The sequence below is a fragment of the Brevibacterium gallinarum genome (assembly GCF_014836885.1).
In the GTDB taxonomy this organism is placed as follows: Bacteria; Actinomycetota; Actinomycetes; order Actinomycetales; family Brevibacteriaceae; genus Brevibacterium; species Brevibacterium gallinarum.
On the sequence record NZ_JACSPY010000002.1, the window covers coordinates 1 to 57,671 of the forward strand.

At 65.6% G+C, this 57,671-nt stretch carries 55 protein-coding genes, 2 tRNA genes and 1 pseudogene (1 of these 58 running past the window's edge); 30 read left to right on the forward strand and 28 right to left on the reverse strand.

Annotated features, from left to right (window positions below; genetic code table 11):
• Positions 1–342: 342 nt before the first annotated feature.
• The 4 genes and pseudogenes from erm to H9634_RS02245 all read left to right on the forward strand — a co-directional run.
• Complete coding sequence (gene erm / locus H9634_RS02230; protein ID WP_191725198.1) at positions 343–1,161, forward strand: 23S ribosomal RNA methyltransferase Erm; 819 nt, start codon at positions 343–345, stop codon at positions 1,159–1,161.
• Positions 1,158–1,595, forward strand: a complete 438-nt coding sequence (locus H9634_RS14970) for a helix-turn-helix transcriptional regulator (RefSeq protein ID WP_061942726.1) — start codon at positions 1,158–1,160, stop codon at positions 1,593–1,595. Before erm ends, H9634_RS14970 begins: the two co-directional genes overlap by 4 nt.
• Positions 1,596–1,657: 62 nt before the next feature.
• The gene (locus tag H9634_RS02240; RefSeq protein WP_191725199.1) at positions 1,658–2,065 is read left to right on the forward strand and encodes a helix-turn-helix domain-containing protein; all 408 of its coding nucleotides are present in this window, start codon (positions 1,658–1,660) and stop codon (positions 2,063–2,065) included.
• A gap of 517 nt (positions 2,066–2,582) precedes the next feature.
• Positions 2,583–3,581 (forward strand): annotated as a pseudogene (locus tag H9634_RS02245) (recombinase family protein); the annotation flags it as partial.
• A gap of 550 nt (positions 3,582–4,131) precedes the next feature.
• On the opposite strand, the gene H9634_RS02250 reads toward H9634_RS02245, so the two are convergent.
• The 10 genes from H9634_RS02250 to dnaA all read right to left on the reverse strand — a co-directional run bounded on the left by H9634_RS02250 (position 4,132) and on the right by dnaA (position 15,988).
• Positions 4,132–4,207: transfer RNA gene (locus H9634_RS02250), tRNA-Ala, on the reverse strand.
• Between the two features lie 168 nt (positions 4,208–4,375).
• Positions 4,376–4,449 (reverse strand) — tRNA-Ile (locus tag H9634_RS02255).
• Between the two features lie 131 nt (positions 4,450–4,580).
• Positions 4,581–5,387, reverse strand: a complete 807-nt coding sequence (locus H9634_RS14405; RefSeq protein WP_225210514.1) for a DUF3566 domain-containing protein — start codon at positions 5,385–5,387, stop codon at positions 4,581–4,583.
• On the reverse strand, positions 5,384–7,951 hold the full coding sequence (gyrA, locus tag H9634_RS02265; RefSeq protein ID WP_318244988.1) for a DNA gyrase subunit A: 2,568 nt from the start codon (positions 7,949–7,951) through the stop codon (positions 5,384–5,386). The genes H9634_RS14405 and gyrA overlap by 4 nt, the downstream gene beginning before the upstream one ends.
• 182 nt (positions 7,952–8,133) lie before the next feature.
• Positions 8,134–10,131, reverse strand: coding sequence for a DNA topoisomerase (ATP-hydrolyzing) subunit B (gene gyrB / locus H9634_RS02270; protein WP_191725201.1), 1,998 nt, complete (start codon positions 10,129–10,131; stop codon positions 8,134–8,136).
• Between the two features lie 178 nt (positions 10,132–10,309).
• The gene (locus H9634_RS02275; protein ID WP_191725202.1) at positions 10,310–11,056 is read right to left on the reverse strand and encodes a M50 family metallopeptidase; all 747 of its coding nucleotides are present in this window, start codon (positions 11,054–11,056) and stop codon (positions 10,310–10,312) included.
• Between the two features lie 13 nt (positions 11,057–11,069).
• The gene (locus H9634_RS02280; protein ID WP_191725203.1) at positions 11,070–11,588 is read right to left on the reverse strand and encodes a DUF721 domain-containing protein; all 519 of its coding nucleotides are present in this window, start codon (positions 11,586–11,588) and stop codon (positions 11,070–11,072) included.
• A complete protein-coding gene (recF, locus tag H9634_RS02285; RefSeq protein ID WP_191725204.1) occupies positions 11,575–12,723 on the reverse strand; it encodes a DNA replication/repair protein RecF in 1,149 nt (382 codons plus the stop codon). Before recF ends, H9634_RS02280 begins: the two co-directional genes overlap by 14 nt.
• Complete coding sequence (gene dnaN / locus H9634_RS02290; protein ID WP_191725496.1) at positions 12,723–13,844, reverse strand: DNA polymerase III subunit beta; 1,122 nt, start codon at positions 13,842–13,844, stop codon at positions 12,723–12,725. Before dnaN ends, recF begins: the two co-directional genes overlap by 1 nt.
• 611 nt (positions 13,845–14,455) lie before the next feature.
• Positions 14,456–15,988: a chromosomal replication initiator protein DnaA gene (gene dnaA, locus H9634_RS02295; RefSeq protein ID WP_191725205.1), complete on the reverse strand. Its 1,533-nt coding sequence runs from the start codon at positions 15,986–15,988 to the stop codon at positions 14,456–14,458.
• Between the two features lie 434 nt (positions 15,989–16,422).
• On the opposite strand from dnaA, the gene rpmH reads away from it, so the two are divergent.
• The 8 genes from rpmH to H9634_RS02335 all read left to right on the forward strand — a co-directional run bounded on the left by rpmH (position 16,423) and on the right by H9634_RS02335 (position 22,044).
• The gene (rpmH, locus tag H9634_RS02300) at positions 16,423–16,560 is read left to right on the forward strand and encodes a 50S ribosomal protein L34 (RefSeq protein WP_102162510.1); all 138 of its coding nucleotides are present in this window, start codon (positions 16,423–16,425) and stop codon (positions 16,558–16,560) included.
• Positions 16,561–16,648: 88 nt separating this feature from the next.
• Positions 16,649–17,017, forward strand: coding sequence for a ribonuclease P protein component (gene rnpA, locus H9634_RS02305; RefSeq protein WP_318244989.1), 369 nt, complete (start codon positions 16,649–16,651; stop codon positions 17,015–17,017).
• Complete coding sequence (gene yidD / locus H9634_RS02310) at positions 17,001–17,384, forward strand: membrane protein insertion efficiency factor YidD (protein WP_191725207.1); 384 nt, start codon at positions 17,001–17,003, stop codon at positions 17,382–17,384. Before rnpA ends, yidD begins: the two co-directional genes overlap by 17 nt.
• A gap of 82 nt (positions 17,385–17,466) precedes the next feature.
• Positions 17,467–18,423 (forward strand): membrane protein insertase YidC, encoded by a 957-nt coding sequence (gene yidC / locus H9634_RS02315; RefSeq protein WP_175293533.1) that lies wholly within the window; start codon positions 17,467–17,469, stop codon positions 18,421–18,423.
• A 9-nt stretch (positions 18,424–18,432) separates the two neighbouring features.
• Positions 18,433–19,026, forward strand: a complete 594-nt coding sequence (locus H9634_RS02320; protein ID WP_175293534.1) for a Jag family protein — start codon at positions 18,433–18,435, stop codon at positions 19,024–19,026.
• 12 nt (positions 19,027–19,038) lie between these two features.
• A complete protein-coding gene (gene rsmG / locus H9634_RS02325) occupies positions 19,039–19,707 on the forward strand; it encodes a 16S rRNA (guanine(527)-N(7))-methyltransferase RsmG (RefSeq protein ID WP_191725208.1) in 669 nt (222 codons plus the stop codon).
• A 251-nt stretch (positions 19,708–19,958) separates the two neighbouring features.
• Positions 19,959–20,858, forward strand: coding sequence for a ParA family protein (locus H9634_RS02330; RefSeq protein ID WP_191725209.1), 900 nt, complete (start codon positions 19,959–19,961; stop codon positions 20,856–20,858).
• Complete coding sequence (locus H9634_RS02335) at positions 20,851–22,044, forward strand: ParB/RepB/Spo0J family partition protein (protein ID WP_191725210.1); 1,194 nt, start codon at positions 20,851–20,853, stop codon at positions 22,042–22,044. Before H9634_RS02330 ends, H9634_RS02335 begins: the two co-directional genes overlap by 8 nt.
• 285 nt (positions 22,045–22,329) lie before the next feature.
• Here H9634_RS02335 and H9634_RS02340 read toward each other — a convergent pair whose 3' ends face one another.
• The 7 genes from H9634_RS02340 to H9634_RS02370 form a co-directional block, all read right to left on the reverse strand.
• Entirely contained in the window at positions 22,330–23,478 is a 1,149-nt protein-coding gene (locus tag H9634_RS02340) for an N-acetylmuramoyl-L-alanine amidase (protein ID WP_191725211.1), read from the reverse strand.
• 113 nt (positions 23,479–23,591) lie between these two features.
• On the reverse strand, positions 23,592–23,912 hold the full coding sequence (gene trxA, locus H9634_RS02345) for a thioredoxin (protein ID WP_191725212.1): 321 nt from the start codon (positions 23,910–23,912) through the stop codon (positions 23,592–23,594).
• Positions 23,913–23,998: 86 nt separating this feature from the next.
• Positions 23,999–24,925, reverse strand: a complete 927-nt coding sequence (trxB, locus tag H9634_RS02350; RefSeq protein WP_191725213.1) for a thioredoxin-disulfide reductase — start codon at positions 24,923–24,925, stop codon at positions 23,999–24,001.
• A gap of 125 nt (positions 24,926–25,050) precedes the next feature.
• The gene (locus H9634_RS02355; protein WP_191725214.1) at positions 25,051–27,474 is read right to left on the reverse strand and encodes a protein kinase family protein; all 2,424 of its coding nucleotides are present in this window, start codon (positions 27,472–27,474) and stop codon (positions 25,051–25,053) included.
• Between the two features lie 66 nt (positions 27,475–27,540).
• Positions 27,541–29,319: a murein biosynthesis integral membrane protein MurJ gene (gene murJ, locus H9634_RS02360; RefSeq protein ID WP_225210515.1), complete on the reverse strand. Its 1,779-nt coding sequence runs from the start codon at positions 29,317–29,319 to the stop codon at positions 27,541–27,543.
• 57 nt (positions 29,320–29,376) lie between these two features.
• The gene (locus tag H9634_RS02365; RefSeq protein ID WP_191725215.1) at positions 29,377–31,920 is read right to left on the reverse strand and encodes a DUF6049 family protein; all 2,544 of its coding nucleotides are present in this window, start codon (positions 31,918–31,920) and stop codon (positions 29,377–29,379) included.
• The gene (locus tag H9634_RS02370; RefSeq protein ID WP_165884032.1) at positions 31,917–32,420 is read right to left on the reverse strand and encodes an NUDIX hydrolase; all 504 of its coding nucleotides are present in this window, start codon (positions 32,418–32,420) and stop codon (positions 31,917–31,919) included. Before H9634_RS02370 ends, H9634_RS02365 begins: the two co-directional genes overlap by 4 nt.
• A 69-nt stretch (positions 32,421–32,489) precedes the next feature.
• Here H9634_RS02370 and H9634_RS02375 point away from each other — a divergent pair, with 69 nt between their 5' ends.
• The 9 genes from H9634_RS02375 to H9634_RS02415 all read left to right on the forward strand — a co-directional run bounded on the left by H9634_RS02375 (position 32,490) and on the right by H9634_RS02415 (position 42,638).
• Positions 32,490–34,121, forward strand: a complete 1,632-nt coding sequence (locus tag H9634_RS02375; RefSeq protein ID WP_318244975.1) for an HDIG domain-containing metalloprotein — start codon at positions 32,490–32,492, stop codon at positions 34,119–34,121.
• A 125-nt stretch (positions 34,122–34,246) separates the two neighbouring features.
• The gene (locus H9634_RS02380) at positions 34,247–35,959 is read left to right on the forward strand and encodes an AMP-binding protein (protein WP_191725216.1); all 1,713 of its coding nucleotides are present in this window, start codon (positions 34,247–34,249) and stop codon (positions 35,957–35,959) included.
• 339 nt (positions 35,960–36,298) lie between these two features.
• A complete protein-coding gene (locus H9634_RS02385; RefSeq protein ID WP_318244976.1) occupies positions 36,299–38,488 on the forward strand; it encodes a transglycosylase domain-containing protein in 2,190 nt (729 codons plus the stop codon).
• A gap of 28 nt (positions 38,489–38,516) precedes the next feature.
• Positions 38,517–39,857: a hypothetical protein gene (locus tag H9634_RS02390; protein WP_191725218.1), complete on the forward strand. Its 1,341-nt coding sequence runs from the start codon at positions 38,517–38,519 to the stop codon at positions 39,855–39,857.
• 110 nt (positions 39,858–39,967) lie between these two features.
• Positions 39,968–40,258, forward strand: coding sequence for a 30S ribosomal protein S6 (gene rpsF, locus H9634_RS02395; protein WP_191725219.1), 291 nt, complete (start codon positions 39,968–39,970; stop codon positions 40,256–40,258).
• A gap of 51 nt (positions 40,259–40,309) precedes the next feature.
• The gene (locus tag H9634_RS02400; protein ID WP_191725220.1) at positions 40,310–40,882 is read left to right on the forward strand and encodes a single-stranded DNA-binding protein; all 573 of its coding nucleotides are present in this window, start codon (positions 40,310–40,312) and stop codon (positions 40,880–40,882) included.
• A 60-nt stretch (positions 40,883–40,942) separates the two neighbouring features.
• Positions 40,943–41,182, forward strand: a complete 240-nt coding sequence (gene rpsR, locus H9634_RS02405) for a 30S ribosomal protein S18 (RefSeq protein ID WP_102162491.1) — start codon at positions 40,943–40,945, stop codon at positions 41,180–41,182.
• Positions 41,183–41,200: 18 nt separating this feature from the next.
• The gene (rplI, locus tag H9634_RS02410; RefSeq protein WP_191725221.1) at positions 41,201–41,659 is read left to right on the forward strand and encodes a 50S ribosomal protein L9; all 459 of its coding nucleotides are present in this window, start codon (positions 41,201–41,203) and stop codon (positions 41,657–41,659) included.
• A 181-nt stretch (positions 41,660–41,840) separates the two neighbouring features.
• Positions 41,841–42,638 (forward strand): MerR family transcriptional regulator, encoded by a 798-nt coding sequence (locus tag H9634_RS02415; protein ID WP_191725222.1) that lies wholly within the window; start codon positions 41,841–41,843, stop codon positions 42,636–42,638.
• Between the two features lie 333 nt (positions 42,639–42,971).
• Here H9634_RS02415 and H9634_RS02420 read toward each other — a convergent pair whose 3' ends face one another.
• A complete protein-coding gene (locus H9634_RS02420) occupies positions 42,972–43,283 on the reverse strand; it encodes a hypothetical protein (protein WP_191725223.1) in 312 nt (103 codons plus the stop codon).
• Here H9634_RS02420 and H9634_RS02425 point away from each other — a divergent pair.
• Positions 43,275–44,588 (forward strand): DUF445 domain-containing protein, encoded by a 1,314-nt coding sequence (locus H9634_RS02425; RefSeq protein ID WP_191725224.1) that lies wholly within the window; start codon positions 43,275–43,277, stop codon positions 44,586–44,588. The two genes, H9634_RS02420 and H9634_RS02425, sit on opposite strands and share 9 nt — an antisense overlap.
• On the opposite strand, the gene H9634_RS02430 is transcribed toward H9634_RS02425, so the two are convergent.
• Genes H9634_RS02430 through H9634_RS02440 form a run of 3 tightly spaced genes read right to left on the reverse strand, consistent with a single transcriptional unit; the run spans position 44,585 to position 45,916 of the window.
• Positions 44,585–45,040 carry a hypothetical protein gene (locus H9634_RS02430; protein ID WP_191725225.1) on the reverse strand — a complete coding sequence of 152 codons (456 nt, stop codon included), beginning with the start codon at positions 45,038–45,040 and terminating at the stop codon, positions 44,585–44,587. The two genes, H9634_RS02425 and H9634_RS02430, sit on opposite strands and share 4 nt — an antisense overlap.
• Positions 45,037–45,387 (reverse strand): phospholipase A2, encoded by a 351-nt coding sequence (locus tag H9634_RS02435; RefSeq protein ID WP_191725226.1) that lies wholly within the window; start codon positions 45,385–45,387, stop codon positions 45,037–45,039. Before H9634_RS02435 ends, H9634_RS02430 begins: the two co-directional genes overlap by 4 nt.
• Entirely contained in the window at positions 45,320–45,916 is a 597-nt protein-coding gene (locus H9634_RS02440) for a hypothetical protein (RefSeq protein WP_191725227.1), read from the reverse strand. Before H9634_RS02440 ends, H9634_RS02435 begins: the two co-directional genes overlap by 68 nt.
• Before the next feature lie 552 nt (positions 45,917–46,468).
• Here H9634_RS02440 and H9634_RS02445 point away from each other — a divergent pair.
• From H9634_RS02445 to H9634_RS02475, 7 genes are all read left to right on the forward strand, one after another.
• Positions 46,469–47,266: a DUF5626 family protein gene (locus tag H9634_RS02445; protein ID WP_191725228.1), complete on the forward strand. Its 798-nt coding sequence runs from the start codon at positions 46,469–46,471 to the stop codon at positions 47,264–47,266.
• 419 nt (positions 47,267–47,685) lie between these two features.
• Positions 47,686–48,459, forward strand: a complete 774-nt coding sequence (locus H9634_RS02450; RefSeq protein WP_191725229.1) for an ABC transporter ATP-binding protein — start codon at positions 47,686–47,688, stop codon at positions 48,457–48,459.
• Positions 48,460–48,472: 13 nt separating this feature from the next.
• Positions 48,473–49,816, forward strand: a complete 1,344-nt coding sequence (locus H9634_RS02455; RefSeq protein ID WP_191725230.1) for an FtsX-like permease family protein — start codon at positions 48,473–48,475, stop codon at positions 49,814–49,816.
• Between the two features lie 111 nt (positions 49,817–49,927).
• The gene (locus H9634_RS02460) at positions 49,928–50,902 is read left to right on the forward strand and encodes a cytochrome b/b6 domain-containing protein (protein WP_175293556.1); all 975 of its coding nucleotides are present in this window, start codon (positions 49,928–49,930) and stop codon (positions 50,900–50,902) included.
• Between the two features lie 170 nt (positions 50,903–51,072).
• Positions 51,073–52,419, forward strand: coding sequence for a replicative DNA helicase (gene dnaB, locus H9634_RS02465; protein WP_175293557.1), 1,347 nt, complete (start codon positions 51,073–51,075; stop codon positions 52,417–52,419).
• A gap of 93 nt (positions 52,420–52,512) precedes the next feature.
• Entirely contained in the window at positions 52,513–53,595 is a 1,083-nt protein-coding gene (locus tag H9634_RS02470; protein WP_191725231.1) for an ImmA/IrrE family metallo-endopeptidase, read from the forward strand.
• A gap of 9 nt (positions 53,596–53,604) precedes the next feature.
• Positions 53,605–54,165, forward strand: coding sequence for a hypothetical protein (locus H9634_RS02475; protein WP_191725232.1), 561 nt, complete (start codon positions 53,605–53,607; stop codon positions 54,163–54,165).
• A gap of 58 nt (positions 54,166–54,223) precedes the next feature.
• Here H9634_RS02475 and H9634_RS02480 read toward each other — a convergent pair whose 3' ends face one another.
• The 4 genes from H9634_RS02480 to H9634_RS14675 all read right to left on the reverse strand — a co-directional run bounded on the left by H9634_RS02480 (position 54,224) and on the right by H9634_RS14675 (position 55,909).
• Complete coding sequence (locus H9634_RS02480; protein ID WP_191725233.1) at positions 54,224–54,484, reverse strand: ribbon-helix-helix protein, CopG family; 261 nt, start codon at positions 54,482–54,484, stop codon at positions 54,224–54,226.
• Between the two features lie 160 nt (positions 54,485–54,644).
• Complete coding sequence (locus H9634_RS02485; RefSeq protein WP_191725234.1) at positions 54,645–54,833, reverse strand: hypothetical protein; 189 nt, start codon at positions 54,831–54,833, stop codon at positions 54,645–54,647.
• Between the two features lie 67 nt (positions 54,834–54,900).
• Complete coding sequence (locus tag H9634_RS14670) at positions 54,901–55,320, reverse strand: DUF2332 domain-containing protein (protein WP_263598782.1); 420 nt, start codon at positions 55,318–55,320, stop codon at positions 54,901–54,903.
• 34 nt (positions 55,321–55,354) lie between these two features.
• Positions 55,355–55,909: a DUF2332 domain-containing protein gene (locus tag H9634_RS14675; RefSeq protein ID WP_263598783.1), complete on the reverse strand. Its 555-nt coding sequence runs from the start codon at positions 55,907–55,909 to the stop codon at positions 55,355–55,357.
• A gap of 116 nt (positions 55,910–56,025) precedes the next feature.
• Here H9634_RS14675 and H9634_RS02495 point away from each other — a divergent pair, with 116 nt between their 5' ends.
• Entirely contained in the window at positions 56,026–56,739 is a 714-nt protein-coding gene (locus H9634_RS02495) for a heme peroxidase (protein ID WP_191725235.1), read from the forward strand.
• Between the two features lie 30 nt (positions 56,740–56,769).
• On the opposite strand, the gene H9634_RS02500 is transcribed toward H9634_RS02495, so the two are convergent.
• From H9634_RS02500 to H9634_RS02510, 3 genes are all read right to left on the reverse strand, one after another.
• The gene (locus H9634_RS02500; RefSeq protein WP_191725499.1) at positions 56,770–57,081 is read right to left on the reverse strand and encodes a DMT family transporter; all 312 of its coding nucleotides are present in this window, start codon (positions 57,079–57,081) and stop codon (positions 56,770–56,772) included.
• On the reverse strand, positions 57,081–57,476 hold the full coding sequence (locus H9634_RS02505; protein ID WP_318244977.1) for a DMT family transporter: 396 nt from the start codon (positions 57,474–57,476) through the stop codon (positions 57,081–57,083). The genes H9634_RS02500 and H9634_RS02505 overlap by 1 nt, the downstream gene beginning before the upstream one ends.
• 118 nt (positions 57,477–57,594) lie before the next feature.
• A protein-coding gene (locus H9634_RS02510) for a hypothetical protein (RefSeq protein ID WP_191725236.1) crosses the window boundary here: on the reverse strand, positions 57,595–57,671 show its 3' portion. It continues 268 nt past the right edge of the window; only the last 77 of its 345 coding nucleotides appear in the window; the start codon falls outside the window, past its right edge; it ends in the stop codon at positions 57,595–57,597.

A 57,671-nucleotide genomic window follows, 5' to 3' on the forward strand; every position in this document is an offset into this window, starting at 1 on the left:
CGAGGGTGGTCTACCCATGTCTGACTCTCCTTCAGGACCTACATAACGGCCCTGCCACTAAGTCTGACGCGCGACAGTTGGGCGCGGACGGCCTGTGAGCTGGTTCTGGCCGGTGGTGATACGGATCTGCGCATCTTGGGGTGTGGACGAGGTATTGGAGTCGCGGAGTGGCGGTGGGGTCGCCTAAGCTGGTTGGCATGTTGGTTTACGGCACTGCTTCGCTGCGTCTGCGCAGCCGCTAACGGCGGCGAGCACCCTCCACAGGTTGTTGCTCCCGCCCCCGGCGTCACGGCCGGGCGGCTCTTAAGCGTGCCCGGCTCCGCAACAACCACGGAGCAAACAGTGTCTACCTATCGAGGTGGCCGTCATGAGCACGGCCAGAACTTCCTGACTGACCCATCCACCATTGCCACGATCACACGGCTCGTGGCTGCCACCGAGGGCCCGATCATCGAGATCGGCCCCGGTGACGGAGCACTCACCACCCCGCTAGCCCGGCTTGGGCGACCGGTGACAGCCGTCGAGATCGACACCCGACTCGCCCGACGCTTGACCCAACGACTCCCACCGCACGTGGAGGTTGTCGCCGACGACTTCCTGACCTACCGGCTTCCCACGTCTGCGCATGTGCTCGTCGGCAACCTGCCATTTCACCAGACCACAGCCATACTGCGACGCATCCTGCACGCACCCGCATGGACCGATGCAATCGTGCTCGTGCAATGGGAAGTCGCGCGGCGCAGAGCAGGAGTTGGCGGTGCCACGATGATGACCGCACAATGGGCGCCCTGGTTCACCTTCACGCTGCACAGTCGTGTTCCAGCCCGCGCGTTCACCCCACGTCCGGGAGTCGACGGCGGAATCCTCACCCTTCACCGCCGCGAACACCCGCTGGTGTCCCCGGCACGGCGGCGCCAGTTCCACGCCTTGGTCCACCGCGTCTACACCGGTCCCGGCCGCGGGCTCGCCCAGATCCTCGCACGCACCACCGCACTCAGCTCACCACAGGCGGCACAGGCATGGCTGAGGGGCCACGGTATGACCGCTGCCGGACTGCCGAAGGACCTGCCCGTCGAGGCATGGGTGGACTTGTTCAAGACCACGGGCTCCTCGCCACCGTCCCGCCGCACGCAGTCGTCCTCAGGAAGGCGGCGGCGATGAGCATCGACCCCTCGTGGCGAGTCTGCCCTGACGAGACCACCCCCAGCCATGCGTGCCCGACCGAGACAGCCGCACACCATGCAGCACGGCTCCTCGCTCAAGACCCCGGACGGGATTGGCGACTTCGTGACCTTGCCGACCTCGTGCACCTGTCCACGTCACAACTGGGCAGGGCCTTCAGCCAAAGCTTCGGGATGCCGCCCATCCAGTACCTGGCTCACGTTCGAGCCCACAGACTGGCCGAGCTCCTGGTCGAAACCGACCTTCCGATCGGTGTCGCCATGACACGGGTCGGGTGGCGCAGCCGCGGCCACGCCGCACGACAGTTCACCGCCATCATCGGGGTCAGTCCATCCGCGTACCGACTCACCGCGACCCAACGAGCAAGCCTGAAATGCCCGTGCTGTGGACAGCGAAGCGAGCTACCCCGATGACAGCCACAGAGCGCTCTGGCCTCGGCCCTGCCAGGACAGAGATCCGTGACACGGTCATTCGGATGCGGGCCGATCTCGCTCACCGGTGGACCTTGGCCGAACTCGCACAGGATGCACACCTGTCGCGGTCACGGCTCGGGGGCCTGTTCGTGAATCAGTTCGGCGTCCCGCCGATCATGCTGCTGGCTCGGTTGCGGGTGCGGGAGATGGCACGGCTGTTGCGGGAGTCGGATATGACGGTCGATCAGATCGAGGTCCGGGTGGGGTGGAGGAATCGAGGCCATGCGGCGGAGCAGTTCGCCAAGCTCATGGGAGTCACCCCGACCGCGTATCGGGCCGATTACCGGCAGCGGACCCGACAGACGGCAGATGACCTGACCGGTTGCTTGTGGTGCGGACAACCCCTTTCCGCCACCGACGATGACCGGAAAACGCGCAGATCGGACGGTGATCCGCTCATCCATGACTGATCTGCTCGACATGTACCCCTCACCTGGAGTATCAGTGGAGGCCCACCGCGACGGGGTCTTCTTGGGGTCGTGGTGCGCACCTGCAGAGTGAACCGTCAGTGGGACCCCGGTATCGGGGGCCGCTGCGAGGCTGTACGGATCGTGCATCTTTGGGTTGGGTTGCACGGTGGGGGAAATTTTCCCCCGCCGTGAACCACCCCACCCGACATCGTCCCGCCATGTTCCGGCGGAGCGAGCGGTGCCGGAAATTTGCCGGAACCGTCACCACCACCGGCTTCCTTTCGGGAGTGAGGTGCCCACCTGTGGGGCATGAGGTATGCGCGCACCACACCGAACGGGCGCAGGTTGATCGCCGAACCCGTGCCCCGGGGCAAGCCGGACATGGACCGGCTGGTCGCGCTGGTGCTGCACCTGGACGATTGTCTCCACGCCCACACCCCGCAGCCCGAACCCGATGCAGGCCCGACGACGAGGACCACCGATCATGACGACCACCGCCGACACGAAGACCCTGAACATGCCAGGTGAGGGGCGGGTGACGGCGGTGACCTACCAGCGAGTCTCCACCAAGGAACAAGCCACCACCGGCGGGCATGACGAAGGATTCTCCATCCCGGCCCAGCGAGAGGCGAACCGCCGCAAAGCCGAAACCCTCGGCGCCCAGGTGGTCGCTGAGTTCGTTGACGCCGGCGAGTCAGCCAGGTCGGCGAAGCGGCCCGAGCTGCAACGAATGCTCGCCTACATCGCGACCCATCAAGTCACCTACTGCATCGTGCACAAGGTCGATCGGCTGGCCCGCAACCGGCTCGATGACGTCGACATCCACCGCCACCTCATCGACGCCGGCGTCCAGTTGGTCTCCGCCACCGAGAACATCGACGAAACCCCCTCCGGCATGCTGCTGCACGGCATCATGTCCTCGATCGCGGAGTTCTACTCCCGCAACCTCGCCGCCGAAGTCACCAAAGGCATGACCCAAAAAGTCGCCGCAGGCGGCACCCCGAGCCGGGCACCCATCGGCTACCTCAACATCCGACGCAAGGACGAGCACGGCTGGGAGTACCGCACCGTCGAGATCGACCCCGACAGGGCACCCCTCATCCGCTGGGTGTTCGACACCCACGCCAAATGCGAACACACCGTCCCCGACCTCCTCGCCGAAGCCACCGCCCGAGGATTGACCACCGTCCCCACCCCGAAACGACCATCTGGACCCGTCGGGCGGTCCACGTTTTTCAAACTCTTGCGCAACCCGTACTACATCGGGCAGGTCCGCTACCAAGGCGCCCTCCACCCCGGCGCCCACGAACCCATCGTCGACCCCGAGACCTGGCTGCAGGTCCAGACCCTCCTGGACACCCGCGTCACCGCCGGAGAACGCCGCCGCAAACACGACCACTACCTCAAAGGCACCCTGTACTGCGGCACCTGCAACGCCCGGTTGCAGCTCGACTACGCCCGCAACAAACAAGGCATCCGCTACGCCTACTACATCTGCACCGGCCGAGCCACCAAACGCACCCGCTGCACGAGGAAGGCCGTGCCCGTCGGCATCGCCGAACAACTCGTCACCGACTGCTACCAACACATCGCCATCACCCCGACCACCTACGCACAGCTCGCGCAGCGAGTCGAGGCCGCCTTCGATGAGCGCCTGGCTGAACGGTCCCAGACCATCACCGACCTCACCACCAGCAAGCACCGGCTGGAAGCCGAAGCGGACAAGCTCCTCGAAGCCCACTTCGCCGACGCCATCGACCTACCAACGTTGAAACGGCACCAAGACCGGATCAGGATCGCCCTGGCCGACGTCAGCAAACGGCTGGAAGCCGAACGACACGACCACGAAAGCCCCCGCCAACACCTCGCCACCGCCCTACGACTACTCGCCGACTGCGCCAAGATGTATGCCCGCACCGACGACCACGGCAAACGGCTCGCCAACCAAGCCTTCTACCAGCGCATCCTCATCACCGAAGACGAAAAAGCGGCGATCCAGCTCAACGAGCCGTTCGCCGCCCTCACACCAACATCAACCGATGTCAGGTGTTCTAGTACATCCAATCTGGTGGAGGTAAGGGGACTCGAACCCCTAACCCTCTGCTTGCAAAGCAGATGCGCTACCAATTGCGCCATACCCCCAAGGGTGGGTCTATTCTACACCTGGTCAGTGTAGGACGACCACTGTTCGTGCTGCCGGCGGCGGTGGCCCCGGAACACCACCAGCACTCCTGCAAGAGCAGAGAGGACGCCGGTCAGCGTCAACCACTTCTTCACGTCATCTCCCGATGTCCGTTTCGAATGATTGCGTGGGCCTAAGAGGACTTGAACCTCTGACCTCTTCGTTATCAGCGAAGCGCTCTAACCGCCTGAGCTATAGGCCCGTGTGGGATGACCCGAGGAACCAATATACACACTGCCCCCGGTCAGTGCAAAATCGGCTTCTGACCTGCAATGCAGGGGCCGGCGCGACGCTCGCTGCGCCGCACCGGCCTGTGCTGAGGATGGTTGCCGATCAGTCGTCGGTGAGCTTGAGGTGGAAGCCGCCGACGAGCGTCGATCCGATGTTGTACAGGAACGCGAACAGCGTCGACAGCGCGGTCATCAGCACCATGTTCACCAGCGCGAGGATGACGGCGAAGGACAGCACGCGTCCGAGGCTGAACATGCCGATGACCTTGTCGGCACCCTCGGTGCCGGCCAGCTCGGTCAGCGTCGACTGGATGCCGCTGAGCGTGCCGGTGGCCTGCAGCACGAGCCACAGCACGAGGGCTGCGATGACCGTGGCGATGCCGATCGCCAGCGACAGCAGGAACGACATCTTCATGACCGACCACGGGTCCACGGTGGCGACGGTGAGCCGCACGGTGCGCGGGCCCTTCTTCTTCGTCTTGCCGCTCATCCGCACCGGTCCCGCCGAGGCGCGCACGGAGCCGTCAGCCGTAGCGGCCTGCTCCTCCCGGATGCCGGCGATGCGCGCAGTGCCCGAGGGCCCGGAACCCGACGCTTCCGCGCCGCGCGGACCCGATCCGGTCGTCTGGTTCGGTCCTGAGCCCACTGCCGAGGCGGCGGTCCCGCTGGGATTGCTGCCCGCCTCGGTGCCGGAGCCGGCCTTGAGCCGGGTGGTGCCCGCCTTGACGCTGCGCGGCTTGCCCTCCCCGCTGCCGGGGTGCTTGCCGCTGGAGACGGCAGTGCTCGTCGTCGTCTTCGCCGCGTTCGAGGCGGAGGTCTCGGAGCTGTTGCCGTTGCCGCTGGCAGACAGGCGGGTCGAGCCGGAGGATGCCCGGATCACCTTGGCGGGTTTCTGTTCGCTGTCAGTCATGCTTGTCCTTCATCCTCGCGCGCCACCTCTGCGGCTTCGGCTGCCGCCTCGGCCTCAGCATCGACCGGGGTCTCGGCTTCGTCCTCGACGACCTTCTCCGGGCCGCGGGTGACGGCGATGATGCGATCGTTCTTTCCCGGTTTCGCAAATACTACTCCCATAGTATTGCGTCCCTTGGCAGGCACCTCGTCGATCGAGGACCGGACCACTTTACCGCGCTCCATGACGACGAGCACCTCCTCGCCGTCGGAGACGATGAGCCCGCCGACCAGATCGCCGCGCTGTTCGGTGATCTTGGCGACCTTGATGCCGAAGCCGCCGCGGCCCTGCAGCCGGTACTCCTCGATCGGGGTGCGCTTGGCGAATCCGGCTTCGGTGACGACGAAGACGTAGCTGTCGGGAGTCATGACATCCATCGTCAGCAGCTGATCGTCGTCCTTGAACTTCATGCCGGTGACACCCGAGGTGGCACGGCCGATCGGCCGGATCGACTCATCGCTTGCCTTGAACCGGATCGACATGCCCTTCCGGGAGACGAGCAGCAGATCGTCCTCAGGTGAGACGAGGCGAGCGGAGACGAGCTCATCGGGCACACCGGGGGTGATCTCACGCAGGTTGATCGCGATGACCCCGCCGGTGCGGTTGGAGTCGTATTCGACCAGCCGGGTCTTCTTCACCAGGCCGGACTTCGTCGCCAGTGCGAGGTATTCGGCTTCGTCGTAGTCGCGGATCGACAGCACCTGGGCGATCGTCTCGTCCGGCTGCAGCGCCAGCAGGTTCGCCACGTGCTGGCCCTTGGCGTCACGGGATCCCTCGGGCAGCTCATAGGCCTTGGCACGGTAGACCCGGCCGGTGTTGGTGAAGAACAGCAGCCAGTTGTGCGTCGAAGTGACGAAGAAGTGGTCAACGACGTCATCGCCGCGCAGCCGCGCACCGGTGATGCCCTTGCCGCCGCGATGCTGGGCGCGATAGAGCGCCGACTGGGTGCGCTTGGCGTACCCGCCGCGGGTGATCGTGACGACGACCTCCTCCTCGGGGATGAGGTCCTCCATCGAGACATCGCCGTCGAAGCCGGCGAGGATCCGGGTGCGGCGGTCATCGCCGTAGCGGTCGACGATGTCCTGCAGCTCCTCGGAGACGATCTCGCGCTGCCGGGCCGGGGTGTCGAGGATGTGGTGGTACTCCTTGATGAGCTCCTCGATCTTCTTGGCCTCTTCTTCGATCTTGAGGCGTTCGAGGGCGGCCAGCCGGCGCAGCTGCAGGTCGAGGATCGCGTTCGCCTGGATCTCGTCGACATCGAGCAGCTCCATCAGTCCGCTGCGCGCCTCATCGGACGACGGTGAGCGGCGGATGAGCGCGATGACCTCGTCGAGGGCGTTGAGGGCCTTGAGGTAGCCGCGCAGGATGTGGGCGCGCTCCTCAGCCTTCTTCAGGCGGAACTTCGTGCGCCGGACGATGACGTCGATCTGGTGCTTGACCCACAGCCGCAGGAACGCGTCGATCGACAGGGTGCGCGGCACATTGTCGACCAGGGCGAGCATATTGGCTGAGAAGTTCTCCTGCAGCGAGGTGTGCTTGTACAGGTTGTTGAGCACGACCTTGGCCACGGCGTCGCGCTTGAGCACGATGACCAGTCGCTGGCCGACACGGCCGGAGGACTCATCACGCAGGTCGGCGATGCCGGCGACCTTGCCGTCCTTGACGTAGGAGGCGATCTTGGTGGCCAGCGAGTCGGGGTTGACGAGGTAGGGCAGCTCCGTGACGACGAGGCAGGTCCGTCCCTGGATCTCCTCGACCTCGACGACGGCGCGCTGGGTGATCGACCCGCGGCCGGTGCGGTAGGCGTCGTCGATGCCCTTGCGGCCGAGGATGGTCGCGCCGTTGGGGAAGTCGGGACCCTGCACGATGCCGAGGATCGCTTCGAGGGCTTCGTCCTTCTCCGCCTCGGGGTTGGCCAGCAGCCATTGGGCAGCCTTGGCGACCTCGCGCAGATTGTGCGGCGGGATGTTCGTCGCCATGCCAACGGCGATGCCGGCCGAGCCGTTGACGAGCAGGTTGGGGAACCGGGCAGGCAGGTAGACCGGCTCGGTGTTGCGCCCGTCGTAGTTGTCCTGGAAGTCGACGGTGTCCTCTTCGATGTCGCGGACCATCTCCATGGCCAGCGGCGCCATCCGGCACTCGGTGTATCGCGGGGCTGCGGCACCGTCGTCGCCGGCGGAGCCGAAGTTGCCCTGCCCGGCGATGAGCGGGTAGCGCATCGACCACGGCTGCACGAGGCGCACGAGCGCATCGTAGATCGCCGTGTCGCCGTGCGGGTGGTAGTGGCCCATGACATCGCCGACGACGCGCGAGCACTTGTTGAAGGACCGGTCCGGCCGGTAGCCGCCGTCGTACATCGCGTAGAGCACGCGGCGGTGGACGGGCTTGAGGCCGTCGCGCACATCCGGCAGCGCACGCCCGACGATGACGCTCATCGCGTAGTCGAGGTAGGAGCGCTGCATCTCCAGATTGAGGTCGACCTTCTCGACGCGGGCGGCGACGGGGGTGCCGGTCTCCGGGGAGATCACGGGGCCGTCCTCGGGCTGCTGGTCGCCTGGCTGGGTGTTGTCAGTGTCATCGGCCACGGGGCTGTTTACCTCTTGTATTCGTCAGTCGTGTGCAGAAACTCTTCGGTGGCATCCGGCCTGCTGCTCCGCTCCCGAGGCGGTGGGAGCCTGGGAGGCCGGCGGCAGGCCGGGCCGGTGGATCAGATGTCGAGGAACCGGACGTCCTTGGCGTTCTCCTGGATGAACTGGCGGCGGGATTCGACATCCTCACCCATGAGCACGGCGAAGATCTCATCGGCCTTCATCGCGTCATCGAGGGTGACCTGCTTGAGCAGCCGGTAGTCCGGGTTCATCGTCGTGTCCCACAGTTCGCTGTAGTTCATCTCGCCCAGGCCCTTGTAGCGCTGGATCGCCTGATCCTTCGGCAGCCGCTTGCCCGAGGCGCGGCCGTCGGTGAGCAGGGCGTCGCGCTCCCGGTCGGAGTAGGCGTATTCGTGTTCGGCGTTCGACCACTTGATCCGGTACAGCGGCGGGGTCGCCAGGTACACGTAGCCGTGCTCGACCAGCGGGCGCATGTAGCGGAAGATGAGCGTCAGCAGCAGCGTGGCGATGTGCTGGCCGTCGACATCGGCGTCGGCCATCAGCACGATCTTGTGATAGCGCAGCTTGTCGAGGTCGAACTCCTCGCCGATCCCGGTGCCGAAGGCGGTGATGAGCGACTGCACCTCCTGGTTGCCCAGGGCGCGGTCGAGGCGGGCCTTCTCGACGTTGAGGATCTTGCCGCGGATCGGCAGGATCGCCTGGTGGATCGCGTCACGGCCCTGCAGCGCCGAACCGCCGGCGGAGTCGCCCTCGACGATGAAGATCTCCGAGACGGTCGGGTCCTTCGACTGGCAGTCGCGCAGCTTGCCGGGCATGCCGGAGGATTCGAGCAGGCCCTTGCGGCGGGTGGCCTCGCGGGCCTTGCGGGCGGCCATCCGGGCCTGCGAGGCCTGGATCGCCTTGCGCACGACCTCCTTGGCCTGGGCCGGGTTCGATTCGAGCCAGTGGCCGAGCTCATCGCGGACGATGCGCTGGACAAAGCTCTTGGCTTCGGAGTTGCCCAGCTTCGTCTTCGTCTGGCCTTCGAACTGCGGCTCGCCGAGCTTGACGGACACGACGGCGGTCAGTCCCTCGCGCACATCGTCGCCGGTGAGGTTGGCGTCCTTCTCCCGCAGCAGCTTCTGCTCGCGGGCGTAGGCGTTGATGAGGCTGGTGAGTGCGGTGCGGAAGCCCTCCTCATGGGTGCCGCCCTCATGCGTGTTGATGGTGTTGGCGTAGGTGTGGACGGATTCGGCGTACGAGCTGGTCCACTGCATGGCGACCTCGAGCGCGATCTGCTGCTCGGTGTCCTCGGCTTCGAAGGCGATGACGTCGTCGTGGACGACTTCGGTCTTCTTCGTCGCCGTCAGGTGCTGGACGTAGTCGAGCAGTCCGTTCTCGTACAGGTAGGTGACGCTGCGCGGCTTGACCTCGGCGGTGTCCTCGGCTTCGAGCTGGACGTCGTCGTCGTCGATCTCCTCGGCTCGCTCATCGGTCAGCGAGATCTTCAGGCCCTTGTTGAGGAAGGCCATCTGCTGGAACCGGGAGCGCAGCACCTCGAAGGTGAATTCGGTGGTGTCGAAGATCTCCGGGTCCGGCCAGAAGGTGATGATGGTGCCGGTCCTGTCGGTCTGCTCGCCCTTGGTGACTTCACCGGTGGGCACGCCGCGGCGGTAGTCCTGCCGCCACACATGGCCATCGCGGTGGACCTCGGCGTCGAGGCGTTCGGACAGGGCGTTGACGACAGAGGAGCCCACCCCGTGCAGACCGCCGGAGACGGCGTACCCGCCGCCGCCGAACTTGCCGCCGGCGTGCAGGATCGTCAGCACGACCTGCAGCGTCGGGATGCCCTCGGTCGGGTGCATGGCCACCGGGATGCCGCGGCCGTTGTCGGTGACCTGAACGGAGCCGTCGGCGCGGATGACGACCTCGATGTGGTCGCAGTATCCGGCCAGTGCCTCGTCGACGGAGTTGTCGACGATTTCGTAGACAAGGTGGTGCAGGCCGCGTTCGGAGGTGGAGCCGATGTACATGCCAGGCCGTTTGCGAACCGCTTCGAGTCCTTCGAGAACGGTGATATCACCGGCATCGTATTCCCGGTTCTCCTCAGTAGCCATGTGTCTCCTTGTCGCAGTTGAACAACCCTGTCCATTCTACCTGCTCGCGCGGCGAGATCATGCCCTGCGCGGCCCGCAATCGGCCTTTTTCCATGTTTTCAGGCCCGCAAACGTACTCCGACTCGTCTCAGGGGCTCTCAGCGGCTCTCAACGCGGTCTGCGGACTCGCGATTCCGGTTCAGGCCAGCACCTGGAGATGGTGCCACACGCCCCAGGCGCTCAGGGCGGTGAATCCGGCCATCGTGAGGAGCATGAGCACGATCCACACGCCGGCCGGCACGCCAGTGGCACGGGCGAGGAGCGCGGCATCGGACTGACCGCGATCGCCGCGGGCGTGGGCGGCGAGCAGGTTGCCGAATGCCTTCCACGCCCCGAGGAGCAGGAAGAGCCCGGCGCCGAGTGCGGCATAGGAGGCGATCACCGGTGCTGCCCAGAACACCAGGAAGCCGGCGAGTGCGGCGGTCAGTGCGGTGACGGCCACCGCGAGGAACCCCCGCATGAAGACGAGCGAGATGACGAGCAGCACGGCCGCGGCCGCCAGGGCTGGGGCCGGATAGCCGAACAGGGCGGCGAAGATGAGCAGCGAGCCGATGAGTGCCGGTGCCGGGTAGCCCCAGAAGGTCATCCACGGCGCCGAGGTGCCGGTCCCGCGGGAGAGCGCGAGCCCGGATTGGTCGGGTGCGATGCGGATCGCCAGTGATCTGCGGCCGAGCATGAGTCCGGCGAAGCCGTGCCCGAGTTCGTGGACGACGGTGACGATGAGGCCGGTCATCCGCCACATCGCGCGCGGAATGACGAGCACGGCGGCGATGATCGCGCCGATGAGCAGGAAGACGAGGGTGCCGTGCGCCGGCGGGGTGTGGGCGGTCAGCCGCTCGAGCAGCTCGCCGCTGCGCAGCTGGGCAAGGAGGATGGTGACAGGCATATCGCAGTGGAGTCTATCCGTAGGTGTCTCGAGGACCCCGACCTCTGACTGAGCGTCTGCCGTGTTTCCACGAGCGCTGCACCGGTCCGATGATCTCGATGTCGTCGATGATGCGGCGGCCGAGTTCGCGTTCGAACCGATCGAGCAGCTGGCTGCGCAGGATCGTCAGCTGAGTCGCCCACGTCGTCGACGACGCGCGGATGACGAGCACCGGCGGATCGAACTTCTCCGGAGTGCAGTGGGCGGCGACGTTCTTGCCGACGAGCTCCGGCCAGCGGCCGAGCACTGCCCCGACGTCGAGGTTGTTCGTCCAGCCCTGGGTCTTCACCAGCGCCTTGAGACTCGAGTCCAAGGGCTGCGGATCGCGCGGGTCCGGCCGGGCGGAGGAGTAGGCGATCTCGGCTCGCCGCATTCCGGCCAAGCTGCGGCGCGGCCCGCGCGACAGCGGCCGGAACTCGGAGTCAGCCATCCGCCGGATCCGGTCGAGGGCCTCCAGGCTGGCGACGGGCACGAGGTGCTCAGGACTGCTCATCGGCTCCCGCCTCGGCGACGTGTGCGGGCAGGTCGACGATGCGCCCGCTGAGATTGTCCGGAATGTCACCGGCGACCGCGGCGGTGATGAGCACCTGTTCGGCCCCGTCGATCCGCTCGGCGAGCCGGCGGCGGCGATCGGCGTCGAGTTCGGCGAAGACGTCATCGAGCACGAGCACCGGCTGATCGTCCGGCACTCCGTCCTCACCGCTGAGCAGCTCCCAGCCGGCCAGCTGCAGGGCCAGGGCCAGGGACCAGGACTCTCCGTGTGAGGCGTACCCTTTGGCCGGCACTCCCCCGATGAGCAGTTCGACGTCATCGCGCTGAGCCCCGACGAGGGTGAGCCCGCGCTCGATCTCGACCCGGCGCCGCTGCGCGAGCCCGGCGACGACCACCTCGGCGGCGGTGCGGGCATCGTCAATGCCGCGGTAGTCGAGACGGGAGACGTAGTCGAGGTCGACCTGCTGGCGGGCCTCGGCGGCACCGGAGGCGATGTGGGCGAAGGCGGCGGTGACCGGCGCACGCAGCTCTTCGAGCAGCTGCCGCCGGCCGAGCACGAGCTGGGCGTTGGCCTCGGCGAATGCCTCATCCCAGATGTCGAGTGTGGCCTCCAGACCGGGGTCCCGGTTCGAGCGCAGGCTCTTGAGCAGCGCGTTGCGCTGGCGCAGGGCCCGCTGGTGATCGGCGATGACCCCGGCGAAGCGCGGCTGGCGGGCGATGAGCAGGTCATCGAGGTACTGCCGGCGCTCGGCCGGATCGCCCTTGACGAGGGCGAGGTTCTCAGGGGCGAAAACGACGGCGTGGACGAGGCCGAGGACATCGCGGGCGCGCACCGGTGAGCGGTTGATGCGGGCAAGGTTGGCACCCTTGGATCTGATCGTCACCTCGAGGGTGACCTGGCGGGCGCCGCGGTGGGCGAGTGCGGAGATCGTCGCCTGCTCGGCCCCGCTGCGCACGAGCGGCTGGTCGCCGGCCACGCGGTGGGAGCGCAGCGCGGCGAGGTAGCCGATCGATTCGACGAGATTCGTCTTCCCCCAGCCGTTGGGCGCAACGAAGGTCGTCACACCCGGCTGCAGATCAAGGCTGAGCTGCGGGTAGGAGCGGAAGTCGCGGAGAAGAAGTCTCGAAACCCACATCAGAACCGCATGACCGGCATGAGCAGGTAGCGGTAGGAGGTGTCGAGTTCGCTGTCGGCTTCGTCCTGGCCGGAGATGACGACCGGCTTCTTCGGTTCGGTCATGGAGAACCGGACGTAGGGCTTGTCGATGGCGGCCAGGCCCTCTGCGATGAAGTGCGGGTTGAAGCCGGTGGAGATGTCCTCACCGCTGATGTCGACCGGCAGCGATTCGCTGGCCTGGGCGTCGTCGCCGGCGCCGGCGCGCAGGGTGAGCGCACCGTCGGCGAACTCGAACTTGATCGGGGTGTTGCGCTCGGCGACGAGGCTGACGCGGCGCACGGCCTCACGCAGCGTTCCGGTCTCACACACCGCGGTGATGGCGACTTCTTTGGGGAACAGCGAGCGGACCTTAGGGTAGTCGCCCTCGACTAGCAGCGAGGTCGTGACCCTGCCGTTGGCGGAGAAGGCGAGCATCTCCTTGCCGCCGGATTCGGCCAGCGCGATCTCGACGTCGCCGCCCATCGCCTTTGCGGCATCGGAGAGGGTCCGGCCCCTGACGAGGGCGGTGGCCGAGAAGTCCGGGCGGCGCGGGTTCCAGGTGAATTCGCGCACGGCCAGGCGGTAGCGGTCGGTGGCCAGCAGGGTGATCGTCTCGCCTTCGATTTCGACCCGGACCGAGGTGAGGATCGGCAGCGTGTCGTCCTTGGAGGTGGCGATGGTGGCCTGGGAGACAGCGTGCTGGAAGTCGCTGGCGGCGACCATGCCCGAGGTCTCGGGGATCTCTGGCAGGGCCGGGTACTCCTCGACGGGCATCGTCATGAGCGCGAAGCGGGACGAACCGCAGGTCAGCGACACTTTGTTGTCCTGCTGTTCGAGGATCACCGGCTGGTTGGGCAGCGCCTTGGCGATCTCGGCCAGCAGCCGGCCGGAGACGAGGACCGTGCCGGCGGATTCGACCTCAGCGGCGATCTCAGCACGTGAGGAGACCTCGTAGTCGAAGACGGCCAGCTGCACCGAGCCGCTGGCATCGGCGGTGATGAGGATACCGGTGAGGACGGGAACCGCGGGACGCTGCGGGAGGCTCTTGGTCGCCCAGGTGACAGCCTCGGCCAGGACGTCGCGATCGACTTTGAACTTCACGGGTTGCGCTGCGTCGGTGTTCACGGTTCTCCTGCGGTATCGAGGGTGCTGGCCGGTGTGGTGAATGGGCTTCTGCCGTGCCCTGGATGTGGACACGACAGCGCACTGAAACTTTACACCGGGCTATCGGCGTGGGCAATTGCATGGAGCCCGAAATCGTGCTTGACCTGGAGCTTCGTCAGTGCTGCGGTGACAAGCACCATGTCACGCGGCAGCGAGGATGTCACGTCCCTGCCCGGTCACGCCTCTGCCGGGTCACACCTTTGTCGAGTCATGCCCCTTCCGGGCCGTTCGCTCATGCACAGCCCGCCGAGCAATGAGCGGTGCGCTCGGGAAGCTCGATGGATGAATAGGCAGTCGTGTCAGTAGCACCTGTGGATCCTGTGTAATCACATCGGTGTCATCGAGCATTCACGCGCCGAGCGCCCGATTCACTGCGGTGGATGAGCTGTTGACGAACCACACGCGTCGCTCCACACCCTGTAAATCACACCGATGTGCTTCCACACGCGTCCACCGACGGGCCGGCATCGTACACCGGTCGCACCCCGGTGTGAACCCCTTTGCACACAGAGTTTTCCACAGCTGTGAAGATCATGTTCTGTATCGTTTCAAAGACGATGCTGCTGTTTGATGCGATTTGTCAGCTCGGTGACCTGCGTATAGAGATTGCGCCGCTCGGCCATCTGCGTGCGGATCTTCTTGTTCGCATGCATGACAGTCGTGTGGTCACGGCCGCCGAACTCCTGGCCGATCTTCGGCAGCGACAGATCGGTGAGCTCACGGCACAGATACATAGCGATCTGCCGGGCAGTCGTCAGTGTCCGCGACCGGCTCGAGCCGCACAGATCCTCGAGGGTGAGCCCGAAGTATGCTGCGGTCTGTCCCATGATGTCGGTCGCGGTGATCTCCGGGGTGTCCTCATGGGTGATGTAGTCCTTGAGCACCGTCTCGGCCAGGGACATGTCGATCTCCTGGTCGTTGAGATTGGCGAAGGCTGTCAGCCGCACCAGCGCCCCCTCGAGCTCGCGGATGTTCGAGGACACGCGTGAGGCGATGTACTCCAGGACGTTGTCAGGGACCTGCAGCCCCTCGGCGATCGACTTGTTGCGCAGAATCGCGAACCGGGTCTCGAGATCCGGCGGCTGCACATCGGTCAGCAGCCCCCATTCGAAGCGCGAGCGCAGCCGCTCCTCGAAGCCTTTGAGCATCTTCGGAGGCTGGTCGGAGGTGATGACGACCTGTTTGTGCTCGTTGTGCAGGGCATTGAAGGTATGGAAGAACTCCTCGACGGTGGCGTCCTTGCCCTGCAGGAACTGGATGTCATCGATCATGAGGATGTCGACTTCGCGGTAGCGGCGCTGGAACTTCGGCCGCAGCGAACCGGAGGTCGAGGAGCCGATGGTGTTGATGAAGTCGTTGACGAACTCCTCGCTGGAGACGTACTTGACCCGGATGTTGGGATACAGCTGCGCGGCATAGTGCCCGATCGCGTGCAGCAGGTGGGTCTTGCCCAGTCCCGAATCGCCGTAGATGAACAGCGGGTTGTAGGCCTTGGCCGGAGATTCGGCCACCGCGAAGGCGGCAGCGTGGGCGAAGCGGTTCGAGGAGCCGATCACGAAGGTGTCGAAGGTGTACTTCTCGTTCAGCTGGCTGACGCCGCCGGCATGATCCTCCGGTGCCGGCGTGAGGACTTCCTCGATCGCGGCATCCTCGATCTCGGCTGTCGTCGGCGCTGGGGTCTCCGTGCCCGAGGCGGTGGGTGCGCTGGCAGCCGGAGCAGCAGTCGTGGCCGGTGCTGCGGGTTCGGCAGCGGGGGTCTCGGCCGGGCTGTCGACTGGGCTCTCGCGGGTGGCCAGCGGCGGATCGAGGTCAGGTTCGATCGCAATGGCGAAGCTGACCTCGTGACCGAGGACGGAGGAGAACTCTGCCGCCAGCGGCTCGCGCAGGTTGCGCTCGAGTGTCGAGCGGGTGAGGTCGTCACGGACTGAGAGGACCACGAGGTTGTCCCCGACCATGGCCTTGGGCACCGCCAGCTGCAGGAAGCCCTTCTGCTGGGCTGTGATCGTCGGGTTGTTCAGCAGATTCGCCAGCACCGTGTGCCAGGTGGTCAACAGGTGCTCGGTGTCCGTGTTCTCGGGCATGAACACTCCCTCCTCAGCTGTGGATAACAAGGGGACATCACTTCCACATAGTTTTCCACAGACGGTGGAAAAAAACGACAGAGGGGCCGGAATCATCCACATCGGTGGAGAAACGTGTGGAAAATACATCGTTGTGAGTTGTGGACGTGCTTGTTCATGGCACGATGTGAATTCAGGTTGACCGCAGTGTGACGCCGGAATGTCCCGTTCATCCCCCGGTGCAGCCGAGTTTGACCCTGCCCGTCTGGCGCTCGTAGACTTGAGTGTCCTGTGTTGCGGGCCCACTTGAGTTGTGATGAGCGAACTTCCCCGTTTGGCCACTCGGCGCAGGAGCGTCACCACCAGCTGCGCTCGCAAGAGCTGAGACCAGCTGCGTGCGAACCGCCCGCATTCCTGCGGCGGCTGAAAGCAACAACAGATAGACGGAGACACTCGTGAGCAAGCACACTTTCCAGCCCAACAACCGCAAGCGCTCGAAGAAGCACGGCTTCCGCCTGCGCATGCGCACCCGCGCCGGCCGCGCCGTTCTGGCTGCCCGGCGCCGCAAGGGACGCAAGGCCCTCTCGGCCTGAGTGCCACAGTCGACGACCCTGCCGCACCCACACTGCTGCGCATGCGCAGATTCGGGTTCGGGGATCTGAGGACCCGGTGCTCCCTGCGGTGAACCGTATGCGACTGCCCGATGAGTTTCGGTCGGTCTTCCGTGCGGGCACCAAGGCCGGATCCCGTCAGCTGATCGTCCACTGCCTGCGGACTTCTGACGACGCCCACGCTCCGCGCGTGGGTTTCGTCGTTTCCAAGGCAGTGGGCAACGCTGTGGTCCGCAATCGAGTCAAGCGCAGGCTCCGGGAGTTGATGCGCCCGCGTCTTCACCACCTCGACGACGGCACACTGCTCGTCATCCGAGCGCTGCCGGCTGCGGCCGAGGCGGACTTCGCCGCACTGGAGCGCGCCCTGACCAAGGGGATGGACCGGCTCGGGCTGACCAACGGGGAGAAGAGGCGCGCTCGGAATGAAGCACTCAGCTGAGCACACCCGCTCCTCCCTGCCGCCGGCACCCGAGGGAACCGGGGCGCGGATCCTGTACTTTCTGCGCATCGCCCCGCGGATGCCTTTCGTCTGGTGGATGCGGCTGTACCGGCTGGCGATCTCACCGCTGTACGGGCAGGTGTGCCGCTACTACCCCAGCTGCTCGAAGTACGCACTCGATGCTTTCGAGGTGAAGGGAGCCGTGCGCGGAACGGTCATGACGATCTGGCGGCTGCTGCGCTGCAACCCCTTCTCCCCCGGCGGAATCGACTACGTCTCCGGCTCTGTTCTGGAGCAGCAGTCGGAGCTGCTGAACAAGGGAAGAGCCGCTGGACGGCAGCGGCACCGCAGCCGATCAGGCGATTGAGGGTCGGCGCCACAATAGTGGCACAATATACGAGATACCGAACCAGCAGACCGTGCATCGGCCGCGGTCGAGGAGAGAATGAATGAACTGGATTGACAGTGTTCTATGGCCACTGAAGTGGGTCATAGCCTGGATTCTGACAATCTTCCACCAGATCTTCGAGATGCTCGGCATGCCCTCGGACAGCGGGTGGACCTGGGTGCTGTCGATTGCGTGCATGACGATGGTCGTGCGCGCGGTCCTCATTCCTCTCTTCGTCTATCAGATCAAGTCCCAGCGCAAGATGCAGCTGCTGCAGCCGGATGTGCAGCGCCTGCAGGCGAAGTACAAGGGCAAGAAGGACCAGTTCTCCCGTCAGGCCATGGCTGAAGAGCAGATGGCCCTGTTCAAGAAGCACGGCACCAATCCGTGGGCTTCCTGCCTGCCGCTGCTGGCACAGCTGCCGATCTTCTTCTCGCTGTACCGCGTCATCTTCAACATGCCGATGGTCGCCCGGGGTGAAACCGACCCGATCGGCGGACTGACCCAGTCACTGGCTCAGGAGGCCGAGCGCGCGACCATCTTCGGTGTTCAGCTGTCCGAGACGTTCCTCACCGGTGACATCTCGGTCAAGATCCTCACCGCGATCCTCATCATCATCATGGGCGCGACCCAGTTCATCACGCAGAAGCAGATGATGAGCAAGAACATGTCGGAAGCTGCCATGAACAACCCGTTCATGCAGCAGCAGAAGATGCTGCTCTATATCATGCCCGTGGTCTTCGCCGTCGGCGGTGTGTACTTCCCGCTCGGCGTGCTCATCTACTGGCTCGTGTCGAACTCCTGGACGATGGTCCAGCAGTTCATCGTCATCCGCAACATGCCGGCTCCCGGCTCGCGTGCCGAGAAGGAGCTCATGGAGCGCCGCGCCCGGAAGGGCAAGTCCCCGCTGCCGGGCTCGAAGCCGATCAGTGAGGAACCCGAGAACCCCCAGCCTGCTGGCGGCCAGCGCAAGCAGCCGGTCGGCAAGGCACGCCAGAAGAAGAAGAGGAAGAGGTAGAGCCGACGCATGTCTGAAGACTCGATGGTCAACACCGCTGACGAACGCAGCACCACGGATGCCGATCAGTCCGTTGCTACCGACAACGCCGCCGACAATGCCGACGGACAGGTCGAGGAGACCAAGCCGACCCGTGCGGAACTGCTTGAAGAAGAAGGCGAGATCGCAGCCGACTACCTTGAGGAGCTGCTCGATATCGCCGATATCGACGGTGACATCGACATCGATGTCGCTGACAGCCGAGCAGAGGTCGCCATCGTCTGCGAAGACGGCGACAGCAACCTGTCGACACTGGTCGGCAAGCAGGGCCGAACGCTCTCAGCACTGCAGGAACTCACCCGGCTCGCCGTGCAGACGGCGACGGGCCAGCGTTCATGGCTGATGCTCGACATCGACGGCTACCGCGACCAGCGCAAGGAAGACGTTCGGGAGATCGCGCGGAAGGGCATTGAGAAGGTCAAGGAGTCCGGTGACTCCTTCGAATGCCAGCCGATGAATTCCTTCGAACGCAAGGTCGTGCACGACGAAGTCGCCAAGGCCGGGCTGTACTCTGAGTCCGCCGGCGAAGGCGATCGCCGCCGTGTCGTCATCCAGTCAGCCTGAGCTGCCGCGCTGATGGACAGCACCCACTCCCCCACTGGCAACCCGAGGGAACGTGCGGGCATCGAGTCCGAACCCGAGGCGGCGGCCGAGATCTTCGGTGCGCGCATCGATCTCGCACGTCGCTTCGCCGACCACCTGGCGACCACCGGAGTTGAGTGGGGCCTGCTCGGGCCCAGAGAGCTGCCTCGGCTGTGGAGCCGGCATATCCTCAACTGTGCGGTGATGGCCGAGCTCCTCGAGGACACCGACGTCGTCGGTGATATCGGCTCTGGCGCCGGGCTGCCGGGCATTCCTCTGGCTATTGCCCGACCGAAGACCCGCTTAGTGCTCGTTGAGGCGATGGAGCGGCGTGTTGAGTGGCTGCAGATGGTTGCTGCTGACCTGCAGCTTGAGAACGTCAGGATCGTGCGTGCCCGCGTCGAGGAGCTCGTCGACGCGGAGATCTTCACCGTCGCGACGGCACGAGCCGTGAAGTCGCTGCCGGTTCTCATCGAATGGTGCACACCGGTGCTAGGCCCGGACGGCCGACTGCTTGCGATCAAGGGTCAGTCATACGAGACCGAGATCAAGAAGGCAGCCAAGCACATCAAGCGCTATCGCCTCTCACCGCCCAAGGTGCATACCCTTGGCGCTGAGTCCCTCGAGATCCCAACCACGGTACTTGAGCTGCGGCGCCGCTGACAGTCTGCAGTTCTATTAGTATTCGAATAACTCCGTCGAGGCCCGCAGACAGCTTGCAACGGGGGCTGCGCTGCGTTTCACGTGAAACATCGACGGGAGAGTGAGGCGCGCGCACTCGTGACAAATCACCGGCGATACTCCTCTCTCACACGGGTACTTGAGTGGTTCGCGTCGGCTGATGTCCCCTCTGTTGGGTAGACTAAGAGACGGTTTGCGAGCCAGTCGGCTCTTGTTGATGAACGGAGTTCAGTATGCCCATCATGGATGAGTCGACTCCGTTGGGTGCTCAGATTGCGCGGGACCATCGCCGTGCCGAGCGCCTCGCGGCGACGACATTTCCAGCACCCGATTCGACACGGATCTTCACCGTCGCCAATCAGAAGGGCGGGGTGGGCAAGACCACCACTGCGGTGAATATCGCCGCCGCACTCGCTGCCCAGGGCCTGAAGGTTCTGGTGATCGATATCGACCCCCAGGGCAATGCGAGCACCGCGTTGGGCATCGAGCACTCTACGGAGGTCAACAGCATCTATGATGTCCTGATTGAGGATCTCCCGGTGTTCGAAGCCGTAGCCCAGTGCCCTGATATCGAGACCCTCACCTGTGTCCCCGCCACCATCGACCTCGCAGGAGCTGAGATCGAGCTCGTCTCGCTGGTTGCACGTGAGCAGCGTCTTGTTCGTGCTCTGCGCGCCTATTTAAAGGAACGCGAGGATGCAGGCGAACGGGTCGACTACGTGATCATCGACTGTCCCCCGTCACTGGGCTTGCTGACCGTCAACGCTTTTGTAGCAGCAAACGAAGTGCTTATTCCAATTCAGTGCGAATACTACGCACTCGAAGGCTTGAGCCAGCTGCTGAAGAATATCCAGCTGATTCAGAAACACCTGAACCCAGCTCTGGAGATTTCGACCATTCTCCTGACGATGTTCGACGGCCGCACGAACCTCAGCCGGCAGGTTGCTGACGATGTACGGGCTCACTTCCCCAACCAAGTCCTCGAGGTGACGATCCCCCGATCGGTCCGCATCTCCGAGGCTCCGAGTTACGGTCAAACCGTCATCACATACGAACCATCATCATCCGGCGCGCTTTCGTATCGCGAAGCAGCTGAGGAAATTGCACATCGAGGAGTAGCAGATCATGGCTGAGCGCAAACGTGGATTGGGCCGGGGACTTGGAGCTCTCATTCCCGACGTCGTAACAGAGGACCGCCCGGTAGACGTCTTCTTCGGTCAGCAGGCTGAAGCAGATTCCGACGTTTCACGTGAAACACCCCGTCCAAAGGATCCGGCGGAGGGTATGCGGAAGGCGCGTGCTGCGAAGCGCACGAACACGAAGCCCACGAAGAAGACGTCCTCCTCCCCTGCTGCGAAGAAATCCGGCGCTGCTGGCGAGAAGAAGGCGGAGGAATCCGGATCGAAGACGGCTCCACCAAGCAGGGCCCGTGGTGCATCGCAGAAGTCTGTACCGGCGTCAACAACGTCCGTTCATCACGATGTTTCACGTGAAACAGACCTTCAAGAGGTTCCTGGCACGGCATTTGGTCTGATCCCTCTGGAGCAGATCAGTCCGAACCCGCGGCAGCCGCGTCAGGTTTTCGATGAGGATGCGCTCGACGAGTTGGTGCACTCGATCCGTGAAGTCGGTGTTCTTCAGCCCGTCGTCGTGCGTCTTGTCGACGAGAAGAAGCCCGCGTATGAGCTCATCATGGGCGAGCGGCGATTCCGGGCGTCTGAGCTGGCCGGTGTCAGCACGATCCCGGCGATCATCAGAGCGGTTGAAGACACCGACCTGCTGCGTGACGCCTTGCTTGAGAATCTCCACCGATCGGATCTGAATCCACTTGAAGAGGCTGCAGCCTATGAGCAGCTGTTGAACGACTTTCAGTGTACGCAGGAAGAACTCTCCGAACGGATCGGGCGTTCCCGCCCTCAGATCTCGAATACACTCCGGTTGCTCAGGCTCCCGCCGCTTGTGCAGCGCCGTGTGGCTGCCGGTGTGATTTCCCAGGGCCATGCCCGCGCGATCCTTGGTGTTGAGGATCCTGCGAACATGGAAGTTCTCGCTCAGCGCATTGTGGCTGAAGGCCTGTCGGTCCGGGCAACAGAGGAAGCTGTCGTATTGCTGAATCGAGGGGAGAAGCCTCGTGTTTCACGTGAAACAAAACAGCTTACCCCTGAGCTGGCGCAGATCGCGGACCGTGTGGGGGATAAGCTTGATACTCGCGTGAATATCGTCATGGGAAAGCGCAAGGGCAAGATCAGCGTGGAGTTTGCGAACCAGGATGATCTCAAGCGGATCCTTACTGCGCTTGGAATCGAAGACGAGTCGTAACTTCCGTTCGTTTGCTACCGTCAAAGGCCCCGGCATGTGCCGGGGCCTTTCGGTTTCACGTGAAACACGTGTTGACGTGCCGCAACCGGGCGCTGCAGGTCGAACTCGACGTCACCGATAGCCGGTTTAACAGCCTGCCCGGCCTGATCCAGGCTGACAGATGAGCAGACTGTGACTCACTGATAAGACTCGGATTGACTGTGCGTAGCTTTATCGATGGGTGGGGACGCGCAGCGAAGGGGACGGAGGCCCGCAAAGACGGTTACGCGTCCGTCGGCTGATGTTTCACGTGAAACGGGATGGATTGGTGATCGACTGAATATTCAGTGCACCGGTCTCGGGATCGGACTCGCGCGCCAGATAGAGTCGTTGGAGGGCCGCGGCAATACCGTCGGCAATCCGATCGCGGATGAGGTCATCAGCGAGCATCTCGCGGTCACGATCGTGGCTCACGTAACCCGCAACGACGTGCACTTTCGGGCTGCGCACGGCGGCAAGACTCTGCCACGTACGGGCGTGCGTGCGGCAGTCGAGGAAGTCGGTTCGGGCGTTGACCTCTCTCTGCACGAGCTCGGCCAACCGCTTGCCGACGGGGGAGTAGACGTCGTCGTCATCGGCGCGGCCGAAGTAGAAGGTCGCTACTCCATTAGCGGAATCCGAAAGAGACGAGTCCTGCGTGATCGTGACGACTGCCGAGGCTTCGAGTTCGTCTGCAAGTGTCTGATGTGCATCGGGGGAGCTGACGAGAACAGTTGCGGCACCAAGGGCGCTGAGGCGACCGTCGAGGCGACGAGCGATATCAATCGAGTACTCTTCTTCGAGTCGCCGCTGTTCATCGGTATAGGGCGTGGCCTTGAAGTCGCGAGCAGACGTGGCAGCTTCGATGACGATGACGCGTCCGGCAAGCGATGGTCCTGAGGACGTGACGCGAGCGTGTTCCCGCAGCGCATAGAGGTTGCCGGTGCTGTGATTGCGGCTGATCGAGTCAAGCCCAGAGATGGTATTCGGGCCCACGACACCGTCTGTTCGCAGACCGAGTCCGCTCTGGATCTCTCGCACAGCCTCATCGGTCCCGGCAGCGAACACGCTGTCGATGCGGTCTGTGTAGACACCGAGCTTGGACAAGCGCTTCTGCAGTGTTCCGACGTCGTCGCCGACCAGGGGGCGGACTGGATCGAAGCGCAGCACGCGGTCGCCGAGTCGGTAGCGGGCCAGTTCGATCTGCTCGAAAGTCTCGGGGCCCAGAATCCCGTCGGTGGTGATCCCACGGCTCTGCTGGAACGCGAGAATAGCCAATTCGAACTGATGATCGAATTCGGGAGATGCCACATCGCCGACCTTGATTCCCAGGCGGTCCAGCTGTGCCTTGGTGGCCAGCAGGACAGTGCTGGAGTCGCCCCGTGTGAGGGTGGGGTAGGCAGATTGTGAGGTCATATCGTCTCGCTGGGCTCGGTGTCGGGATTGTCGGGATCTGTGGTGATGCGCCTAACGGCCACTGGCGCCTGTCGATACTACAACAGGCGCCAGTGTGTTAGCTGATAGGAAAATCAGCCGAGGAACTCCTCGAGCTGCTGCATCAGCATCGGCTTCGGCTGGGCACCGATGATCGTCTTGGCAACCTGGCCGTCCTTGAAGACGTACAGCGCCGGGATCGAGGTGATGCCGTAGGTCGAGGCCGTCTGCATGTTCTCGTCGGTGTTGACCTTGACGACCTTGAGCTTATCGGCGTTCTCCTCACCGATCTCGTCGACGATGGGGGAGACCATGCGGCACGGTCCGCACCACGGGGCCCAGAAATCGACGAGGACGGGCCTATCTGCCTGGAGGACCTCGGCCTCAAAATTTGCGTCAGTGACATCTGCAGTCATTGCTGCTCCTAACTTGGTTGGCCGGCTGGTCGGCCGGGGTTGAACGACTGGGTTGATTGGACTTTAAGGGCCGTCGGGTGACGGCGTCAGCGGTTGGACAGGTAGTGCTCGGCATCGATGGCAGCCGAGCAGCCGGATCCGGCTGCGGTGATCGCCTGACGGTAGACCGGGTCGATGAGGTCGCCGGCAGCGAAGACTCCTTCGACATTCGTCAGTGAGGCGCGTCCATCGACCTTGAGGTAGCCGTCGGGGCGCAGCTCGAGCTGATCGGCGAAGAGCTCGGTTCGCGGATCCGATCCGATCGCGATGAACAGGCCGGTGACATCGAGCAGAGACTCCTCGCCGGTGACGATGTTACGCACAGTGACGCCGGTCAGAGCATCATCGCCGTGGATCTCAGAAACTTCCGAATCGAGAACGAACTCGATCTTCGGATCGGCTTTCGCACGGTCCTGCATCGCCTGCGAAGCGCGCAGCTCCTGGCGGCGGTGGATGACCGAGACCTTGGAGGCGAACTTCGTCAGGAAGGTCGCCTCCTCCATAGCCGAGTCACCGCCGCCGACGACGGCGATGTGCTTGTCCTTGAAGAAGAAGCCGTCACAGGTGGCGCACCAGCTGACACCGTGGCCGGAGAGCTTGTCCTCGTTGGGCAGGCCGAGCTTTCGGTAGGCGGAGCCAGTGGCGAGGATGACGGCCTCGGCGGTGTAGCTCTCACCAAGCGCGGTGGTGATCTTGTGCGCACCCGGCTGCAGGACGAGTTCCTGCACATCGTCGTAGATGACGGTCGCGCCGAAGCGCTCTGCCTGCTGGCGCATGTTCTCCATGAGCTCAGGGCCCTGGATCCCGGCAGGAAAACCAGGGAAGTTCTCAACATCTGTCGTATTCATCAGCTCACCGCCAGCGGTGACGGAACCGGCGATGACGATCGGTTCCAGGCTGGCTCGAGCTGCATACACCGCTGCGGTGTAACCGGCTGGACCCGATCCGACGATGACGAGTCGCTGAGCTGTCATAAGGCCTCCTCTTGGGGATGTTTCCGTTAGACCGAACACTGGGGTACGGCGGGTTTATTCCACCCTATGCCCCCGTGCACTCACCGGGCTGTCCGCGCGGGCACCCATCCAGAGGCGGTGCGGTCTCAGGACAGCCCGACGTGGGTGACGTAGGCGCGATATCCGCCATCGGCAGAGCCGAGCTCGGTGAACCAGATGATGACGACAGATCCTTCGGCGCCGTCCTCGAGATCGACGGTGGTCTTTCCGTCCTCGGTCGTTCCCTTGCCGACGACCGTGGCCTCCTCCGGGTCGTCGGAATCGCCGATCCGGACCTCGAAGTCGCTTCCCTCCCGATCGGAGGTCAGCTCGACCTGGGAGACGGCGGCTGACTCTTCGAGTTCGAGAGCCAGGCCGACACCCGATTTGAGGTTGCCGAACTTCGAGGAGTTGTACCGGTCGGTGCGCCACGCTGAATCATCGTCATCCAGGACGTTCGATGCTGCGTCATCGTTCTCTGTGTCATCGCCTTCAGGATCGAGGGCGGACACATCGGCGATCACCGGTGCCGGGCCCTGCGGCTCCTCCGTCGGAGGCTGCTCTTCAGTCGGTTCGGCTTCGGCAGTCGGCTCCTCTGCGGTGGGCTCATCATCGCCCTGCGTGCCGACGATGATGCCGATGATGAGCGCAGCGACGACCAGCAGCGCCAGGACACCGATGAGTATCGGAGCCAGGGGCCGAGACGGCTTGTCAGCAGGTGCGCCGTCCTCAGCGGGCGGCCGGGGACCCGCTCCACCGGACCCGCCAGGCGCAGCAGACGCGGCAGCAGCAGGCGCGGCCGCAGCGGCAGGCGCACCTGCCGCAGCTGACGCGGCGGCACCGCCGTCTGCGGCCGGCTTCGTGCCGGTGCGGTTCTGCGGCGTGCACGGGTTGCCGGCAGCCGGAGCTGGTGTTGCGGGCTGGCGGGTGGTCTCGCGTTCGGTTGCACTTGACGGTGCGGTGTCTGCGGCGAGATCGGCGCCCAGCCCTGCGGCGGGGGCTGCAGCGGACTTCCGGCGGGACTGCTCCTGAGCGCGCGCCCGCTCTTCAGCCTCCTGCTGCAGGCGGCGCTCGCGCTCGTATTCGGCGCGCTGGCGTTCGAGCTCTTCCTCGCGGGTGGTGAACATGCCGCCGAGGAACCAGGAACCGTCGTCCTCATCCTCATCGGCTTCGGCGTCCTCAACGGCTTCCGGGTCGGTGCTGATGACCTGCGTATCGTCGGCGCTGAGCTCATCGTCATTGGTGAACATGCGCGACCGATCGGCGATGCGCTGGGTTTCGTTCGCATCGGCCGCAGCATCGGCGTACTGCTCATAGGAGGCGAAGGTGTCCTCGGGCTGCCACTCGTCGGTTTCGGCGGAGGCGAGCTCCTCGGAGGAGATCGGGAAGACGGCCGCCTGCCGCATCTGCATCCGGTCGTCATAGGGTGTCTCGCTGTCGGCGAGCCGGCCGGCAGCCAGGCCCGAGGCACCCGGCCGGGTGAGGCCGATGCGGGCGAGGGCGGCGCGCAGCTGGGCGGGGGTCGCCCGCTTTTCGGGCGCTGGGGCACCTGCCGCTGCAGGGGGCGTGGCCGGTCGCGGCGGGGTGAGGGCCCCCGTCGGCGAGGCGGAGGCCGGGTCGGCCTTGGTCGTCGGCCGGGCCGAAGATGCGCCGGTGGCCGCCTCGGTGCCGGAGAACTCCTCGTCTTCGGTGCGGCGCAGCTCATCGCCGTCCGGGCGCGGACTGCCCGTCGAGAGCTGGCGCAGCTGGTGGACGTCCCATTCGTCGAGGAACCGAACCACCTCGCTGGCTGAGCGCGGCCCGGGCTCGATCTTCATGACGACGCCGGAGACGAACTCCTCTAAGTCGCTGGGCACTCCGTCGACGAGCTCGGAGACGCGCACAAAGCGGTTGTTGCGCCGCTGGGCCACCGGCAGGCCGGCACGCGGCTCATCGCCGGGCCAGTGACCGGTGAGGGCGGCGTAGAAGATGTTCATCAGCGCGAGTGCGTCCTCGCGCTTCTTCGCTGTCGTCGGCATCGCCTCGAGATCGAGGCCGTAGGCGGCATGAGCGACAGCGGCGTCGATGGCGACGCCGGTGACGGTGGCGTCGAGATTGTCCTTGAGTCCCACGCATTCGGGACCGAGGCACAGGTGGTAGAGGCCGCGGGCACTGGCGTGGGCCAGCGCGGTGGCGAGCTCGCCGACGAAGGCGCGTGCCGCCTCGGGAGCCAGCGGCCCATGGCGCAGAATGGCCGGCAGGGGAGTGGCGACGGAGCGTTCGAAGACGACGAAGTCGATGCCGTCGGCGCGTCCGACGTCGAGGACGGTGGGGATCCGCGGATCGGTCAGCAGCGCCGAGCGGCGGGCGGCATCGAGCAGGTCACCGGAGGTCTCCGATGGCGCGACGTAGAGGGTGACGGCCATGTCGAGGATGGCGTCGAGAGCGATGCAGACCGTGCCGCTGTCAGGGTGGTCGGCGAACCACGGGCGGACGATGTCGGAGACCACATAGCGCTCGGCGACAACTGTTCCGCGTTCGATGCCGATCACCAGACCCCCTTGTAAATGCGCTGCACGGATGAGCTGTGCAGGGCGAATAGTCCTTCGCTGCTCAGTCTAGCGCTTCAACTTCCGCCGGACAGTCTCGGCAAGGCTGCGCAGCTCGCTCACACGCAGCATCCAGCACACGACCAGATACACCGCAAGCATGACCGGCCCGACCCACGCGATGGTGATGAATGCGGTGGTCCGGGTGTCCCAGGCATCGGTGCCGAGCGCGCGGATGATGAACACGCCGACGATGCCGGCGAGTGCGCCGGCGATGATGAACTTCAGGTGGGCCAGCAGGATCCGCCTGCTCCCGAGGTGGTGCAGGCGGCGGCGCAGCAGCCAGGCGCTGATGAGGCAGGCGAGACCGTATCCCACGCTCATCGACAGGCCGATGCCGGCGACGATGTAGTGCTTGGGCAGCAGCAGCCCGGAGGCGATGACCCCGGCGGAGGTGAGGGCGACCTGCGGGACCTGCACCCAGAACGGGGTGCGGGCGTCCTCATAGGCGTAGAACACCCGCTGCAGCAGATAGTTCGCCGAGAACGGCACGAGTCCGAGGATCATCGCGGCGATGACGACGCTGAGCGAGACGGCCTGCTCGACCGAGCCGCGGGCGAGCACCATCGCCGTCTGCGCGCCGAGTGTCATGAAGGCGACAGTGGCGAAGACGTTGACGAAGCCGACGAGCCGGACGCCGAGGCCGAAGGAGGCGCGCACCGCCTCGGTGTCGCGATCGGCCGCCGAGGTGCTCATCGAGGTGAACAGCGCTGTCGCCAGCGACACAGCGATGAGCGAATGGGGGAGCATGAAGATGAGATAGCTGTAGGTGTAGGCGGCGTTCGACGGGCTCGGGCCGCTCTCGGCGGTCGCCGAGGCCAGTGAGGCGACCTGGGAGATGACGATGAACCCGAGCTGGCCGATGAGCACCGCACCGAAGGTCCAGGAGGCGACCTTGCCGGCGGTGCCCAGGCCCACCCCGCGGAAGCCGAAGGTCGGGGTGAAGCGGAAGCCGATGCGGCGCAGCGGCCAGATGAGCACGAGCGCCTGGCAGACGACCCCGAGAGTGGCAGAGCCGGCGAGCACGGCGATCTTGGTGACGTCCCACGTGGCGATGGCGTGCTCACCGTATTCGCCGGTGCCGAAGAGCGCGATGAAGATGCCGAGCCCGGCGATGGAGACGACGTTGTTGATGACCGGCGCCCACATGTAGGGCCCGAACGAGGAATGAGCGTTGAGCACCTGCCCGAGCATCGTGTACAGGCCGTAGAAGAAGATCTGCGGCAGGCACCAGAACGCAAACGCCACCGCCAGGGCGGTCTGCTCGCTGCTCCAGGTCGACGAGGAGTACACGCGCACGAGCAGGGGAGCGGCGGCCGTGGCGAGCACGGTGACGCCGAACAGGATGAGGATCGCCAGCGTCAGCAGCCGGTTCGTGAAGTCCTTGCCGCCGTCGGGCCGCCGGGTGGCGCGCACGATCTGCGGGACGAGGACCGCGTTGAGGATGCCGCCGGCGAGCAGCATGTACAGGTTGTTCGGCACCTTGTTCGCCACGTCGAAGGCGTCGGCGACCCCACCGTAGGTGACACCGATCGCCAAGGCGAGCATGCCGGCCTTGACGAATCCAAGCACCCGCGACACGAGCGTGCCGGCGGTCATGATCGCCGAGGACTTCGCCAGCGAGCTCAGCTTCGCACCCCCGCCCGGCGCCTCGGCGGTAGCTTCGGCCTCCGGGTGCCCGGCCGTCTCCGGCGTCACAGCGCCGTCTCCCGTGCTGCCGGAACCGTGGGCCGCGTGCGCCTCAGCGGTGCGGTCCGGTGCGGTCTCGGAGGGGTCGGTGGAGGACAATGCGGCTCCTTGCCGGTCTCAGGGGCGTTGACGCGTCGGTCGCGCGCGGGAATCGAATCAGCCCGGGTCGTTCTCGTGCGCTCGCGCGACGGCGGCGTCCAGCTGGCTCTTGGGAATCTTACGCCGTCCGCGGGAGACAGACGAATACAGGCCGATGAGCAGCACGATGACGAGACCGGCCCCGATCACCGCCGCCCCGATGTTCTCCCAGTCGGTGCGCACGCGCACCGTCAGCGAGGTCGTCTCCGGCAGCACGAAGTGCCCGGCAGCCGCCGGCCCCGGCCCGGTGTCCGTCGTGGCAGTGGAATCGCTGTCACCGGGCGGGGTGGCGGCGAGGAGTTCGATGCGGGTCTGCACATCGGCGTTGGCCAGTCCTTCGACGGGGACCTCGACGCGGGCCTGCTCACCGGGGCTGATGACGACCGGTTCGGACACCTGCGTGCGCAGCTGCGGGGTCGCAGGCACCACCCGGACCATGACATGGGCGGACTCGGCGGTCGTGTTGTCGATGCGCACCGGGATCGTCGTCTTCTCACCGGTCACCAGCAGCACGGCCGAACCCTCCTCGGGCCTGATCCCGCCGATGAGCGCGCCGAGCTCATCGGCGGCGGCGTCGACGCAGGAGGAGAAGCCGCCGTCATTGGCCGTCTCACCCCAGGCCGTCGACGTGCACGTCAGGGCGGACCGGCTCAGCCGGGTGGCTACCGCCTCAGGGTCCTCGAAGGCGGCCGATGCCTCGGCGCCGGTGGCATGCACTTCGCCGAGGCGGTGCAGACCGGCGGCCCGATCCCCGGCTTCGCGGGTGGGTTCGGTCAGCGGGGCGCGCTGGACGGGTTCTGATTCGCTCAGGTCCGCCAGGGACTGCAGGTCGATCCACGGTGCTGCCGCGGTCTGCCTGATCGCCTCGGCCCAGTGCGGGTCGGCGGCCCGGCGGGGGAGGGTGATGAGCAGGCTGCGCGGGTCGTACGGCCGCTCGGTGGTGATCGCCGAGCTTTCGGCGATGAGTTCGCTGAGCCCGAGCACGCGCGTGTCGTCGTGGCCGGCGAGTTCGGCGGCCTCCGACAGTCCGGTGTCGACGGCCAGGGAGTTGAGCCCATGCTGGTCCCCGCCGACCGGCAGGGTGGAGGGCGCTGATGAGGTGTAGCTGCGCACGCTCGGCTGCTGGATGTCGGAGACGAGCATCGTGTTCGTCCCGGCCTGTGCGGCGCGTTCGGCGAAGTCCGGGGTGAGGCTGCCGGACGCCGGCCAGGTGATGTCGGTGCGGGCCTCGGGCAGTGTGGCGCGCACGTCATCGGCGGCGGCTTCGGCAGCGCGGGCGAGCACCGGCTCATCGGCGGCGGCCAGGGCGGTGAGGTCGGCATCAGCGTAGGGCAGGGCGATGACGGTGCGCTGTTCGGCGGCGGCGATGAAGGAGGTGTACCACTCATTCAGCTGCGGGTAGCGATCGGCCTGCGGGCTCGGCGCTGGCGCGGTCTGCTCGCCGCCGGTGTCCTCACCGGGGGCATCGGTCGCCTCATCGTCGTCGCCCTCGGGGGTCTCGGTGGCATCAGCAGGCGTCTCGTCTGCCGGTGCTGCGCCCGGTTCGGCCGGATCAGCGCCCTCCTCAGTGCCCTCCTCGCCACCGGGATCGCCGGCTCCATCGTCTGGACCGGCCTCCGGACCGGCCTCTGGGCGGTCGACGCCGAGGACGTCCTCGATGCTGCCGATGAGCCGCGGGTCGACGGCGACTGCCACCTCGTCAGCGGCAGTGACGGCGGCCAGTGCCGAGGTGAGCTCCCCCTCGGGCCCGGCGGCCTGCTCGAGCGTGTCGGCTGCGACCCGCCCACTGGGATCGAAGCCCGGCAGCGTGACCGGGACGAGGAACGTCACCTTGCTCGGCAGCAGCTGCGGATCGGGGTACCAGGTGGTGAAGGCGGTGCGGGTCAGCGACAGCGACGGCTGCGCGCTGGCAGCTGCCGCGCCGCTGCTGAGCTTGACGGCCAGCCCGTAGGCCCCCCACGAGGTCAGCGGCTGGCTGCGCGGCAGCCCGAGCGTCTCGGCATCGGCGGTGAGGGTGAACGCCGCCTCGCTCTTGGGCGCGACTGACTCCGGCAGCGTCTCGATGTCCATCCTCGGGGCGTCGTCGGTGTCATCGGCGTCACCGGCGGTGTCCTGCTGGGCGGCCGCCGAGGCGGTGTCGCCGAGCTGCCGGTAGCGCACCGGCTGGTCCTTCCACCCGTTGATCGCATCGCGGGAGTCGAGCACCCGGCGGCTGATGCGGAAGTCCAGGCGCGGCTCGGGGATCTCCACGGCACTGGAGTTGATGATCCGGCCCTTGATCGTCAGCGTGCCCTCAGCTGTGACGACCGGGCTGATCTCGTCGAAGGCCAGCTCCACTCCGGCTGCGGCGGTGTCGCCGTCCCCGGGAAGCTCAGCGGTCTCCTCGCCCGTGCCGGTCCCGGGTGCTGCCGGGACGGGGGAGGGGAAGACCGGTTGGCTGGGGGCGGCCGTCGCCGAGGCGGTGGGCACTCCGGTGCCCAGCAGCACCGCGATGAGGGTGCAGACAGCAGACAGCGCCGCACAGCGGCGCAGGTGAGGCAGGCGGCGGCGGGCGGAGATCACGTCGACTGGATGACGGAGTGGTAGTACGGCAGCACGGAGCGGGCAGCGGCGACGATGCGCCGCTCATTGGCGAACGACAGGTGCTCCGGCAGCGCATCGAGCGGGATCCAGGCGGCGTCGACGGCCTCCTGGTCCGGGTCGTTCTCGACGGTGAGGTAGCCGCCGGTGGCGCGCAGCAGGAAATGGTGGACGAGCTTGTGGATCCGGTAGCCGCCGACGGAGAACCAGTAGTCGACGCTGCCGAGGGCGGTGACGACATCGCCGTGCACACCGGTCTCCTCAGCGACCTCGCGGCGGGCCGCCTGCGCGGGTGTCTCACCGAGTTCCAGGTGGCCCTTCGGCAGGCACCATTCGAGCCGGCCGGCCCGGTTGATGCGTGCGATGATCGCCACCTCGAAGGTGGGCGAATCGAAGTCGACCATGACGCCGCCCGCGGAGACCTCCTCCACGGTGTTCGAACGCGCCGGCATGACCCCCGGCTTCGGCAATGGTCGAGGCATAGCTTCTACTGTATATCCGCAACCTGACGATAACCTTATGCTGAACCGACCCCCTCGAATGGAGATCACGTGTCCCTGGCCGACGCCCATGCACGCCTGCTCGCCGCCCTTGATGCCCACGAGCACATCCTCGGCCCCCTGGGTGAGATGTTCTCCGCCGCCGGCCGGGAGCTCGCCCTCGTCGGCGGGTCGGTGCGCGACGGGCTGCTCGGCCGGCCGATGCCCGATCTCGACTTCACCACTGATGCCGACCCGGATGCGATCCTGGCGATCGTGAACCCGTGGGCCGATGCTGTGTGGGAGATCGGCCGGGCGTTCGGCACCATTGGGCTGCTCAAGGACGAGCTGCAGATCGAGATCACCACCTACCGCGCCGAGGCCTACGACCCGGATTCCCGCAAGCCGACGGTGGCCTTCGGCGACAACCTCGACGACGACCTCGTCCGCCGCGACTTCACGATCGGGGCGATGGCCGTCCGGCTGCCCGAGCGCGTCTTCGTCGACCCCTTCGGCGGACTCGCCGACCTCACCAACGGGCTCGTGCGCACGCCGGGCAAGGCCATCGACAGCTTCTCCGATGACCCGCTGCGCATGATGCGCGCCGCCCGCTTCGTCTCCCAGCTCGGCTTCGGCGTCGACGCTGAGGTGCGTGAGGCGATGTCCCAGATGGCTGAGCGCATCGACATCATCTCCGCCGAGCGCGTCCGCGACGAACTCGTCAAGCTCATCTGCGGGATCCGGCCGCGGGCCGGCATCGAACTGCTCGTCGAGACCGGGATCGTTGAGCGGATCCTGCCCGAGGTCACCGACATGCAGCTCGAACGCGACGAGCATCACCGGCACAAGGACGTCTACCAGCACAGCCTCACCGTCCTCGACCAGGCCGTCGACCTCGAGGCCGTCTACGCCGCCCGCCAGGCCGAGGCTGCCGCAGAGAAGGCTGCCGCAGAGAAGGCCGCCGAGCAGGCTGTCGAGCAGGCTGTCGAGCAGGCAGACTCCACGACCCCGGGCACCGCGCCCGAGGCGGAGGGCGCCGCGGCACAGGACGCACCTGCCGGGCCGGTCACCGCGGTCGCCGAGGACCCCCAGCGCATCATGGTGCCCGATTTCATCGTCCGGTTCGCCGCCCTCATGCACGACATCGGCAAGCCCTCGACCCGCCGGTTCACCCCCGACGGGGCGGTGACCTTCTACCACCACGATGTCGTGGGGGCGAAGATGACGCGCAAGCGGATGAAGGCGCTGCGTTTCGACAAGGCCACGACGAAGGCGGTCAGCCGGCTCGTCGAGCTGCACCTGCGCTTCTACGGCTACGGCGACGCCGGCTGGACCGACTCCGCAGTCCGCCGCTACGTCACCGATGCCGGCGAGCTGCTCACCCGCCTGCACATCCTCACCCGCTCCGATGTCACCACCCGCAACCGGCGCAAGGCCGAGCGTCTCGCCCACGCCTACGACGACCTCGAGCACCGGATCGAGAAGCTGGCTGAGCGCGAGAAGCTCGATGCCGTGCGCCCGGACCTCGACGGCCGGCAGATCATGGACATCCTCGGCATCAGCCCCGGCCCGGCGGTCGGGCAGGCCTATCAGTTCCTGCTCGCCCAGCGGATGGAGCACGGTCCGCTCGGTGCGCAGCGCGCCGAGGAGGTGCTGCGCCGGTGGTGGGCCGAGCAGGACGGCGGCTCCCAGCAGCCGCAGTGATCCAGTCCCGGCGGACCGGGGCAGTGAGCTGCCGCACGCGGCTGCACTGTGACCCGGTTCACCTGGCCGTCACAGGCACCTGTTACCTTGAGACCAATGACTGGGACACGCCGTGAGGAGGCACCATGACGACCGTGACCGAACAGTACCGGGCGGCACGCGACCGGCTGCTGGAGCTGCGCCTGGACTACGCGCAGGCGAAGGACGAATTCCAGTGGCCGCGCTTCGAGCACTTCAACTTCGGCCTCGACTGGTTCGATGCCATCGCTGAGAACAACGACAAGCCGGCCCTGTGGATCTGCGAGCAGGACGGCACCGAGAACATCTACAGCTTCTCCCAGCTCTCCCGCCGGTCCAACCAGGTCGCCAACATGCTCCGCGCTGCCGGCGTCACCCGCGGCAGCCACGTCATGGTGATGCTCGGCAACCAGGTCGAGCTGTGGGAGTCGATGCTCGCCGGGATCAAGCTCGGCGCCGTGCTGCTGCCGACGACCACCCAGCTGGGCCCCATCGACCTGACCGACCGCGCCGAACGCGGAGAAGCCTCCTTCGTCATCGCCGGTGCCGCCGATGCCGCGAAGTTCGACGAGGTCGACGTCGACCTCACCCGCATCGTCGTCGGTGCCGAGCCGGCGCGTGCGAACGACCTGGCCTACACCTCGGCCCAGGACTTCCCCGAGACCTTCGAACCCGACGGCCCGACCCCAGCCGATGACCTGCTGCTGCTGTACTTCACCTCGGGCACGACCTCGAAGGCGAAGATGGTCGCCCACACCCACACCTCCTACCCGGTCGGCCACCTGTCGACGATGTACTGGATGGGCCTGGAGCCCGGCGACATCCACCTCAACGTCGCCTCACCCGGCTGGGCCAAGCACGCCTGGTCGAACATCTTCACCCCATGGATCGCCGAAGCCTGCGTGTTCCTGTACAACTACACCCGCTTCGATGCGACAGCGATGATGGAGACGATGGGCCGGGTCGGCGTCACGAGCTTCTGCGCCCCGCCGACGGTGTGGCGGATGCTCATCCAGGCCGACCTGTCCCAGCTGACGAACCCGCCGGTCAAGGCACTCGGCGCTGGTGAACCGCTCAACCCCGAGGTCATCGACCGGGTCAAGAAGCACTGGAACGTCGACATCCGCGACGGTTTCGGCCAGACCGAGACGACGCTGCAGATCGGCAACCCGCCCGGGGAGCCGATCGTCTACGGCTCGATGGGCAAGCCGCTGCCCGGCTACGACGTCATCCTGCGCGACCCGGCCACCGGCGAGATCGGCGATGAGGGGGAGATCTGCCTGCAGCTCGACCCCCGCCCAGCCGGCCTGACCCAGGGCTACTGGGGAGACGAGGCGAAGACCGCGGAGGCGTTCGCTGACGGCGTCTACCACACCGGTGACGTCGCCAGCCGCGACGCCGACGGCTACATCACCTATGTGGGCCGTGCCGACGACGTGTTCAAGGCCAGCGACTACCGGCTCTCGCCCTTCGAGCTCGAAAGCGTGCTCATCGAACACGAGGCCGTCGCCGAAGCCGCCGTCGTTCCCTCACCGGATCCGCTGCGCCTGGCCGTGCCGAAGGCCTACGTCGTGCTCACCGCCGGCTGGCGACCCGATGCCGACACCGCCAAGGACATTCTGTGCTTCTGCCGCGAGAACCTCGCCCCCTACAAGCGGATCCGGCGCATCGAATTCACCGAGCTGCCGAAGACGATCTCGGGCAAGATCCGCCGCGTCGAGCTGCGTGCCCGCGAACGCGAACTCCACCCGTTCGAGGGCGGAACAACGGTCGAGCACCAGGAGTGGGCCGACACTGACTTCCCCGACCTCAAGGGCTGAGGAACCGGCTGTCAGCTGAGCATCGCTGCCCAGCTGACGTGTGATTGCTCACGTCCCGGCGCACCGACCAGACGACCCACGGTCTGGCCGGTGCGCCGGGTTGTGCGCTAAAATTGCAGGTCACATGCAGTGCGAGTCGGACATGCACGTGCATGCAGCCTGCCTGCGCTGTGACCGGCGCCAGGTGATCTTCATCGACTTCCAATCTTTGAATGTTTGGCTGAATCGACACACCGCACACTCACTCTTGGGGGATCTGTGGCCAAATCCGCACCGAAGGCACGCCGAAGCGCGGGCCGGAACGTGAACAAGGGCCTGCTGAACTATCCGCGCCAGGGCGTGACCGGCTGGACTCGCTGGCTGCCCTCGCTGCGGCTCATCGGCGTCGGCATCCTCACCGCCTGCGTCGCCGTCATCGGCCTCTTCAGCATCGGCTACGCCGTCACCGACGTCCCCGAACCGAACAAGGAAGCCGCCGGGCAGACCTCGACGGTCTACTACGACGACGGCGAGACCGTGCTCGGCTCCTTCAAGACCGAGGACCGCAAGAACGTCACGATCGACAGGATCTCAACCCCCATGCAGCAGGCGGCCATCGCCGCTGAGGACAACAGCTTCTACGAGAACCGCGGCATCTCCATCAAGGGCCTGTCGCGGGCGGTCATCGGTGTGGCCACCGACAACTACGCCGGCGGTGGTTCGACGATCACCCAGCAGTACGTCAAGAACTTCTACCTCACCAATGAGCGCACCCTCGACCGCAAGGTCAAGGAGATGTTCATCGCGCTCAAGATCGACCAGGAGCTGTCGAAGGATGAGATCCTCGCCAACTACCTCAACACCATCTACCTCGGCCGCCAGTCCTATGGCATCGAGGTCGCTTCGAAGAAGTACTTCGACAAGCCGGCCAGCGAACTCGACGTGGCCGAGAGCGCGCTGCTGGCGGCGATGATCCAGCGTCCGGGCCTGGCGGATCCGGCTGAGGACCCCGGCAAGTACGAGGACCGCTTCAAGTACGTGCTGGGCAACATGGCCGAACTCGGCTACATCACCGAGGACGAAGCTGCCAGCACCGAGATGCCCGAAGTCCGGGCCGCGCAGACCGACAACCAGTTCGCCGGCCCCAACGGCTATCTGCTCGATGAGGTGCGCAAGGAGCTCAAGCGCAACGGCATCGAGGACGAGGTCATCGACCGCGGCGGACTCGAGATCACCACCACCTTCTCGAAGAAGAAGATGGACGCTGCCATCAAGGCGGTTGAGGACCTGCCGAAGCTCAAGGAGGGCATGCACGTCGGACTCGTGTCGATGGACCCGGAGACCGGCGGCATCGTCGCGATGTACGGCGGCAAGGACTTCCTCGAGCGGCAGCACAGCGCAGCGACCGAGGACATCACACAGGCCGGTTCGACGTTCAAGCCGTTCACGCTCGTGGCCGGCCTGGAGAACGGCTACCGCCTGACCGACTACCTGACCGGCACCTCGGGCACCCCGATGAACTATGAGGGCACCCGCTGGAGCCCGAAGAACTACGGCGGCGCCAGCTACGGTCCGGTCAGCCTGCTCAAGGCGACCCAGAGCTCCGTCAACACCGCCTATGCGCAGCTCAACATCGAGGTCGGCCCGGAGAAGACGGTCGATGTCGCCGAGCGGGCAGGCCTGCCGAAGAACACCAAGGGCCTGGAGAAGAACGCCGCGAACGTGCTCGGCACCGCCAGCCCGACGGTCAAGGACATGGCCACGGCCTACAACACGTTCGCCTCCAACGGCATCACCCACACCCCGCACACCGTCAAGACCGCGGTCACGCCGGAAGGCGAGACGCTCTACGAACCCGACACTGAGGGCAAGCGGAACTTCGACAAGAACGTCATGGCCGAGACCACCTATGCGCTCTCGCGCGTGGTGACCGGCGGATCGGGCTCGTACGCCTCGACGCTGGGTCGCCCGGCAGCCGGCAAGACCGGCACGTCCCAGGACAACTACTCGGCCTGGTTCGCCGGATACACCCCGAATCTCACCACCACGGTGTCGATCTTCCGCGATGACGGAGAGGGCAACCCGGTCGAGATCGGCCCCTACGGTGGCCGCGGTTCGATCACCGGTGGCTCGTTCCCGACGCAGACGTGGACGAAGTACATGAAGGACGCGCTCAAGGACGAACCGGTCAAGCAGTTCCCCAAGCGAGGCAAGCTGCCGCAGGTGGAGAAGCCGAAGCCGAAGTCCGGTGTGCCGAATCAGCGCCCGAAGCCCAAGCCGTCGCCGAAGCCGAAGACCACGCAGGACGAGAAGCCGAAGGACGACAAGCCCAAGGACGAGGAGCCGAAGGACGAGGAGACGAAGGAGGAGGAGAAGCCGAAGGAGGATCCTCCGACGGTCGAGCCGCCGAAGCCTCCGACGAAGAAGCCAGAGCCGCCGAAGGACGAGAACAAGGGCAATGGCGGAGGCGGCGATAAGAAGGGCGACACGTCTCTGCAGGGATTGGGGATGCCCGGCTTCATCCGCCAGGGAACCGTCAGCGTCCTGTGAGGCGCGATAGCCTAGGCGCATGCCAGGTGTGAGTCCCCTCAGAGCTGCTGAGCCGCTGCTCGGCGGCAGGCCCGGCGCCCATGCGGCGTCGGGCCCTTCGCCGTTCCGGACGGCGGCCGCACTCATGTGCATGCTGGCCGCCTTCGGCACTGCCGGCATCGGCATCCTGCTGCACGGGGCGTGCATGCCCGGCTACGAACTGCCCGGCGCCTCGGCGCGGATGTGCGCCTCACCGGTGGCCAATGCGCTGACCGGCACCGAATTCCCCGCCGGGCCCGGCCGGGCGTCCGGCGCCCCTGCCGCGCTCGACCCGGTGACCGGGTGGTTCGTCGAACTCGGCTTCGTGCTCAGTGCCGGCCTGGGTGCGGGGGACATGATGGCCTTCCTGCTCGTCATCAACACCATCGCTGTCGCCGCGATGGCACTCGGTGCCGCCGTGCTCATGCGCCGACTCGCCTGGCTGCCGGTCGCCTGCATCTCCCCGGCGATCATCTTCTCGATGGGCCAGTCGCTCGACCCCGTCGGCGTCGCCTGCCTCGTGTGGGCACTCGTGCTGCTCAACCCGACCGTGGCCGGCCCCCACTCGAACGCCGGGGCCGGTGTGCTCTTCGCCATCGCCGCACTCATCAACCCGCTCGGCATCCTCGCGCTGCTCACCGTCATGGTGCTGCTGTGGCGCGCCGGGCAGCGCTCCGACCTGCTGTCCATCGGCGGGGCGGCTCTCATCGCCGCAGGCCTCGTGCTCGCCATCGACGGGCTCATCTTCCACCGCCTGTCCGTGTGGTGGCAGCAGCCGATCGACCGCGGCTCACTCGTCTCTCTGCTCGCTTACGGAGAAGGCGCTGATCCGCAGCTGCTGGCAGGTGTCAGCCTCGCCGCCTGCGCTGTCGGCGTCATCGCCGCACTCGCCTTCATCACCCGCCGGCCCCGGCCGAACCTGTACGCCGCACTCACGATGGTGCTCGGACTCGCCGTCGTCACACTGCCCTCAGCGCCGATCACCCACGCGCTGTGGCTGCTGCCGGCTGCCGCACTCGCCATCCGCCGGCTCTGGATCTTCATCGCCTGGGCACTGGCCGAGGCGGCCCTCGTCATCGCCGTCAACCTCTCCGACATCACCGCCTTCGACGCCAGCGCGGGACTCTCCCCAGCCTGGCTGCTCATCTTCACCTGCCTGAGGCTGGCAGCCGTCGTCGCCGTCATCACCGCCGCCGCCCTCGAACTCGACCGCAGCCCCCAGCCGGCCCCCGAACCTGAGGCGAGCCCCGCCTCGGGCACGGAGGCAGGCGCCTCGGGCAGGGAAGCCACCGCCTCGGGCACGGAAGCCGGCGCCTCAGCTGGCGAGGCGGGCGCGAACACACTAGAATGAATCAGTCTGTGTCCGCTGCGGACCGATTCCGCACCCGGCCAGACGCAACGCATATACCCTCCTGCCATGGACCGACCATGGCCGCTGAGACCAGAGGAGGTGGGTGACACGTGCGTCATTACGAGCTGATGCTCATTCTGGATCCGGAACTCGAAGACCGTTCCGTTGACACCACTGTCGAAAAGCTGCTGAAGGTGGTTCCCGCTGACGGCGGCACCGTCGACAATGTCGATGTGTGGGGCCGTCGCCGCTTCGCCTACGAGATCGACAAGAAGGCCGAAGGCACCTACGTCGTCGTGGATTTCCACGCCAAGCCCGACACGACCAAGGAGCTCGACCGCCAGCTTGGCCTCAACGAGACCGTTCTGCGCTCGAAGATCCTGCGTCCCGACGCGAAGTAATCCAGCAGATCCGAGCTCGGAACCGCTGACCCCCACGCTGTAAGGAGCATCATGGCAGGCGACACGATCATCACTGTGGTGGGAAACCTCACCGCCGACCCCGAACTGCGCTACACGCCCAACGGGGCTGCGGTCGCGAACTTCACAGTGGCGTCGACCCCGCGCATGTTCGACCGCAAGACCAACGAATGGAAAGACGGCGAGACTCTGTTCCTGCGCTGCAACGCGTGGCGGGATCTTGCTGAGAACGTCACCGAGACCCTGCAGCGCGGCACCCGCACGATCGTGCAGGGCCGCCTGAAGTCGCGCAGCTTCGAGACGAAGGAAGGCGAACGCCGGACCGTCTTCGAGCTCGACGTCGACGAGATCGGCCCGAGCCTGCGCTACGCCACGGCCAACGTGACGAAGAAGGAGTTCTCCGGCGGCGGCTTCTCAGGAGGCGGCCAGGGAGGATTCTCCGGTGGCGGACAGCAGGGCGGCGGCTGGGGACAGAACCCCGGCGGCGGCTTCGGCGGGCAGCAGGGCGGCCAGGGTCAGTCGAACGACCCGTGGGCCAGCTCGAACCCGCAGGCCAACCCCGGCGGAGGCTGGGGCAGCCCGACCTCGGACGAACCACCATTCTGATCGCACACCGGCAGGCGCGTGCCTGCCGCTGATCAACAGATTTTTTGACAGGAGCACATCATGGCAAAGCCGGATCCCCGGAAGCCCATCAAGAAGAAGGCGAACCCGCTGAAGTTCGGCGAGGCAGCCCAGATCGACTACAAGGACACCGCAACCCTGCGCAAGTTCATCTCCGACCGCGGCAAGATCCGCGCTCGTCGCGTGACTGGTGTCAACGTGCAGGAACAGCGCATCATCGCCAAGGCCGTCAAGAACGCCCGCGAGATGGCGCTCCTGCCCTACTCGGGCTCGACCCGATAAGACGAGGGGAGTAGAACAATGGCTACCAAGAAGGTCATCCTCAACCAGGAAGTCGACGGCCTCGGTGCCGCCGGCGACGTCGTCGAGGTCAAGGCCGGTTACGCCCGGAACCTGCTGATCCCGCGCGGCTGGGCCACCACCTGGTCTGCAGGTGCCGAGAAGCAGATCGAGGCGCTGCGCAAGTCTCGCCAGGCACGCCAGCTGGCCGACCGCGACGAAGCACTCGCACTCAAGGAGAAGCTCGAAGGCTCCTCGGCGAAGATCGAGATGAAGGCCGGACAGAACAACCGCCTGTTCGGCGCTGTCACCGCTGCGCTGGTCGCCGACGCGCTGACCGAGGCGCACGGCACCTCCTTCGACCGCCGGCAGATCGCTTTGGCCGGCCACGTCAAGGAGCCCGGCAGCTACACCGCCACCGTGCGCGTCCACGACGAGATCACTGCCAACGCGAAGTTCGACGTCATCGGCAAGCGCTGAGCCCGCTGAACTGTCACTGAGCTGACGCAGCTCGCACAGGCCCCGGAACCTACACGGTTCCGGGGCCTGCGTGCATCTGGGGACCGGTTGGCGGTGGACCGGATCGGCTGGGAGCCGGCCCGGGCTTGACCCTCACGCAGCGTCAGGGCCGAACGTGGTGGTTGTGGACGATACTGAGGGAATGGACGAGCACACCACGGAGCTGACAGTCGGCGCGGCCGCAAAGCTGCTCGACGTCAGCATCCGCACACTGCACCACTGGGACGCCATCGGGCTGGCCAGCCCGAGCGAACGCACATGGGCCGGCTACCGCATCTACACGGCAGCCGATATGCAGCGGCTGCGCCGCGTGCTCATCTTCCGCGAACTCGGCCTGCCGCTGGCAGAGATCGGCCGGATCCTCGACGATCCGGGCGTCGACCTGGCAACCGAGCTGGCTGAGCAGCGCGCATCCCTCCGAACACGTATCGACCAGCTGCAGAGAGTCGTCTCTGCAGTCGAACGGATGATGGAGACCACCACCATGGGAAAGAAGCTCACAGCAGCCGAGCAGGCTGAGATCCTCGGCCCGAACTGGAACCCCGCCTGGGAGGCCGAAGCGCAGCAGCGCTGGGGCCAGACCGACGAATGGGCCCAGTCCGAGGCGATCAAGCAGACCATGACCACCGCCGACTGGCAGCGGGTCAAGGACGACACTGAGGCCTTCGAGGCCGAACTCGCCGCCGCGTTCACGCGCGGAGTCGAGCCCGGCAGCCAGGAGGCGAACATGCTGGCCGAGCGGCACCGCGCCTCGATCGGCCAGTGGTTCGACATGACCATCGAGAAGCAGGTGTGCATCTCGCGCCTCTACCTCAGCGACCCGCGCTTCGCCGCGCACTACGATGAGCGCGCAGACGGCTTAGCAGCCTGGCTCGTCGAGGTGATCGCTGCCGGCGCCCTCGCCCGAGGTGTGGACCCGGAGACTGCCGAATGGCAGTGAATTCCGGCCTCAGCCGGTGGACGTGACCGTATAGACGGCCCGGCCATCGGCATCGGTGGTTCTCTCCGCCGATACCCCATCGGATAGGTGTTGGTGAAGCCGGTGGTGACTTCCCTGCCGTCGGCGACGATGAAGTGCGCACCGCCCGAGCCCATGCGTGGCGAGCAGCCAGAGCTCCTCAGCTCGAGGGTCATCTTGCATCTGCTGATCGGCGGCAAGCCAGCAGAACTGCCGGCTTGCCGCCGAACTCACCCGCGCTGCACCCGCCCGCCCGGCGAGGGAGAGATGAGGCCGGTGCCTTCGGAGTCGGCGAGCTTCCGGGTGCCCGAGGTGTCAGCCCCCTGTGACGATCTCGCCCTTGCCGTCGCGGTGGAAGAGGACTGCGACGTGGCCGGAGCAGTCCGTCCCGGGCCGGGCCTTCACCACCAGCGGCCAGTGCGCGGCGATCTTCTCACTGAGCGCGCGGGCGGATTCCGAGGCCGCCTGCTGATCTGCACCGGCAGCTGCTGAGGATCCGCCGCTGTGCGAAGGTGCTGAGCAGGCGGTGCCGAGCACCGCGATCGAGGCGGCAAGGGCGAGAGCGGGCAGTCGTGTCTTTCGGGTGGGGAGTCCGGGCCGAGGTGTCAGAATAGGGACATGACTCACTCGCCCACCACCTCGGCGGCGGCCGGATCCACCGGACCGACCGCACCGGCGCGCATCGACGACACCTTCGGCGACCTCGAGCGGGCGCGTGCGCTGAGGAAGATGCGCCAGCTGGCGACCGCGCTGCTCGTGCTGGCGGCGTGCATCTTCGTTCTCACCCACGTCTTCACCGACCTGACCGGCGTGTGGGGGTTCGTCGCCCGCGGATCCGAGGCGGCGATGATCGGGGCGATCGCCGACTGGTTCGCGGTCACCGCGCTCTTCCGCCACCCGCTCGGGCTGCCGATCCCGCACACGGCGATCATCCCGCGCAAGAAGGACGTGCTGGGCGAGAGCATGTCGAACTTCGTCGCCGCGAACTTCCTCACCTCCGTCACCGTCGCCGCGAAGATCCGCAACGCCCAGGTGACCGCGCGCATCGGCGGCTGGCTGAAGGAGCCGGGCAACCAGGAGATCGTCGTCACCCGTGCCGGGCAGGGCCTGGAGTATGTGCTCAGGCGCGTCGATGATGATGCGATCGAGGCGCTGACCCGCGAGGTGCTGGTGCCCAAGCTCGTCGATACGCACAAGTCCCCGGTGCTCGGCCGGCTCGTGCAGGAGATCGTGCAGGACGGGGCCCACCACCGGCTCGTCGACCTCGTCGTCGGGGAGGCGTACACGTGGCTGGCGGCCAATCCGCAGGTCATCGACGACGTGGTCGCGCAGAAGGCTCCGGACTGGGTGCCGGCCTTCGTCAACGAAGGGGTCGCGCGCCGGCTGCGCCGCGAGGTGCTCGAGTGGATCGCCGATGTGCGCGACAACCGCTACCACAAGGCCCGGCAGGCCCTCGACCGGTGGCTGCTCGAACTCGCCGCGAATCTGCGTGAGGACACTTCGATCGCCGAGCGTGCCGAGAACGTCATCGACGACCTGCTGCGCGAAGAGGGCGTCGTCCAAGCCGTCCTCGATGTGTGGGCCTCACTCAAGCGGCTGCTGCGCGGGGCGGTGCTCGACACCTCCGGTGAGGTGCACCAGCGGCTGCGTGCGCTGCTCGACCAGACCGCGACCCGGATGGTCGAGGACGCCGAGTTCTCCCGCGCGATCGACAATCGGCTGGCGATCACCGTCGGCGACCTGGCTGAGTCCTTCGGCCCGGAGATCGCCAGCGTCATCTCCGATACGATCGCCGGCTGGGACGCCAAGGAGGCTTCCGAGCGCATCGAGCTCTACGTCGGCAAGGACCTGCAGTACATCCGCATCAACGGCACCGTCATCGGCGCGCTCGTCGGACTGTTCCTGCACGGGGTCATCCTGCTGCTGCCCTAATCGTCGGCCGTCGGCCGGGGTCGCTCATGGGTCGCCGGCCCACCCGGCAGCGCGAGGACGATGAGGGCAGTCGTCAGCAGCACGAGTGAGGCGGGCAGCCAGATGATCGGCACCGCGAAGCTGATGCCGAGCGGATCGGCGATGTTCATCCCGATCGCCACGACTGCAGCGATCGCCGCGGCCACCGCGACCCCGGCGATTCCCAACCGCAGCCAGCGCTCGCCGGCCACCGCCTCGCGAGCGGCGCGCAGACTCAGCATGAGGATGAGACCCGCAGCTGCCGCCACCGCTGCGATCGCAGCGAGGTCGGCTGCGATGAGCCCGGCCCGGCTGGGCAGCGTCCCGCCGAGGAACATGAGCGCCACCGAGGCGGCCACGAGCACCGGCGGCAGGATCCGCACCCCGAGCGGTGCGCCCGCCCGGGGTGCGGATGCCGGTTCGCGTGCGGTCACGAGATCGCAGTCTTTCCGGCCACGGCGACGTAGTAGTGTCCGGCGATCACACGGCAGCCGCGGCGCTTGACGCCGGCATCGTAGTAGCCGTAATCGCAGTTCTGCACGAGGTGGTCGAGGAAGGTGCTGTCGCAGACCTTGCGGCGCTCCTTGCGCTCCGGGCGCGGCAGGTCGAGGTCGACCTCGATGCACATGTCGTGCCGGGCGCACGGTCCGCGGAAATCGGCCTTGCCCCACTCATCGGGCGACCAGGTGCAGTAGTCGTGCAGCGACTTCTGCTCATGATCCGGGTCGTATGTAGTCGCTGGGAACGGTGACCTGCTCCGGGCGCTCGATCGCCTCGGCATACGGGGCCAGGCTCGGCGCGCTGCCGGCAGCCTCTGCCGTGTTCGGTGCCGGGGCGGTGCCGTTGCCGAGCACGAGGCCTGCCAGCATCTCCTTCGAGGCGGTGTCGTCGACATCGAGCCCGGTGGGGCTGAAGAGCGGCACGAGCAGCTCGCCCTCACCGGCCGGTGCTGCGGTCGTGATGATCTCGACCTGGCCGTCGGCGATGGTTACCTCGGGTGCGGTGAACCCCGCATCGGTGGTGATCATCGCCGTGAACGCGAACTCACCCAGCCCGTTATCGCAGGTGACCTGCCCACCGTCGCCGAGGCGGCACTCAGCTGGCAGGTCGAAGTCCAGGCGAGTGCTCGTCGCGCCGGGTGGCAGGGTCACCGGATCGGCGATGAGCATGCCGGCGGCATCGTCCTGGGCGGACATCGCGGTGACCGGGACAGACAGCGGTGGTGCGGCTGCGGCCGGTGAGGTGAACAGCGAACCGGTCAGCAGCAGCGCACCGAGAATGGCAAGCAGCTGGAGAAACGCGCGGGGCAAGCAGCGGAGATGGGGATTCGGGTGCGTCGACGGCATGTCGGCCACGAGTCCTTCGGGGTGGGGATCTGATCCTGGCGGATCTGGACGGCCGGACAGCGGCGTACGGGCGGCCGATGCATGGGAGTGATCTGCTGCACACCCGACCATATAACTGCAGCCGCGTCCTCTCAGGGCGTGCCGGCTGTCGCGTTTCTAGCGTGATTGGGGAGCGTGGGACCGTGTCGAATTGGGCTAGGGGTAGAGACAGCTTTGGAAACGTATTCAAAGATTGTTGGGTTGAATGAGTGAGCACGCAGGTGCGGGTAAGGCGAATGTGAGCTATATCAATATATAGCTGTCTGTTATTGTGAAAAGGTAACGAATTTGTAACTATAGCAATGCGAGCATGGTGCGAGCGCGCATGATGGTATTATGACTGAAAGCTGAATCGTATTCAGGAAGCGCCCTGATATTGTATTTCAACATGCGGAAAAGAAGCTTGCTCTTTTCCAATAGGCGGAATATAATGATATTAATATGTAACGCCTCTACTCCTCCTGCCGAAGGATCCCCATGAAGAAGTTCGCAGTGCTCGGTGCTGCTATTATTGCCCTTTTCAGTCTTGCCCACCCCGCACCCGCGTCGGCGTTCAATCCTGATGATGCGACGAAGAGCCATATAGAAGCTGCCGAGGTGTTTCTGGCAGAAGCGGGGGCGAGCAAGCACGACACTCGCCAGCTGATCAACAAGATTGAACGCAACGAGCCAATTGGAAGTGCCGCCGGATTGCCGATAGTCGCCAAGTGGACTCAGCGCGATGGTGACTTTTTGGTAACTACGGAAACCTACGCTGATGGATCGATTGAAGTTTCCAGCCTAGAGCAGCCTGCGGCTCCTGATGGACTGACTGACGCAGAGTTCGAAGCTGGACGTCCCGCACAGACTGCTAAAGAGACAACGGCTGCGCAGCACAATGAAAGAGGCGGGCTTACCGTGCCTGGCGGAAGAAATGAAATTCACGGTTCCATCAAAGGGTGCAAGGTAAAGGCTGGAAGCGGGTATCGCTCATATCGAGCATGCACTGTGTTGCGACAATCGGCAACAGCTAACATTAGTTTCACTGCAGCTTACACGTTAGTTCAAAAGGGAAATGACTATATTAGTGGTGTGAGTACGCCGATTCATAGGTGTTATGTAGCTTCATGCACCGATGTTAAAACCAAGATCCTTCGAAAGAAGGAGTCGCGGTCCGGCAAGGCCGTGGCGAGAGGATCTATGAATGTGACTGCTCCAGGTGGCTGGGCCTCCAAGAGCTATTGGGTGGAGCTCCGAGTTGGCGGTAACAAAGCGACTGTTGTCAACGGGGGCTAGGATTATGTGGCTCGGATCAAAACTGGTTGAAACTGGACACCTGAATGAGAATCCCGAATTCTCTCGTGGCTACGACATTGCCTTTGTCGTCGTTCCGATTGCCATTGCCGTGATCACGGTTGCGGCAATTGTATTCATCCTCCGCTCGAAACTGACGAACCTGGAGAAGGTCATCTTGGCAGCTGTCTCGGTTGTCGTTCCGTTGGTGGGAGCCGTCACCGCTCTTGCTGTGACAGTCGTCCTTTCACGCCGTTCCCCGGATGGCTCTGACCGGCACGCACCGAGTCGGAGCTAGCGACGTGCGCGGCTGACCGCCGCCGAGGCGGGGGTTGCCAGTTGCAGAAATGGTGGGGGTTTCCTGACCGCGAAGCCAGGAGAACCGCATTCTTCCCAGCCGTCGAGAGACGAAAAATGGAAGCATGAACACTCCGATCCTCACCGCACACGCACTGACCAAGACCTACCAATCGACCCAGGCGCTGGCCGGCATCGACCTCGATGTCACCGAGGGCGAGGCGCTGGCCGTCATGGGTGCCTCGGGTTCGGGGAAGACGACACTCCTGCACGCCCTGGCCGGCATCATCCCCATCACCAGCGGCGCTGTGACTTTGGCCGGCAGCGGCCGGCAGGCCCGGGAGATCAGCAGCCTCGGTGCCGGCAAGCGCACCGACCTGCGCCGCGGCTCGTTCGGGTTCGTCTTCCAGCAGGGCCTGCTCATGCCGGAGCTGACTGCTAAGGAGAACGTCGCGATCGCCGCGATGCTCAACGGGACACCGCGCCGCGAGGCCGAACGCTCGGCGGCAGCCTGGCTGGAGAGCCTCGGACTCGCAGGCCACCTGGACAAGCGCATCGGCCAGCTCTCCGGCGGCCAGCAGCAGCGCGTGGCGATCGCCCGCTCCCAGATGAACGACCCGCTCGTCACCTTCGCCGATGAACCGACCGGCGCCCTGGACTCCACCACCTCGGCCGAGGTGCTCGACGTGCTCCTGCGCTCGACCGTCAAGCGCGGACGCACCCTCATCATGGTCACCCACGATGCCCAGGTCGCAGCGACCTGCTCGCGGGTCGTCACCCTCTCCGACGGCCGGATCACCCACGACACCGCCCACCCGGCACACGGCCACCCGGACCATGCCCAGCCAGCCACCGCCTCGGGCGCGGTGTCCACCGGCTTCGCACACATCCAGCACTGAACGGGAGGACGACATGCGCACCGCACTCACTGTCATGCCCCTGCTGCTCTCGCGCCAGACCTTCGCCGGGGTCCCGGCGATGCTGACGATGCTGGCGTTCATGGCCAGCGCCAGCCTGTTCCTGCTCGTCACCGGCGGGCTGTGGGCGTTCCTGCACTGGAACCCGCCTGGGGTCGGTGAGCTCGCCGAGGTCTACCGGATCCTCGCCGGCATGGCGACCGTCTTGCTCATCATCCCGGCCGCCTCCCTCGGCATGGCCTCGGCGAAGCTCTCCGCTCGCCGGCACGATGAACGGCTCTCGACGCTCTCGCTCATGGGCGCTGGCACGGCGACGATCACGGTTCTGGCGATCGCCGAACCGCTCATCCTCGCTGCCGTCGGGCTCATCGCCGGCATCGGCGGGTACTATCTGCTGCTCGTGCCCGTCAGCCAGATCCCGTTCCAAGGCGCCGGCCTGGGCTTTGAGAACATGATGCTGCCGCTGTGGCTGACCGCCTGCGTGCTCGCCGTGCTGCTGCTCATCTGTCTCATCTCCACGCTCACCGGCCTGCGGCGGGTCTCGATCTCCCCACTCGGCGTGCGCGCTCGGGCGCTCGACCGTCGGTTCCCGGTTGGGCGGATCATCGCCGCCGTCGTCATCGCCGTGATGCTCTTCGCCGGCGTGACCGTGGTGCGAATGGTGAGCCTGAGCCAGGGGGTCGTGATGATCATCCTGCTGAGCGTTGTCGCCGGCGGATTCGTCATCATCAACGTCCTCGGCGTCCTCACCGTCCGCCTCATCGCCCACCTGCGGGCCAAGCGAGCACGGACGGCCGAGAAGCTCATCGCTGCCCGGATGCTCTCCGATGAGCCCAAGCAGTACTGGCGCCGCTCGGCCGGCATCGCGATGACCGCCTTCACCGCCACCTTCGCCGGCACCGGTGTCGCGCTCATGCAGACCGCTGACACCTCACACATGTCGCCGTCGGAGGCCCTGCTCGGCGGGGATGTGCTCACCGGGGTGCTGCTGACCCTGGGCATCTCGTTCGTCCTCATCACCGTCTCCGCGGTGCTCAACCAGGCCGTCGACATCTACGACCGCCGCGACACCTACGAGACCCTCGGCGCTGCCGGCATGCAGCCGGCGACGATGCACCGCATCAACGTCGCCGCCGTCATGACCCCCATCGTGTGGGTCTCAGCGATCGCGGCGTCGATCGGACTGCTGCTCGTCGCCCCGCTTGCCGGATTCGCGATGGTGACCTCACCGGTCACAATGGGGATCATGCTCGCCTCGATCGTCCTCGGTGCGCTCATCGTGCGCGCGGGCCTCTCCCTTACCCGGCCGCTGACGGGGAGGATGGCGCTGGCAGCCTGATCTGCGCCTCGGGAACGGGACCCGATGCCCCGCCGGAGGATCACAGGCGCTAAAGTCAGGTGTCAGAGTCAATGACCATCAGGCTGTGGAACTTCGGCGGAGGAGACCCTCATGGCAGCAGCGGACAGCAAGAAGAAGCGCAAGAAGAAAAAGAAGAAGGGCGGCGGCACCCCGTTCCGCGAATCGCCGTTCTTCAAGCTCGTCTGGATCGTCCCGATCGCACTCGTCGTACTGGCGATCGCCGGCGTGCTCGCGCGCATGTTCCTGGGCTCGGCCAGCGGTCAGGAGTTCCTCGCCGCGTACCCCGGCCACTCGGAGCTGCCTGCCGGCACCCCGGAGGGCTTCCCGTGGTGGGCGCAGTGGCAGCACTTCTTCAACATCTTCCTCATGGTCCTCATCATCCGCTCCGGATGGCTCGTGCGCGTGCAGCAGAAGCCGGAGGCCTACTGGACCCGGACCGTGAAGAAGCGGAAGAAGGGCGCGGCCGAACCGACGAAGATGAGCATCTACCTGTGGCTGCACCTGAGCCTCGATGTGCTGTGGCTGCTCAACGGCCTCATCTTCGTCATCCTGCTGTTCGCCAGCGGCCACTGGGCGCGCGTCGTGCCGGTCAGCTGGGACATCTTCCCGAACATGATCTCAGCTGGCCTGCAGTACCTGTCGTTCGACTGGCCGCAGGAGATGGCCTGGGTCAACTACAACGCCCTGCAGGTGATGGCCTACTTCGTCACGATCTTCATCGCCGCCCCGCTGGCAGCGATCTCCGGTGTGCGGATGTCGCCGATCTGGCAGAACACCTGGCCGATCTCCAAGGCCTACCCGGCTCCGGTCGCGCGTGCCATCCACCTGCCGGTGATGTTCTACTTCGTGGCCTTCATCTTCATCCACGTGCTGCTCGTGTTCACCACCGGCATGCGGCACAACCTCAACATGATGTTCTCGTGGACCGGTGACAACGCTACGAGCTGGTGGGGCTTCATCATGTTCGCCATCGCGATGATCGTCGTGGCCGTCGGCTGGATTGCCGCCCGCCCGCTGTTCCTGCAGCCGGTCGCGCAGATGTCGGGCAAGGTCACCACGCGCTGAGCCCGGCTGGCACAGCCAGCCTCCACAGTCGCCGTCGCCGAGGTGCCGGTCGCGTCCACACGCGACCGGCACCTCGCGTGCGGGGCCGTTCACACCCGCCTGCAGGCGATATGTCGGCAGGTTCCCGAGCGGCTACAGTGGGACAGCAGACAGCGGATGGAAAGGCGCCGATGACAGACGATCAGTGGCAGCGGGCAGAGGCCGGCATGCGGACTCCGCCCCAGGATCTCGATGCCGAGGAGTCGATCCTCGGCGGCATGATGCTGTCGAAGGACGCGATCGCCGACGTCGTCGAGACGGTGCGCGGCGAGGACTTCTACAAGCCGGCCAACGAGACGATCTACGACGTCATCCTCGACCTCTACGCCCGCGGTGAGCCCGCCGACGCGGTCACCGTCGCCAATGCCCTGCAGAAGGCCGGGTCGCTTGCCCGGGTGGGTGGGGCGACCTACCTGCACACGCTCATCGCCTCCGTGCCGACTGCGGCGAATGCCGGCTACTACGCCCAGATCGTGCGCGAGCGTGCGATGCTGCGCAAGCTGGTCGAAGCCGGCACCCGGATCGTGCAGATGGGCTACGACGCCGAGGGCGACACCGACGATCTGGTCAACCGCGCGCAGGCCGAGATCTACCAGGTCACCGAGCGGCGCACCGCTGAGGACTATGTGCGCCTCGGCGAGATCATGGAGAGCACCGCCAACGAGATCGAGCGGATGGGCGAACACGGTGACGACACCGTCGGCGTGCCGACCGGCTTCACCGAATTCGACAACCTCACCAACGGCCTGCATCCGGGCCAGATGATCGTCATCGCCGCCCGCCCCGGTGTCGGCAAGTCGACGCTGGCCCTCGACATGGCCCGATCAGCGGCGATCGCCGCACGCCAGTGCACTGTCATCTTCTCCCTGGAGATGGGCAAGCAGGAGCTGTCGATGCGCCTGCTCAGCGCCGAATCCGGGGTGCCGCTGCAGAACCTGCGCCGTGGTGAGGTCTCTGAACAGGACTGGACGACGCTGGCGGCGAAGATGTCGCGGATGCACGATGCGCCGCTGTACATCGACGACTCGCCGAACATGGCACTGACCGAGATCCGCGCCAAGTGCCGCCGGCTCAAACAGCAGCACGACCTGCAGCTCATCGTCATCGACTACCTGCAGCTGATGTCCTCCGGCAAACGCGTGGAGTCGCGTCAGCAGGAGGTCTCGGAGTTCTCCCGGTCGCTCAAACTGCTGGCCAAGGAGCTCGAAGTCCCGGTCATCGCGCTCTCGCAGCTCAACCGGTCCTCTGAGCAGCGCACCGACAAGCGGCCGATGATCTCGGATCTGCGTGAGTCCGGTTCGATCGAGCAGGATGCCGATATGGTGCTGCTCATCCACCGTGAGGACATGTACGATCCGGAGTCCCCGCACGCCGGTGAGGCCGACATCATCGTCGCCAAGCACCGCAACGGCCCGACCGGCGAGATCAAGGTCGCCTTCCAGGGTGCGCGCTCGCGCTTTGCGAACATGCCGCACTGATGGTGTGAGGTTCAGGGGGTGATACACGGTTGAATCGTCGGGCCATCAAAGGAGGGAGTTGGGAAATTCCCAACTTGTCTCTACACTTGAATGATGGACTCCATCGGCGCACGTGTTGCTGCCGCTATGAACGAGCGGGGGCTGACACAGAAGCAACTGGCACAGGCCGTCGGCATTACTACCGACGGCATGTCGCGTGCCCTCAACGGCAAACGCGGATTCGCTGCCGTCGAGCTGGCAGCTATCTCCCGCACGCTCGATGCTGACCTCGACTACCTCATCACCGGTGAACCGACGACGGACAGCCGACTACCGGTCGCCGCACGGCACCGCTTCGATCACGAGACCAGGACCCGCAGCGTCGAACGCATTGCTGACGACGAGCAAATCCTGGACGGGATCCGGTTGGCATACGTGCAGGCGGGCGAGATCGCATCGTCACCAGCTCTGCCGACGACGGTTGCGGAAGTGCGCGAACAGCTCGGGAAGGATTTTCCCCGGACCTTCGTGGCGGGTCTCGAAGCACTCGGCGTCGACGTCATTTCACTTCCTGAACTGTCAACTGCCTACGCTATGACCCTCAACGGGCGGCAGGTGATAGCCACCAACGCCTCCGGCAACTGGTTCTACGAGAACTGGTCCCTTGCTCATGAACTCGGACACCTTACACTCAAACACGAGTACGTCCGGCCCGATTCACCAGACGCAGGGCAGCGCGAGGCAGCTGCGCATGCTTTCGCTGCCGAGCTGCTGATGCCAGCTTCGGAGATGCGGGGCTCGGCCTGGGAGACGATGAATCCGACCGAGGTCGCTGATTACTTGTGGCGAAATGGCGTTTCGACAAAGTCGCTTCGCGTGCGTCTCGAGACACTCGGAATCACGCCGTCCCCTGAAGTGACGGCGGCTTTGGAGTTCACAACGCAGAAGGTGCTGCGGCGGTACTGGTCTGGAGGTGGAGCCTATAACGGTGACGCCATCAGCGATCGGATGGAAGAAGCATCACAGCGTCGCTTTCCGGCTTGGCTGCGCAGCGCGCATCTGAAGCGAATCGAAGCCGGCATGCTGCACAAGGAAACACTGGCGTGGATGCTGGGAGTAGCCGCGGACGAACTTGAGATCGACGAACCTGCGCCGCCGTCGCTTTCCGATGATGAGCTGATGGATCTGCTGGGTTGATCCGCGCTCGTGAGTACATCTTGGTTCTTCTTTCACGACACCGGCGTCCTCATCAATTTCGCGCTCTGCGGCGAGATGGACCTGCTGGAGCAGATCCTCGGCCAGCGAGGCCGGTGGACCGGGACCGTCTCCATAGAATGTGAGCGAGTCGGACCGAAGCTATCGCTCCCAGATCTCGCCACGAGCAGCGAACGGATTCTCGGCGAACCGATCATGCCCCACGACGGTGAACATCAGCAGATTCGATCACTGCGGCAGCTGATGGCAGCACCGGGAGATCATCAGGACGAACACCTCGGTGAAGCAGAGACGCTCACGATCATCCGCAGCCGACAGCTCAAGGCGGTGTTCGTCACCGAGGACTACAATGCCCACCCTTTTGCAGATGGAACTCGGTGCATCGATACGTGGCAGCTGTTGCGCGTCGCGCTGAAGAGAGGTCTGACGTCTCTCGAAAATGTGCGTCGCTTCCGTGCCGTGCTGCTGGACAATGGCCGGATCTCTCTTCGCCGAAAGCCCGAGATCTTCCTTGAGCAGCGGTTCGAGAAATGGCTGGCCAGCACAGGCTGAAGCTGCCTGGTGCGATCTCGGCCGCCCACGTGGGCGCGGGGCGGGAGGTTGCAGCAGACTACTTAGCCGACCACTCCCGCACTGCTGCCCGAATGGCAGCCGAGCGATCCAGACCTTCGCGGTCGGCTCGTTCCATCAGCGCCGCCAGCTCTGCATCCGGCAAGCGTGTCAGAACCACCTGGGAAGTCTTCTCAACGCGGGCTGGCCTTCCCCACCGGCGATTCAGCTGGTCGACGTCGTAACCGGACTCCGCCTCGACCGCCCATGCTTGAACCTGCCCATCAGAGACTTCGCGCCCATTCATGATGCGCTTCTTCATACGCACAATCGTATGACGTACAACGGACGGAGGGCTCCCACGCGCTGGCCCTTGGATGGACAGACGGCGGCGTACCCGGTGGCATCTCCACTGTCGCGTGAAACCACCCACCCGAAACAACGACTGCTGTCGGTGAAAGGAAGCGGGTGTTCAGCAGAGCTCATTCATGGTGGACCGTAAGCTGAAGATCACAGTCGTGGTGGTCGACGCCAGGCTCGGCAGTGTCGAGATAGTCGATCACCTGTGCAGAGGCGTGGGCCAGATCGCTGACCTGTGTGATCCGGTCTTCGTCGATCTCGAGTTCCCAGCCTCCTGACCACGGGCGTGCTGTGACCGCAATGGTGGTCATCGTCAAACTCCTTGCGCTCCCCCTCTGGCGACTGACATCGAGTCTATATAAGAGAATCAGGTCAGATCTAGATGTCCGGTTGCGCCGTCGTGAGTCCCTTATACGACTGACCATGCGGTCCGGCATAGGCGACAGGCTTGCCATCGACCGCTAGCACGAACCGTGCTTTGGACTGCTTGGCGATGCGCTCATTGAATTCCGGGAACGCGCCTGCGCCTTCGTTGCTGATCCAGACCACTGAAGGCTGCGCGGCCATCGAATCAGCAAACCTTCGGCGGGATGCTGCATCCACGTAGGCGAGCACCGCTGAGTGAAACACGACGACGGTCGCTTCTGCCGGAGCCTCGGTGATGAGGGAATCGAGGTCGGTGAGCAGATCCCCGGTGGCAATCCGCGGTGGTTCTGCGGCGACGATCTGGGAGGCTGCCCGTAGTCGTTGCCTTCGTGCCTCGTGCTCGGGCCAGATGAGAGACTCCAGCCATCGCATATCCGACTCGCTGGTGACGTCGAGCGGGTTGAGATCAAGGCCAGCCCCCCCACTCCACCTCGGGAACGGAGTTGGGAACCGGAGCACCGGAGATCGTGCACGGCAGCACCACCGAGCTGGGGCCACCCGGCGAGTCGACGCGTACAGTACCGGCGTCGGTGCAGTAGTCGTAGCTGTATCGGTCCGGATACAGACACAGTCCCGCCGACGCCCCAACCTCGATGAGCGCCAACGGACCTGGGATCTGTGTCAACACCGGCAGCAAGGTGGCGCACCGGCTCGCCTCATTCGTCTGCGTAGCGTGAGACAGCATCACCGCGGTGACGGAATCCCAGTGGGAGATCAGCCACGACCGGAGATCGGCGTTCGACACTGCTGTGCACCCGAGATGACGGGCCGCGGCGAAGAGCAGGTTCGGTTGGCGCTTATCAGCCGGCCGGTTCGCAAGACGGTCGAGCAACATCGGATCGTCGGCGATCCCATTGGCCCAGTCTTCGTAGATCGGGGAGACACCGCGAGCCTGGTAGTGGGCGAAGCTGCGGTAGATCCTGGCTGTCTCGCCAACCACGGAATCGGGCACTGAGGACATGCCGACAGACTACGTGACACCCTGGCGACATGGCCGGAAACGGGCAGACGGATAGACTCTTTTCACAGCGGCGATTCAAGGGAGAGGCCGACATGGAGTGTTCAGATGAGGACGTAATGGCTCTTTGCAAGCTCATCAAAGAAGAGCTGGGCACCGATGAGAAGAAGTGGTTCCAGCCTGATGGGTATGGCTGCGTTGCCTTGTCCGTCATCGACGCGATCTACTCGACCGGCAACCATTATTCAGGTGTTCTGAACGTTGTTTCTCGGTATCGTGCGCGACGCTCCAGTGAGAGCGGCAGCTGCGATGAAGAGAAGTGCGAGGACACTGCGTCGGACTTGGTGGAGGCCTTCGACCGGTGGGGAGGAATCGAAGGATTCGTTGAAGCAACCGCGAATCGCTGGAAGACCTCGTCGAAGAAGGGCGCTCCGTACAAGGCATACGCGGTGTATGAGGCCGCCAAAATTCTGAAAGAGCATGGACTCGAAACGCCGCACGACTTGAAGGAGCAATTCTCCTGTCGTGAGAGTCGCGAAAAGTCAGACGTTACCCGCGAATGGAAAGGCATTACTGGCCAGCGCAGCGGCCTGACGTGGCATTACTTTCTCATGCTCATCGGAATTCCTGGGGTCAAGGGCGATCGAATGATCACCAGTTACGTCTCACGGGCGCTAGGGAACCGCCATGTTTCGCCGACTGAAGCCTCCCGGCTCGTTGAAAGAGCCGCAGACGAACTGAACCTCGCATACGGCCGACTCGATCATGCAATGTGGCGAAAGGAATCGGGGCGCGACTTCATTGACGATTCGGCCCAGAAGTCGATGACGTGACCACCGCCTCGGCGGCGGCTTCCTCCCTCGTTACCCGAGTTCCACTATCAGCACACCGGTTGCCACGAGCACGATGCCCAATCCCATCACCCAGGTGAGCGGTTCGCGGAAGAGCAGGTGGGACAGCACCGCCGTCAGGGCGACACCGCCGGCGGCCCAGATGCCGTAGGCGACGGCCAGATCCATGCCGCTGGCGAGCGTGAGCGACAGGCACGAGAACGCGATGACGTAGCCGAGGCCGACGGCGACGTACCAGCCGCGGCCGCCGGTGACGGCCATGCGCAGACACAGCGTGGCGGCGACCTCGGAGACGATCGCGGCGGTGAGGAACACCCAGGCGATCATGCCGGCCCCTCGGCGGTGTCAAGACCTTCGACCGACCGGTTCGCGGCGTGAGCGCCGAGCTCGATGCACAGCACTCCGGCGATGATGACGATGATGCCCGCACCCATAAGCCAGGAGAACGGCTCGGCGTAGATGATGACCGAGAGCACCGCGGTGAGCGCGACTCCGAAAGCCGCCCACACGCTGTAGGCGACACCCAGGCTGATGCCGGCGCGCAGCACCCCGGCCAGGCACGTGAAGGCGATGAGAAAGCCGGCCACCACGACGGCGTAGAGCACCGGGTGGGTCAGCGCGCCCTTGAGCGACAGCGACCCGGACACCTCGGCGATGATCGCGACGACGAGCAGCCCCCAGCCGCGCAGCCGCCGTGGTGCTTCAGCCGTCCCGGCCACCGGAATCCTCCCGTCATGTGCAGCGTCATCCCAGGTGCACAGCCCGGGCATCACGCGACCCCCAGGCGGCAGCACCTGGGTCAGTGTAGCGGTTCGGCGACGGCAGCGACGGCGCCTGTCAGACGCCGGCCGACGGGCTGCCGGGCGAGTCCGTCTGGCGCTCGCCGTAGACGAGGACGAACTCGTCGATCGCCT

Coding starts and splice junctions, on each gene's coding strand:
- H9634_RS02280 (WP_191725203.1), bottom strand. CDS start 11,588: ATGAGCAGTCCTGAGCACCTCGTGCCCGTCGCCAGCCTGGAGGCCCTC.
- H9634_RS02460 (WP_175293556.1), top strand. CDS start 49,928: ATGGCAGCAGCGGACAGCAAGAAGAAGCGCAAGAAGAAAAAGAAGAAG.
- trxA (WP_191725212.1), bottom strand. CDS start 23,912: ATGACTGCAGATGTCACTGACGCAAATTTTGAGGCCGAGGTCCTCCAG.
- rsmG (WP_191725208.1), top strand. CDS start 19,039: ATGGACAGCACCCACTCCCCCACTGGCAACCCGAGGGAACGTGCGGGC.
- yidC (WP_175293533.1), top strand. CDS start 17,467: ATGAACTGGATTGACAGTGTTCTATGGCCACTGAAGTGGGTCATAGCC.
- H9634_RS14675 (WP_263598783.1), bottom strand. CDS start 55,909: ATGTCCTCAGTGCCCGATTCCGTGGTTGGCGAGACAGCCAGGATCTAC.
- H9634_RS02485 (WP_191725234.1), bottom strand. CDS start 54,833: ATGACCACCATTGCGGTCACAGCACGCCCGTGGTCAGGAGGCTGGGAA.
- H9634_RS02275 (WP_191725202.1), bottom strand. CDS start 11,056: ATGCCTGTCACCATCCTCCTTGCCCAGCTGCGCAGCGGCGAGCTGCTC.
- H9634_RS02340 (WP_191725211.1), bottom strand. CDS start 23,478: ATGACCTCACAATCTGCCTACCCCACCCTCACACGGGGCGACTCCAGC.
- H9634_RS02455 (WP_191725230.1), top strand. CDS start 48,473: ATGCGCACCGCACTCACTGTCATGCCCCTGCTGCTCTCGCGCCAGACC.
- H9634_RS02370 (WP_165884032.1), bottom strand. CDS start 32,420: ATGCCTCGACCATTGCCGAAGCCGGGGGTCATGCCGGCGCGTTCGAAC.
- H9634_RS02435 (WP_191725226.1), bottom strand. CDS start 45,387: ATGCCGAGGCGATCGAGCGCCCGGAGCAGGTCACCGTTCCCAGCGACT.
- H9634_RS14970 (WP_061942726.1), top strand. CDS start 1,158: ATGAGCATCGACCCCTCGTGGCGAGTCTGCCCTGACGAGACCACCCCC.
- H9634_RS02240 (WP_191725199.1), top strand. CDS start 1,658: ATGCGGGCCGATCTCGCTCACCGGTGGACCTTGGCCGAACTCGCACAG.
- H9634_RS02415 (WP_191725222.1), top strand. CDS start 41,841: ATGGACGAGCACACCACGGAGCTGACAGTCGGCGCGGCCGCAAAGCTG.
- H9634_RS02425 (WP_191725224.1), top strand. CDS start 43,275: ATGACTCACTCGCCCACCACCTCGGCGGCGGCCGGATCCACCGGACCG.
- H9634_RS02480 (WP_191725233.1), bottom strand. CDS start 54,484: ATGAAGAAGCGCATCATGAATGGGCGCGAAGTCTCTGATGGGCAGGTT.
- dnaA (WP_191725205.1), bottom strand. CDS start 15,988: ATGCCCGAGAACACGGACACCGAGCACCTGTTGACCACCTGGCACACG.
- yidD (WP_191725207.1), top strand. CDS start 17,001: ATGAAGCACTCAGCTGAGCACACCCGCTCCTCCCTGCCGCCGGCACCC.
- H9634_RS02470 (WP_191725231.1), top strand. CDS start 52,513: ATGGACTCCATCGGCGCACGTGTTGCTGCCGCTATGAACGAGCGGGGG.
- rpsR (WP_102162491.1), top strand. CDS start 40,943: ATGGCAAAGCCGGATCCCCGGAAGCCCATCAAGAAGAAGGCGAACCCG.
- H9634_RS02380 (WP_191725216.1), top strand. CDS start 34,247: ATGACGACCGTGACCGAACAGTACCGGGCGGCACGCGACCGGCTGCTG.
- H9634_RS02450 (WP_191725229.1), top strand. CDS start 47,686: ATGAACACTCCGATCCTCACCGCACACGCACTGACCAAGACCTACCAA.
- rplI (WP_191725221.1), top strand. CDS start 41,201: ATGGCTACCAAGAAGGTCATCCTCAACCAGGAAGTCGACGGCCTCGGT.
- H9634_RS02495 (WP_191725235.1), top strand. CDS start 56,026: ATGGCTCTTTGCAAGCTCATCAAAGAAGAGCTGGGCACCGATGAGAAG.
- H9634_RS02320 (WP_175293534.1), top strand. CDS start 18,433: ATGTCTGAAGACTCGATGGTCAACACCGCTGACGAACGCAGCACCACG.
- H9634_RS02330 (WP_191725209.1), top strand. CDS start 19,959: ATGCCCATCATGGATGAGTCGACTCCGTTGGGTGCTCAGATTGCGCGG.
- trxB (WP_191725213.1), bottom strand. CDS start 24,925: ATGACAGCTCAGCGACTCGTCATCGTCGGATCGGGTCCAGCCGGTTAC.
- H9634_RS14405 (WP_225210514.1), bottom strand. CDS start 5,387: ATGACTGACAGCGAACAGAAACCCGCCAAGGTGATCCGGGCATCCTCC.
- H9634_RS02400 (WP_191725220.1), top strand. CDS start 40,310: ATGGCAGGCGACACGATCATCACTGTGGTGGGAAACCTCACCGCCGAC.
- recF (WP_191725204.1), bottom strand. CDS start 12,723: ATGTGGGTTTCGAGACTTCTTCTCCGCGACTTCCGCTCCTACCCGCAG.
- H9634_RS14670 (WP_263598782.1), bottom strand. CDS start 55,320: ATGCGATGGCTGGAGTCTCTCATCTGGCCCGAGCACGAGGCACGAAGG.
- gyrB (WP_191725201.1), bottom strand. CDS start 10,131: ATGGCTACTGAGGAGAACCGGGAATACGATGCCGGTGATATCACCGTT.
- dnaB (WP_175293557.1), top strand. CDS start 51,073: ATGACAGACGATCAGTGGCAGCGGGCAGAGGCCGGCATGCGGACTCCG.
- H9634_RS02335 (WP_191725210.1), top strand. CDS start 20,851: ATGGCTGAGCGCAAACGTGGATTGGGCCGGGGACTTGGAGCTCTCATT.
- H9634_RS02445 (WP_191725228.1), top strand. CDS start 46,469: ATGAAGAAGTTCGCAGTGCTCGGTGCTGCTATTATTGCCCTTTTCAGT.